General features: G+C 70.4%; 50 protein-coding genes and 1 pseudogene (2 of these 51 only partly in view). 32 read left to right on the top strand and 19 right to left on the bottom strand.

Annotation, left to right across the window (positions count from 1 at the left end; all coding sequences use genetic code 11):
* On the top strand, positions 1–940 hold the 3' portion of the coding sequence (locus N4G63_RS20675) for an alpha/beta fold hydrolase (protein WP_314600140.1). 29 nt of this gene lie to the left of the window's left edge; only the last 940 of its 969 coding nucleotides appear in the window; its start codon lies off the left edge, out of view; it ends in the stop codon at positions 938–940.
* 57 nt (positions 941–997) lie between these two features.
* Here the strand turns inward: N4G63_RS20675 and gspE are convergent, their stop codons facing one another.
* The 10 genes from gspE to gspG all read right to left on the bottom strand — a co-directional run bounded on the left by gspE (position 998) and on the right by gspG (position 10,846).
* A complete protein-coding gene (gene gspE / locus N4G63_RS20670; RefSeq protein WP_260787003.1) occupies positions 998–2,419 on the bottom strand; it encodes a type II secretion system ATPase GspE in 1,422 nt (473 codons plus the stop codon).
* Between the two features lie 23 nt (positions 2,420–2,442).
* A complete protein-coding gene (gspD, locus tag N4G63_RS20665) occupies positions 2,443–4,677 on the bottom strand; it encodes a type II secretion system secretin GspD (protein WP_260787004.1) in 2,235 nt (744 codons plus the stop codon).
* Positions 4,678–4,679: 2 nt separating this feature from the next.
* On the bottom strand, positions 4,680–5,630 hold the full coding sequence (gene gspN, locus N4G63_RS20660; RefSeq protein ID WP_260787005.1) for a type II secretion system protein N: 951 nt from the start codon (positions 5,628–5,630) through the stop codon (positions 4,680–4,682).
* On the bottom strand, positions 5,627–6,187 hold the full coding sequence (gspM, locus tag N4G63_RS20655) for a type II secretion system protein GspM (RefSeq protein WP_314600139.1): 561 nt from the start codon (positions 6,185–6,187) through the stop codon (positions 5,627–5,629). Before gspM ends, gspN begins: the two co-directional genes overlap by 4 nt.
* 8 nt (positions 6,188–6,195) lie before the next feature.
* Positions 6,196–7,641 (bottom strand): type II secretion system protein GspL, encoded by a 1,446-nt coding sequence (gene gspL / locus N4G63_RS20650; protein WP_314600138.1) that lies wholly within the window; start codon positions 7,639–7,641, stop codon positions 6,196–6,198.
* Positions 7,642–7,758: 117 nt separating this feature from the next.
* Positions 7,759–8,817: a type II secretion system minor pseudopilin GspK gene (gspK, locus tag N4G63_RS20645; protein WP_260787006.1), complete on the bottom strand. Its 1,059-nt coding sequence runs from the start codon at positions 8,815–8,817 to the stop codon at positions 7,759–7,761.
* Positions 8,814–9,521: a type II secretion system protein GspJ gene (locus N4G63_RS20640; RefSeq protein WP_260787644.1), complete on the bottom strand. Its 708-nt coding sequence runs from the start codon at positions 9,519–9,521 to the stop codon at positions 8,814–8,816. The genes gspK and N4G63_RS20640 overlap by 4 nt, the downstream gene beginning before the upstream one ends.
* Positions 9,521–9,883, bottom strand: a complete 363-nt coding sequence (gene gspI, locus N4G63_RS20635; protein WP_260787645.1) for a type II secretion system minor pseudopilin GspI — start codon at positions 9,881–9,883, stop codon at positions 9,521–9,523. The genes N4G63_RS20640 and gspI overlap by 1 nt, the downstream gene beginning before the upstream one ends.
* Positions 9,880–10,383 carry a prepilin-type N-terminal cleavage/methylation domain-containing protein gene (locus tag N4G63_RS20630; RefSeq protein ID WP_314600137.1) on the bottom strand — a complete coding sequence of 168 codons (504 nt, stop codon included), beginning with the start codon at positions 10,381–10,383 and terminating at the stop codon, positions 9,880–9,882. The genes gspI and N4G63_RS20630 overlap by 4 nt, the downstream gene beginning before the upstream one ends.
* 19 nt (positions 10,384–10,402) lie before the next feature.
* Complete coding sequence (gspG, locus tag N4G63_RS20625) at positions 10,403–10,846, bottom strand: type II secretion system major pseudopilin GspG (RefSeq protein WP_260787007.1); 444 nt, start codon at positions 10,844–10,846, stop codon at positions 10,403–10,405.
* 109 nt (positions 10,847–10,955) lie between these two features.
* Between gspG and N4G63_RS20620 the strand changes: the two genes are divergently transcribed.
* Entirely contained in the window at positions 10,956–11,660 is a 705-nt protein-coding gene (locus N4G63_RS20620; protein WP_314600136.1) for a hypothetical protein, read from the top strand.
* 72 nt (positions 11,661–11,732) lie between these two features.
* On the opposite strand, the gene N4G63_RS20615 is transcribed toward N4G63_RS20620, so the two are convergent.
* Positions 11,733–12,827, bottom strand: a complete 1,095-nt coding sequence (locus N4G63_RS20615) for a nicotinate-nucleotide--dimethylbenzimidazole phosphoribosyltransferase (protein ID WP_260787010.1) — start codon at positions 12,825–12,827, stop codon at positions 11,733–11,735.
* 128 nt (positions 12,828–12,955) lie between these two features.
* Positions 12,956–14,542 carry a threonine ammonia-lyase, biosynthetic gene (gene ilvA, locus N4G63_RS20610; protein ID WP_260787011.1) on the bottom strand — a complete coding sequence of 529 codons (1,587 nt, stop codon included), beginning with the start codon at positions 14,540–14,542 and terminating at the stop codon, positions 12,956–12,958.
* Between the two features lie 348 nt (positions 14,543–14,890).
* Between ilvA and N4G63_RS20605 the strand changes: the two genes are divergently transcribed.
* Complete coding sequence (locus tag N4G63_RS20605) at positions 14,891–15,313, top strand: OsmC family protein (RefSeq protein ID WP_260787012.1); 423 nt, start codon at positions 14,891–14,893, stop codon at positions 15,311–15,313.
* A 102-nt stretch (positions 15,314–15,415) separates the two neighbouring features.
* Here the strand turns inward: N4G63_RS20605 and coq7 are convergent, their stop codons facing one another.
* Entirely contained in the window at positions 15,416–16,057 is a 642-nt protein-coding gene (coq7, locus tag N4G63_RS20600; protein ID WP_260787013.1) for a 2-polyprenyl-3-methyl-6-methoxy-1,4-benzoquinone monooxygenase, read from the bottom strand.
* A gap of 241 nt (positions 16,058–16,298) precedes the next feature.
* Here coq7 and N4G63_RS20595 point away from each other — a divergent pair, with 241 nt between their 5' ends.
* The 5 genes from N4G63_RS20595 to N4G63_RS20575 all read left to right on the top strand — a co-directional run bounded on the left by N4G63_RS20595 (position 16,299) and on the right by N4G63_RS20575 (position 21,473).
* Positions 16,299–17,315, top strand: a complete 1,017-nt coding sequence (locus N4G63_RS20595) for a porin (RefSeq protein WP_260787014.1) — start codon at positions 16,299–16,301, stop codon at positions 17,313–17,315.
* Positions 17,316–17,437: 122 nt separating this feature from the next.
* Positions 17,438–18,424: an ABC transporter permease gene (locus tag N4G63_RS20590; protein WP_260787015.1), complete on the top strand. Its 987-nt coding sequence runs from the start codon at positions 17,438–17,440 to the stop codon at positions 18,422–18,424.
* A gap of 51 nt (positions 18,425–18,475) precedes the next feature.
* Positions 18,476–19,423 (top strand): ABC transporter permease, encoded by a 948-nt coding sequence (locus N4G63_RS20585; protein ID WP_443112076.1) that lies wholly within the window; start codon positions 18,476–18,478, stop codon positions 19,421–19,423.
* Between the two features lie 20 nt (positions 19,424–19,443).
* Positions 19,444–20,484, top strand: coding sequence for an ABC transporter ATP-binding protein (locus N4G63_RS20580; RefSeq protein WP_314600135.1), 1,041 nt, complete (start codon positions 19,444–19,446; stop codon positions 20,482–20,484).
* On the top strand, positions 20,481–21,473 hold the full coding sequence (locus tag N4G63_RS20575) for an ABC transporter ATP-binding protein (RefSeq protein ID WP_260787018.1): 993 nt from the start codon (positions 20,481–20,483) through the stop codon (positions 21,471–21,473). Before N4G63_RS20580 ends, N4G63_RS20575 begins: the two co-directional genes overlap by 4 nt.
* A gap of 111 nt (positions 21,474–21,584) precedes the next feature.
* Here N4G63_RS20575 and lysA read toward each other — a convergent pair whose 3' ends face one another.
* Positions 21,585–22,865, bottom strand: a complete 1,281-nt coding sequence (lysA, locus tag N4G63_RS20570; RefSeq protein WP_260787019.1) for a diaminopimelate decarboxylase — start codon at positions 22,863–22,865, stop codon at positions 21,585–21,587.
* Positions 22,862–23,014, bottom strand: coding sequence for an LPS translocon maturation chaperone LptM (gene lptM / locus N4G63_RS20565; protein WP_260787020.1), 153 nt, complete (start codon positions 23,012–23,014; stop codon positions 22,862–22,864). The genes lysA and lptM overlap by 4 nt, the downstream gene beginning before the upstream one ends.
* A 94-nt stretch (positions 23,015–23,108) precedes the next feature.
* Between lptM and cyaY the strand changes: the two genes are divergently transcribed.
* On the top strand, positions 23,109–23,477 hold the full coding sequence (gene cyaY, locus N4G63_RS20560; RefSeq protein ID WP_260787021.1) for an iron donor protein CyaY: 369 nt from the start codon (positions 23,109–23,111) through the stop codon (positions 23,475–23,477).
* Positions 23,478–23,513: 36 nt separating this feature from the next.
* Here the strand turns inward: cyaY and N4G63_RS20555 are convergent, their stop codons facing one another.
* A complete protein-coding gene (locus tag N4G63_RS20555) occupies positions 23,514–25,871 on the bottom strand; it encodes a penicillin-binding protein 1A (RefSeq protein ID WP_260787022.1) in 2,358 nt (785 codons plus the stop codon).
* A 252-nt stretch (positions 25,872–26,123) separates the two neighbouring features.
* On the opposite strand from N4G63_RS20555, the gene N4G63_RS20550 reads away from it, so the two are divergent.
* The 20 genes and pseudogenes from N4G63_RS20550 to N4G63_RS20455 all read left to right on the top strand — a co-directional run bounded on the left by N4G63_RS20550 (position 26,124) and on the right by N4G63_RS20455 (position 49,382).
* The gene (locus N4G63_RS20550) at positions 26,124–27,203 is read left to right on the top strand and encodes a pilus assembly protein PilM (RefSeq protein WP_443112075.1); all 1,080 of its coding nucleotides are present in this window, start codon (positions 26,124–26,126) and stop codon (positions 27,201–27,203) included.
* On the top strand, positions 27,200–27,823 hold the full coding sequence (locus N4G63_RS20545; RefSeq protein ID WP_260787023.1) for a PilN domain-containing protein: 624 nt from the start codon (positions 27,200–27,202) through the stop codon (positions 27,821–27,823). Before N4G63_RS20550 ends, N4G63_RS20545 begins: the two co-directional genes overlap by 4 nt.
* 11 nt (positions 27,824–27,834) lie before the next feature.
* Entirely contained in the window at positions 27,835–28,542 is a 708-nt protein-coding gene (locus tag N4G63_RS20540) for a type IV pilus inner membrane component PilO (RefSeq protein ID WP_260787024.1), read from the top strand.
* A gap of 74 nt (positions 28,543–28,616) precedes the next feature.
* The gene (locus N4G63_RS20535; RefSeq protein ID WP_260787025.1) at positions 28,617–29,150 is read left to right on the top strand and encodes a pilus assembly protein PilP; all 534 of its coding nucleotides are present in this window, start codon (positions 28,617–28,619) and stop codon (positions 29,148–29,150) included.
* The gene (locus N4G63_RS20530; RefSeq protein WP_314600134.1) at positions 29,147–31,342 is read left to right on the top strand and encodes a type IV pilus secretin PilQ; all 2,196 of its coding nucleotides are present in this window, start codon (positions 29,147–29,149) and stop codon (positions 31,340–31,342) included. The genes N4G63_RS20535 and N4G63_RS20530 overlap by 4 nt, the downstream gene beginning before the upstream one ends.
* A gap of 41 nt (positions 31,343–31,383) precedes the next feature.
* Positions 31,384–31,713, top strand: a pseudogene (locus N4G63_RS28360) (Ig-like domain-containing protein); the annotation flags it as partial.
* Positions 31,714–31,860: 147 nt separating this feature from the next.
* Complete coding sequence (locus N4G63_RS20520) at positions 31,861–33,828, top strand: beta strand repeat-containing protein (RefSeq protein ID WP_260787028.1); 1,968 nt, start codon at positions 31,861–31,863, stop codon at positions 33,826–33,828.
* The gene (locus tag N4G63_RS20515) at positions 33,825–34,388 is read left to right on the top strand and encodes a shikimate kinase (protein ID WP_260787647.1); all 564 of its coding nucleotides are present in this window, start codon (positions 33,825–33,827) and stop codon (positions 34,386–34,388) included. The genes N4G63_RS20520 and N4G63_RS20515 overlap by 4 nt, the downstream gene beginning before the upstream one ends.
* 192 nt (positions 34,389–34,580) lie before the next feature.
* Positions 34,581–35,681, top strand: coding sequence for a 3-dehydroquinate synthase (aroB, locus tag N4G63_RS20510; RefSeq protein ID WP_260787029.1), 1,101 nt, complete (start codon positions 34,581–34,583; stop codon positions 35,679–35,681).
* A gap of 60 nt (positions 35,682–35,741) precedes the next feature.
* Entirely contained in the window at positions 35,742–36,941 is a 1,200-nt protein-coding gene (locus tag N4G63_RS20505) for a deoxyguanosinetriphosphate triphosphohydrolase (RefSeq protein WP_443112074.1), read from the top strand.
* A 41-nt stretch (positions 36,942–36,982) separates the two neighbouring features.
* Positions 36,983–37,696: a transposase gene (locus N4G63_RS20500; protein ID WP_260787030.1), complete on the top strand. Its 714-nt coding sequence runs from the start codon at positions 36,983–36,985 to the stop codon at positions 37,694–37,696.
* 291 nt (positions 37,697–37,987) lie between these two features.
* The gene (locus N4G63_RS20495) at positions 37,988–42,730 is read left to right on the top strand and encodes a glutamate synthase-related protein (protein ID WP_260787649.1); all 4,743 of its coding nucleotides are present in this window, start codon (positions 37,988–37,990) and stop codon (positions 42,728–42,730) included.
* Positions 42,731–42,843: 113 nt separating this feature from the next.
* Positions 42,844–44,319, top strand: a complete 1,476-nt coding sequence (locus N4G63_RS20490; RefSeq protein WP_314600133.1) for a glutamate synthase subunit beta — start codon at positions 42,844–42,846, stop codon at positions 44,317–44,319.
* A 328-nt stretch (positions 44,320–44,647) separates the two neighbouring features.
* Entirely contained in the window at positions 44,648–45,223 is a 576-nt protein-coding gene (locus N4G63_RS20485) for an outer membrane beta-barrel protein (protein ID WP_260787031.1), read from the top strand.
* Between the two features lie 219 nt (positions 45,224–45,442).
* Positions 45,443–46,276, top strand: coding sequence for an ABC transporter ATP-binding protein (locus tag N4G63_RS20480; protein ID WP_260787032.1), 834 nt, complete (start codon positions 45,443–45,445; stop codon positions 46,274–46,276).
* Positions 46,273–47,058, top strand: coding sequence for a lipid asymmetry maintenance ABC transporter permease subunit MlaE (gene mlaE, locus N4G63_RS20475; RefSeq protein ID WP_260787033.1), 786 nt, complete (start codon positions 46,273–46,275; stop codon positions 47,056–47,058). The genes N4G63_RS20480 and mlaE overlap by 4 nt, the downstream gene beginning before the upstream one ends.
* Positions 47,059–47,092: 34 nt before the next feature.
* Positions 47,093–47,581 carry an outer membrane lipid asymmetry maintenance protein MlaD gene (gene mlaD, locus N4G63_RS20470; protein WP_260787034.1) on the top strand — a complete coding sequence of 163 codons (489 nt, stop codon included), beginning with the start codon at positions 47,093–47,095 and terminating at the stop codon, positions 47,579–47,581.
* Positions 47,578–48,324 carry an MlaA family lipoprotein gene (locus N4G63_RS20465; protein ID WP_260787035.1) on the top strand — a complete coding sequence of 249 codons (747 nt, stop codon included), beginning with the start codon at positions 47,578–47,580 and terminating at the stop codon, positions 48,322–48,324. The genes mlaD and N4G63_RS20465 overlap by 4 nt, the downstream gene beginning before the upstream one ends.
* Positions 48,325–48,462: 138 nt before the next feature.
* Complete coding sequence (locus N4G63_RS20460; protein WP_314600132.1) at positions 48,463–49,098, top strand: MlaC/ttg2D family ABC transporter substrate-binding protein; 636 nt, start codon at positions 48,463–48,465, stop codon at positions 49,096–49,098.
* A gap of 8 nt (positions 49,099–49,106) precedes the next feature.
* Positions 49,107–49,382, top strand: coding sequence for an STAS domain-containing protein (locus N4G63_RS20455; protein WP_260787037.1), 276 nt, complete (start codon positions 49,107–49,109; stop codon positions 49,380–49,382).
* Positions 49,383–49,442: 60 nt separating this feature from the next.
* Here N4G63_RS20455 and N4G63_RS20450 read toward each other — a convergent pair whose 3' ends face one another.
* The 3 genes from N4G63_RS20450 to N4G63_RS20440 form a co-directional block, all read right to left on the bottom strand.
* The gene (locus N4G63_RS20450) at positions 49,443–50,330 is read right to left on the bottom strand and encodes a MurR/RpiR family transcriptional regulator (protein WP_260787038.1); all 888 of its coding nucleotides are present in this window, start codon (positions 50,328–50,330) and stop codon (positions 49,443–49,445) included.
* A gap of 138 nt (positions 50,331–50,468) precedes the next feature.
* Entirely contained in the window at positions 50,469–51,923 is a 1,455-nt protein-coding gene (gene zwf / locus N4G63_RS20445) for a glucose-6-phosphate dehydrogenase (protein WP_260787039.1), read from the bottom strand.
* A gap of 110 nt (positions 51,924–52,033) precedes the next feature.
* A complete protein-coding gene (locus N4G63_RS20440) occupies positions 52,034–53,146 on the bottom strand; it encodes a right-handed parallel beta-helix repeat-containing protein (RefSeq protein ID WP_314600131.1) in 1,113 nt (370 codons plus the stop codon).
* A gap of 105 nt (positions 53,147–53,251) precedes the next feature.
* Here N4G63_RS20440 and tal point away from each other — a divergent pair, with 105 nt between their 5' ends.
* The 3 genes from tal to N4G63_RS20425 all read left to right on the top strand — a co-directional run.
* A complete protein-coding gene (tal, locus tag N4G63_RS20435) occupies positions 53,252–54,202 on the top strand; it encodes a transaldolase (RefSeq protein WP_314600130.1) in 951 nt (316 codons plus the stop codon).
* A 138-nt stretch (positions 54,203–54,340) separates the two neighbouring features.
* Positions 54,341–55,939, top strand: coding sequence for a glucose-6-phosphate isomerase (gene pgi / locus N4G63_RS20430; RefSeq protein WP_314600129.1), 1,599 nt, complete (start codon positions 54,341–54,343; stop codon positions 55,937–55,939).
* 172 nt (positions 55,940–56,111) lie between these two features.
* A protein-coding gene (locus N4G63_RS20425) for an HAD family hydrolase (RefSeq protein ID WP_314600128.1) crosses the window boundary here: on the top strand, positions 56,112–56,721 show its 5' portion. The gene runs 11 nt beyond the window's last position; 610 of the gene's 621 nt are visible here — the first part of the coding sequence; its start codon is at positions 56,112–56,114; its stop codon lies beyond the right edge, outside the window.

The following is a 56,721-nucleotide window of genomic DNA, read 5'->3' as shown; positions in this document are numbered from 1 at the left end:
GTGGCTGACCCTGGCGGCCTGTGCCCACGCCGACGGTGTGCCGCGCACGACCGAGCACGATCCATCGCTGCCCGCCGTGACGCTGCGTGGCTACCGCTTCCATGCCGAGGCACATGGCGACCCGGCGCGGCCGGTGCTGATCGTGCTGCACGGCGGCCCCGGTGCCGACTACCGCTACCTGCAGGGCCTTGCGGAACTGGCCGACCAGTACCGCGTGGTGTTTTATGACCAGCGCGGCAGCGGCCTGTCGCCACGCGTGCCGGCCGAGGGCATCACGGTAGCGGCCTACCTGGCCGACCTGGACGCCTTTGTCGATCACTTCGGCCAGGGGCGCCGGGTGCACCTGCTTGGCCACTCCTGGGGCGCCATGCTGGCCTCGGCCTATGCCGGTGCGCACCCGGTCAAGGTGGGGCGTCTGGTGCTGGCCGAGCCGGGCTTTCTGGATGCCGACGCGCTGGCCGACTTCGGCGCCAGCGGCGGGGGTTGGCCGGGCTGGCGCGTGGTGTGGGGCTTTGCCCGTGCCTGGGTGGCCAAGTGGTTCGTGCGCAGCGACGGCGACGCCTGGGCGCGCGACGACTGGTTTTTGCAGCAGGCGCTGCTGCTGATGCAGGGCCCCGACGCGCTGTGCGACGGCCGACTGCCACCGCTGCAGGCCTGGCGTGGCGGTTCGCCGGCCTTCCAGGCCACGCTGGGCCGCATGCTGGACGATCCGGCCTGGGCCGCAAGCTTGGATTTCCGCCCGGGCGACCAGCCCTGGCCCGGCCCCACGCTGTTCGTCACCGGGGCCTGCAACCGGCTGCACGGCGCGGCCTATCAGCGGCGGCACCTGCGGCACTTCAGCCAGGTGCGGCTGGTGGAAATTGCGCAGGCCGGTCACTTCATGTTCAACGACCGGCCCGAGCGCAGCGTGGCGGTGGTGCGCGCCTTCCTGGCCGAGTGAGCGGCGCGCCGGGTGCGCAGGCCGCATGCGGGTGCCTGCCAGCAGCATCGGCAGCGCTCAGTCCCGCGTCACGCGGATCACCTCTTCGGCCGAGGTGATGCCCTCGGCCACCAGGCGCTCGCCGTCCTCGCGCATCGTGAGGTAGCCGTTGGCCCGCGCGGCGGCGGCCACCTCGGCATCCGAGGCGCGGTTGTGGATCAGCTCGCGCAGCGCATCGTCCACCACCATCAGCTCGTACACGCCGGTGCGGCCCTTGTAGCCGCTGTGGCCGCAGGCCGGGCAGCCCACCGGGTGCCAGCGGCCCTGCGCATCCTGGCGCTTGCAGGCGCCGCACAGCTTGCGCACCAGGCGCTGCGCCTGCGCGCCGAGCAGGCTGCTGGACAGCAGGTAGGGCTCCACGCCCATGTCGATCAGGCGCGTCACGGCGCTGGGCGCATCGTTGGTGTGCAGCGTGGCCAGCACCAGGTGGCCGGTGAGGCTGGCCTGGATGGCGATCTGCGCGGTCTCGAAGTCGCGGATCTCGCCGATCATGATCACGTCGGGGTCTTGCCGCAGGATGGCGCGCAGGGCCTTGGCGAAGGTCAGGTCGATCTTGGCGTTGACCTGGGTCTGGCCGATGTTGGGCAGCTCGTATTCGACCGGGTCTTCCACCGTCAGCACATTGGTGCTGGCGGTGTCGATGCGGCCCAGGCTGGCGTACAGCGTGGTGGTCTTGCCCGAGCCGGTGGGGCCGGTGACCAGCACGATGCCGTGCGGCTGGTGCACCAGGCGGTCGAACTCGCCCAGCACCTGGCCGCTCATGCCCAGGGCCTCGAGGGTGAATTTCGATTCGGTCTTGTCCAGCAGGCGCAGTACCGCCCGCTCACCGTGCGCGCTGGGCAGGGTGGACACGCGCACGTCGATGGCGCGGCCGCCAATGCGCAGCGAGATGCGGCCGTCCTGCGGCAGGCGCTTCTCGGCAATGTCGAGCTCGGCCATGATCTTCAGCCGGCTGATCAGCGCGGCGTGCAGCGCGCGGTTGAGCTGCACCACCTCGCGCAGCGTGCCGTCGACCCGAAAGCGCACCGAGCTGCTGCGCTCGTAGGCCTCGATGTGGATGTCGCTGGCGCCATCCTTCGCGGCCTGCGTCAGCAAGGCGTTGAGCATGCGGATGATGGGCGCGTCGTCGGCGGCCTCGAGCAGGTCTTCCACCGCCGGCAGGTCTTGCAGCAGGCGGCCCAGGTCGACCGCGCTCTCGACCTCGCCCACCACCGCGGCGGCGCTCGATTCGGCGCCGGCATAGGCCGCGGCAATGCGTTCGGCCAGGGCCGGCGTGGGCACGCGCTCGACGCGGTGCACGGTGTGCAGGCGCAGCACCTCGGCAATGGCCGCGCCTGGGCTGGACTCGGCCGACCACAGCACGCGCTCGGGGCCGCCGTCTTCCAGCAGCACGGTATTCGCCTTGGCAAAGGCGTAGGGCAGGGGGTGGCGGGTGGCCATCGGGGTGCGTCTCGGGTCGCCGCTCAGGGCGTGGTCGGGGCTGCCGGCCTGGCCGGGACCGACTTGGCGGGCAGCTCGGGCAGCACGCCGCCGTCTTCCACCGGCAGCATCGGGTTGGGCTTGGGCTGGGCCTCGAGCTGGCGGGCGCGGATGGCCTCGTAGCGGTCGATGCTGAGCGCCTGCGCGGTGGCCGCGTCGCGGATCACCACCGGGCGCAAGAACACCAGCAGCATGGTCTTCTTGCGTTCGCGGCTCTCGCTGCGGAACATCGCGCCCACGTAGGGCAGGTCACCCAGCAGCGGTACCTTGCTCTGGCTGCCGGTGTACTCCTCCTTCATCTGGCCGCCCAGCACCATGATGCTGCCGTCGTCGACCACCACGGTGGTCTCGAGCGCGTTCTTGTTGGTGGTGGGGCCGTTGGTGTTGGTGGTGGAGGTGCCCACCACGCTGGAGTTCTCCTGGTACACGTTCATGCGCACCACGCCGCCCTCGCCGATCTGCGGCTTGATCTTCAGCGTCAGGCCCACGTCCTTGCGCTCCACCGTGGTGAAGGGGCTCACGCTGGTGCTGCTGCTGCCGGTGTTGGTGAAGCTGCCGGTGACGAAGGGCACGTTCTGGCCGACGACGATCTTGGCCTCCTCGTTGTCCAGCGCCACCAGGTTGGGTGTGCTGAGGATGTTGGTGCCGTCCACGCCTTCCAGAAAGCGCGCCAGTGCGCCCAGCGTGTAGACGCCGTTCACCTTCTGCAACAGGCCCAGGTTGAGGCCGTTGACGGCGGCGGTGGCCGTCACCGAGCTGGCGCTGGCCAGGCCCGACAGGTTGATGATGTTGGTGGTGGTGCCGAAGTTGGTGCCGGCCACCAGGCCGTAGCGGTCGCCGTTGCTGCCCAGCAGGCCCTGCCACTGGAAGCCGAACTCGGCCGCCTTCTTGGCGTCCATCTCGACGATCATCGACTCCACGTACACCTGCGCGCGGCGGCCGTCGAGCTGGTCGATCACCGCACGGATCTGCTTGTACAGCGGCTCGGGCGCGGTGATCACCAGCGAGTTGGTGGCCGGGTCGGCCTGGATGAAGCCGCCGGTGGACGGCTGGGCCGAGGCCGACAGCGGCGTGGTGGCCACGGCGCTGCCGCTGCCCGACTGGCCGGCGGTGGCCAGGCTGCCGGCGCTGATGCCGCCGCTGGTGGCCGCGCCCAGGCCGCTGAGGCTGCTGCCCCCGCCGCTGCTGCTGCTGCCGCCGCCGCCCGAGCCGCCGCCGAAGGCCGCGCGCAGCACGGTGGCCAGCTTGGCGGCATCGGCGTTCTTCAGGTACACCACATGGATCAGGCCGGCCGGGCCGCCCACGCCGGGTGTGTCGAGCCGCTCGATCAGCGCGCGCAGCGCGGCCAGGCGCGCCGGGTTGGCAGCGCGCACGATCAGCGCATTGCTGCGCGAGTCGGCCGTCACCGACACCCCGCCGCCGGTGGCCGGTGCGCCCGGCACCGCGGCGGTGCCGGCATCGCCCAGCTTCTGCACCAGCGCGGCCAGGTCGGAGGCGATGGCGTGCTTGAGCGGCACCACCTCGATGTCGGTGGACGCCGGCTGGTCGAGCGCCGCGATGATCTTGCCCAGCCGGGTCAGGTTGTCGGCGTAGTCGGTGACCACCAGCGTGTTGTTGCCGGGGTTGGCGTTGATGGTGTTGTTCGGGCTGATCAGCGGCCGCAGCACGGCCACCAGGTTGTTCGGGTTCTCGTAGTTCAGCCGGAACACCTGGGTCATCACTTGGTCGCCGCGCGGGGTCACGGCGCCCACGCTCACGGTGCCGGTCTGCAGCTTGGCATCGGCCTCGGGCACCACCTTCAGCAGGCCGGCGCTGTCGACCACGGCAAAGCCCAGGCCGCGCAGCGCGGCCAGAAACTGCCGCCAGCCTTCGGCCACCGACACCGGCTGCTCGCTGTACACCGACACCACGCCCTTGACGCGCGGGTCGACCAGGATCTGGCGGTCGATCATCACCGCCATCGCGCGGCTCACGGCCTCGATGTCGGCATTGACGAAGTTCAGCGTCACCGGCGCGCTGCGGCCGCTGCGGCGGTTGGCGGCGCCGGTGGCGGGCGCGGCATCGCCGGCTTGCGGCAGGCCGGCGGGCTGGGCGGCGGCGGGCAAGGGCGGCAGCGCCGCGCAGGCCAGGGCCAGCAGCGTGGGCAGCAGCACGGCGCGCTGCGGCCGGGTGGGCTGCCGGGCTGCCGCGCCGGCCGTTCGGTGGGCTCGCGAGGTCATGGTCATCCGATCGAAATGACGGACAGCGCCCCCTGGCGCCGGCCGATGATGTTGAGCAGGTTGGCCAGCGGCCCGTCCTGGCCGGGCGCGGCCTCGGCCTGGCCGCGAAAACGCAGCCGCGCCCCGCTCCAGTGGCCGCTGCCGTTCAGGCGCAGGGCGCTGGGCTGGCGGCCGTCCAGGGTTTCCAGGCGCAGCAGGGCCTGCGGCGGCGTGGGCGGTGCCGGAGGCTGGCCGGGGGCGGCACCGGGCGGGGTGCCCGCCGATCCACCCTCGAGGCTCAGCCGGTAGCTGCCCAGCACCGGCAGCGGCGACAGGCGCGACTGCGTGTCGTGCAGCTCGAGCGCCAGCGTGCCGGCCACCTGCAGCCGGCCCTGGGCCGATTGCAGCGTGAGCCCGGCCGTGCTGAGCTGCAGCAGGCCGCCGAGCTGCAGCGTGTTCCAGGGCGTGCCCAGGCCGGCCAGCCAGGTGGCCGGCCAGCGGCCCAGCGGCTGGCCGTCGGCCCGGCCGTCCAGCGTGACGGTCCAGCCCGACCAGCCGGGTGCCAGCCGGGCCTGCAGCGTGCCGTTCAGGCAGCAGTCGTGGCGGGCGCTCAACTGCAGGCCGCGCCAGCCGGGCCGCAGCTGCCAGTGCAGGCGGCCGGGCAGGGCCGCGGCATCGCGGCTGCCGGGGCCGCCGGTGAGCACCGGCACCGCGCTGCCCTGCCACACGCTGCCCTCGGCCTGGGCCAGCAGCAGCCGGCCGGCGGTGGCTTGCTGCAGCGCCTCGGCCAGCCATTGCGCCGGGGCCTGCGTGGCCGCGCCCAGCACGGCGCCAAGCGCCAGGCCCCAGGCGGCCCAGCGCCGGCCGGCATGTTGCTGGCGGCGCCAGCGGCCGGCGTCGCGCAGCGCCAGCGTGCCGGCCAGCGGGGCCGGGTGCGGGCTGGCGGCGCGGCCCGTGCGGCCGGGCCAGATCACGGGGCGGCCCCCACGGCGAGGATCAGGTTGCCGTCGTAGCGGCCCGGGGCGCTCTGGCTGAGCGTGGCTTCGAGCACGCGGGCCCGCGCGCCGGCCCGGGCTTCACCCAGAAACGCCGCCAGCTGCGCGCCGTCGGCGCCCTGCAGCGTGAGCACCGAGCGCTGCGCGCCCTGGGCCACCAGGCGGGCCTGCGGGCCCAGGCGCTGGGCCGCGGCCTCGAGCGCCGCCTGGGCCTGCTCGGCGGGCACCGGGGCCACGGCGCGCAGGGCCTGGGCCTCGCGGGCCTGGGCCTGCATCTGCTGCAGCTGGGCTTCCAGGGCGGCGCGCTGCGGCGGCAGCTCGCGCAGCGTGCGCCAGGCCGGGGCGATGGCCACGAACCACAGCAGGGCCACCGCCACCAGCAGCGCGGCCACGCGCACCAGCTGGCGCTCGCGCGGCGCCAGGCGGGCCCACTGGGCCTGGGCGGCGGCGCGCGCCGGGGCCAGCGCGGCGCTGACCGCATGGCTGGCGGCGCCGGCACCGCCGGCCGCGTTGCGGGGCTGGCTCGGGGGGCTCATGGGCGGACTCATGGGCGGGCTCCAGGGGCGGCGGCCTCGGCGGCGGCGGCCTCGGTGGTGGCATCGGTGGTGGCGGGGGCCCCGACGCGGCCGCGTTGCACCACCAGCCGGCCTTCGAGCGGCTCGACCGTCCAGCCGGTGAGCTGCAGGCGCTGGCGCAGCTGGGCCAGCTGCGGCGGTGCCAGGCCGGGCGCGGCCAGGCTCAGCCGGCCGGGCTCGAAGCGCAGCTGGCTGGCCGGTGCTGCGCCGTCGGGCCAGGCGGCGGCGGTGGCGGCGAGCAGGGTTTCGAGGTCGCCGTCGCCGGCCACGCCGGCGCGCTCGCGCAGCAACTCGGTCTCGCGGCGCATCTGCACCGGGGCATCGAGGATGGCGCGCACCTGCGGATGGGCGCTGCGCAGCAGGCTGTCGGCACTGGCGCGTTGCTCGGCCAGCGCCTGGCGCTGCTGCCAGGCCCAGGCGTTGAGCCCCAGCAGCTGCACGCCCAGCAGCGCCGCCAGACCCAGGCGCGCCGGGCGCCAGGCCGGGCCGCGCCACAGCTGCCACAGCTCGCCGGCGGCGCGCAGGCCGCGGTGGCGCGGCGCCAGATCGAACTGCAGCAGCTGCCAGCCCGAGCGCAGCGCGGCCAGCGCCTGCTCGGCCTCGCTGAGCACCGCCACCGCCGGGGCGCCGCCGCCGCCGGCCTGGGCCAGCGCGTGCTCGGCCAGCGTGACGGCCGCCGGCGTGGCGCTGAGCTGCAGGCCGCGGGTGCGGGCCTGGGTCAGCCAGGCATTGGCCAGGCTGCCAGCCAGCGGCAGGCACAGCGGCGTGCCGGCCTCATGGCAGGCCAGCCAGGCCAGGGTCTCGGGGGTGGCCACGCCGGTGCCGGCCAGGGTGGCCGGGGCGGCATCGGCGGCCAGGCCATCGGCGGCATACGCCTGGGCTGCAAACACATGGGCGGCAAACACATGGGCCTGGGGCGGCGCGGTGTCGGTGCTGTCGGCGCCGTCGGTGGCCGCCTCGGCTTCGCGCGGCCAGTGCGCCGGCACGACCCGGCCCACCACCCGGCCGGCCGCCGCCAGCGTGGCCAGCTGGGCCTGCAGCCAGGGCTTGTTCAGTGCCGCCACCCAGGCCGGCGCACCGGCACTGGCGCCCGGCGCCACGGCCAGGTGCACGGTCTCGTCGTCTTCGAGCAGCTGGTCTTCGAGCAGGCCGCCAAGCGCCGCCCGCAGCCGGGCCGCGGGGGCCTTGGGCAGCTTGGGGTGATGCCAGGCGACATCGGGTGCCGCCAGCACCGCCACCACGCTGTCGGCCGCGGGCAGGTCGGCCGGCGCCGAGCGGCCGTGGCGGGTCAGGCTCAGGCCATCGGCGCTGAGCGCCCAGGCGTATTCGGCAGCGCCCGCGGGGCCGGCCACGGCGGCATCGGCCGGCGCGCCATCGCGCGGCCGCAGCGGCAGCAGGATCACGAGTTGCGGCATCTCAGCAGGGGCTCTTCGACATCGGGACAGCAGACCTTCCATGCGCGGCGCCCGGCACGGTGCCGGGCGTCCGGCCAGCCGGGTTGGCGCGGCATTGTGTCGCAGCACTGTTGCGCTTCATCGGCGGATATCCTCGGCGAAGCGGGCCTTGCGCTCGCGATGTACGGTCAGCACCTCCAGGCCGTTGCGCCGCACCAGCGAGACTTCTTCCAGCACGCGCTCGGCCAGGCGCATGCGGCCGGTCACCTCGAAGTACTGCGACTTGACCTCCACATCGCCCGCCGGCAGCGTGATCTGGCCGCCCAGTTGCTGCGCGGCCTCGGCCACATCGTGGAAGGCGCGGCGCTGGCGCGCCTGCACCAGGCGGTCGGCGCCGCCCAGGTCGAGGCCGGGAATCACGGCCGCCAGCACCTCGCGCGGCGCGGTGTTGAGGTTGACCGGCGTGACCTCGGGCAGCAGCGTGACCAGCGGTGCCAGTCGGCGCAGGCTTTCGGCGTCCACGCCCAGCCAGGCCAGGTCGGCCACGGTCTGCGGCGCCAGCGGGGCGCTGCTGCTGCTGCTGCTGCCGTCTGCACTGGCCGCGCCGCTGGCCCAGGCGGCCAGCAGGCCGCTGGACAGCAGCGTGGCCACGCTGGGCGACAGGCCGCCGTTCTGGCACAGGCGTTCCAGCACGGTTTTTTGCGCCGGCACGATCTTGCCCTCGGCAATCAGCTTGCGCAGGTTGTAGCGCGACTGGGCATCGACGATGCTGCCGGCCAGAAAGGCCTCCACATCGTTGTCGCCCGCCTGGCTGGGGTCGGCCGACAGAAAGCTCGACAGCCGCGCCTCGGCCAGCGGCGTGGCCCAGGGTTCGTTGAGGCTGGTGGGGCGGCCCGAACGGGCGTCCTCGCGCAGGATCAGGCGCGCCCAGTCGAGCGCGCCGTTCAAGATCCAGGCGCTTTGCGCGCGGCCGCGCTCTGCGCTTTCGACCTGCACCGCCTTCCACTGCAGCCACACCATGCCGCTGGCCAGCGTGGCCACCACGGTGAGCAGCAGCATCGCCACCAGCAGGGCGGCGCCCCGCACCCGCGGCGCGCGGGCGGCACGGGGCACGGGGGCGCAGGGCACACGGGCGCGGGGCCGCGGGGCGGCGGCAGCGGCGGCGGTGGGCCGGGCGGCGTTGCGGCGGCTGCTCATGGCTGTTGCGGCGCCAGCTGCACGTCGCGGGTCAACATGCCCTCGGGCAGCGTGAGCTGCATGCGCACGGCGCCGGGCAGGCGGGTGCGTGCGGTGGTGGCGGTGGCGCCGGATGCCCCGGTGGCCGGTGGCGTGACCACGCTCAGGTCGCCGGTGGACTGGGCATTGCTCCAGCCCTGGCCGCGCCAGAAGTACACCTGCCAGGCGCTCACGCCATCCAGCAGGCGCAGCTGGCCGGGCTCGGGGCCCTGCAGCTGGAAGCTGGCCATCCAGGCCTGCTGCAGGGCGTCGCTGCGCTGCACCACCGGGCCGGCCCAACGCCGCCAGACCTCGCTGCGCAGGGTCCAGGCCACCACCTGCACGCCGCCGGCGGCGCCCTGGCCATCAACCCGCCGCACCAGGCGCAGCGTGCCGCCGTCAAAGGCCAGGCCCGGCACCAGCGGGCTGTCGTAGACGGCCTGCAGGTCCTGCTCCCACTGGCCGACCAGCGCCGACAGGCGCAGCGTGCGCTGGGTGGCCTCGTCGGCCACCTCGCGCGAGCGCGCCATGGTGGCGATGCCCTGCCAGCCGATGCCGGCAATCACCGCCATGATGAACAGCGCCACCAGCACCTCCACCAGCGTGAAGCCGCGGCCGCGCGCCGCTGGCAGGCGGCGCGGCGGACGCAGGACAGGCGGCAGCGCCGCGGCGGGCCGGTGCGCCATCAGCTGCGGCCGAGCACGGTGGACAGGGTCACCAGCACCCGGCCGGCGTCGTCGAGCACCACCGCGTCGACGCGGCGGAAGTTGGGGTTGGGCGTGGCCTGGGTGCGCAGCCGGCCGCGGTAGTCGCGACCCAGCTGCTGGCACTGGAACTCGGCCTCGCCCACGCCCGGAAACTGCCGCGCCAGGCGCATCTCGGTGAGCGCGTTGTCGGCGCACCACTGGGCCGCGGTGACATCGGTCAGGCGCTGCGCGTTCTGGGTCACCGCGCCCGAGGCACGCAGCCCGGCACCCAGCGCAATGGCCACGATGGCCAGCGCCACCAGCACCTCCACCAGCGTGAAGCCGCGCGCGCTCGTGCTCATCGGGCGGGGGGCGCGGCGTTGTCGGCCGCCATCACCGCAAACGGCGCCAGGCCGTCGGTGACCAGCAGCACCTGCCGATCACCCAGCTGCAGCACGATGCGCTGCGCGCCGATCAGCGGCTCGGGGCCCAGCGCAATGGCGCGCTGGGCGGCGTTGTCGCCGGCGGCCTGCAGCAGGCCGGGGCGCTCGATGCGGGCCTGCACACCCTCGGTCTGCCAGCCCTCGGGCGGACGCAGCCGCTCGGGCAGGCCGGCAAAGCCGAAGCTGCCTTCGCGCAGCTCGAAGCGCACCGCCACGCCACTGGCCCGTGCCTCGGCGCGCGCCGCCTCCAGCAGCGCGGCCAGGCGCGCGGCCTCGCGGTCCAGCCGCACCGCCTCGCCATCGCGCAGCGCCAGCGTGGCGGTGCCGGCGGCAATGGCGATCAGCACCAGCACCACCAGCAGTTCGACCAGCGTGAACCCGCGCGCGCCCAGGGCGGGCCGGCCAGCGCTGCCGTGCACGGCCCCGCAGGGCCGCCGCTCACTGCCAGGAACCGATGTCGGCGTTTTTGCCATCACCGCCCGGCTGCGCGTCGGCACCGAGGCTGAAGACATCGATTTCGCCCTTCACGCCCGGGTTGACGTACTGGTAGGGCCGGCTCCAGGGATCGACCGGCAGCTTGTCGAGGTAGGCGCGCCAGTTGGGCGGCACCACACCGGCGCTGGGCTTGCGCACCAGCGCCTCCAGGCCCTGCTCGGCGCTGGGGAAGCGCTGGTTGTCGAGCTTGTACAGCTTGAGCGCCTGCATCAGGTTGTTGACGTCGGTGCGGGCAGCGGTGACCCGCGCGTCGTCGGCCCGGTCGAGCACATTGGGCACGATCAGCGCGGCCAGCACGCCCATGATCACCAGCACCACCAGCAGTTCGATCAGCGTGAAGCCGCGGCGGGCGGCTCGCAGGGGGCGGCGCAAGAAGGCGTGCGGCATGGGCGGCGGTGGGCGTGGGTGTCGCGTGGCATTGCGCAGCAATGGCCTCGCAGTTGAGGGGAATACGGAAACAGTCGCCGATCATAATCGGCGCATGGTTACGCGATTGTTGTCGCTCTTGGTCTGGGCTGCGGTGGGTGTCAGCGCCCTGGTCTGGGGCCTGAAGTTCTGGGGCCGTGGCACGCCCGTGCCGCCAGGCGCCAGCGTGGCCCAGCTGGCGCCGCCGGCCGGCATGGATTTGAGCCGCGTGCTCGGCACGCCGCCGCCCCAGCCGGTGGATGCGCCGGCACCGGTGGTGGCCGACAGCCGCTTCCGGCTGCTGGGCGTGGCCGCGCCGCGCGCCGGCCAGAGCGGTGGGCTGGCCCTGATCGCCGTGGACGGCAAGCCGCCGCGCACCTGGCTGGTGGGCCGCGAGGTCGAGCCGGGCCTGCGCCTGCTGGCGGTGAGCCACCGCCGCGCCGAACTGGGCGTGCCGGGCACACCACCGTCGGTGACGCTAGAGCTGCCGATGCTGGCCATGGCGCAGCGTGGCCGCCCCGGCGAGGTGCCAGGTGCCATGCCGGGTGCGATGCCGGGTGTCATGCCCCCCGGCGCGCTGCCTGGCCAGCCCGGCCAGATCGGGGCCATGCCCGGCGCGCCGATGGGCGCGATGCCGGCCGTGCAGGCGGTGCCACCCGGCTTGCCGGCCGTCAACGGCCTCTTGCGCGCCCCGGGTGCCGTGGCCTCGCCGGCGCAGCTGGCGGTGCCCGGTGCACCGGTGGTGGTGGGCGAGCCGGCCGCCAACGAGCACGACCACCCGACGCAGCAGCGCTGAGCGCCGACGCTGGCCGCGGCCGCGCCCAACGGGGCCAGCGGCCGCAGGCCGGTGGCCGGTGGCCGGTGGTGCTTAGCGCGGCCGCAGCCCCGGAATGCCGGTTTGCTGGGGGTCGTAGAGGCTGCGAGTCGATGGTGCCTCGATGCCGGCCGGGCGCGAGGGCAGGTCGTCGCCATCGAGCACATCCGACAGCAGCGCGGCGGCGCTGCGCACCAGCGGCCACGACAGGCAGGCGCCGGTGCCGTCCAGCGTGTCCAGGCCCAGCTCCAGCAGCGCGCTGGCCTGGAACAGCGACAGCGCCTTGTCCAGCCCCTGGTGGGTGCGGCTGCGGCAGAACACGCAGTAGTCGGTGACTGCCGGCGCGATGCGCGAGGCCACCAGCAGCGCCGCGCAGGCGGCCAGGCCGTCCACCATGATCAGGTGGCGCTTGCTGGCGGCCACCAGCATCACGCCCACCATCACCGCGGTTTCAAAACCACCGAAGGCCGCCAGCACCTCGACTGGATCGGTCACATCGCGGTGCCGGCCCTGTGCACCCTGCACGATGATCATCACCTGGGCCAGGGTCTCGGCCGACATCTGCGCACCGGCCGATACCAGGTCGCGCGTCGGCGTGTCGGTCAGGCGGGCCAGCACCAGCGCGGCGCTTTCATGCGAGCCCACGCCCAGGCCGGCGCAGGCCACCAGATTGCCGGCCAGCGTGTCGCCGATCTCCATGCCGGCGCGGATGGCGGCATGCGCCTGCTCCACCGTCATGGCCTGGCCGACACGGGTGTTGCGCGTGCCGTGGGCAATCTTGCGCTGCAGCAGGTGCTCATGGGCCGGCAGGCGGCTGGCCAGGCCGCAATCGACCACCGACAGCGCCAGCCCGACCTGGCGCGCAAAGGCCGCCACCGGTTGCTGGCCTTCGAGGATCTGCAGCGCCACCTCGCCGGTCTGCTTGCCCGCCGACGGGTGCAGGCCGTCGACGGCCAGGCCATGGTCGGCCGCAAAGATCACCAGCTGCGGCTCACGAAAACGCGGCTTCAGCGAATGCTGCAGCAGCCCCAGGCGCACGGCCACCGGCTCCAGCTCGCCCAGGCTGCCCGGCACTTCGCCGCGGCGCAGCAGCTTCTCGAGCAGGGCGCGCTCGAGCAGGGGGTTGGCGGTTTCGGCGATCAGCGACATGGCGCCGAGTGTAGGGGCCTCACTCGCGCCAGGCCGCCCCAGGCAGCCGAGCCCCCAAGGGCTGCGTAACGGCCGTTATCGAAGCCACCGGCGGCGGCAGCGCAGCGAGGTGGCGACGCGCGCGCGTTTCAGCGCAGGAACAATTGATACACCGGGTTGCCGGTTTCTTCGGTGCATGGATAGGCCAGCGTGTGCAGGAAGGCCTTGAAGGCCTTGCGGTCGGCGGCGGTGTCGGGCACCTGCAGGCCGACCAGGATGCGGCCGTGGTCGGCACCCTGGTTGCGGTAGTGGAACAGGCTGATGTTCCAGTCGGGCGCCATGCTCGAGAGAAACTTCATCAGCGCGCCGGGCCGCTCGGGGAAGATGAAGCGGAACAGGCGCTCATTGGCGGCCAGCGCCGAGCGGCCGCCCACCATGTGGCGCACATGCTCCTTGGCCAGCTCGTCATCGGTGAGATTGACCGTGGCGAAGCCCTGCTTGACGAAGCCGCGCGCGATCTTGTCGGCCTCGTCGCGCTTGTGGATCGCCAGGCCGACGAACACATGGGCCTGGTTCTCGTGCGAGATGCGGTAGTTGAACTCGGTGACCGCGCGCGGGCCGATCAGCTCGCAAAAGCGCTTGAACGAGCCGCGCTCCTCGGGGATCGTGACCGCGAACAGCGCTTCGCGCTGCTCGCCGAACTCGGCCCGCTCGGCCACGAAGCGCAGGCGGTCGAAGTTCATGTTGGCGCCGCAGGTCACCGCCACGAAGGTCTGGCCCTTGAGCTTGTGCCGCGCGACGTACTGCTTGACCGCGGCCACGCCCATCGCGCCCGAGGGCTCGAGGATGCTGCGCGTGTCTTGAAACACGTCCTTGATCGCGGCGCAGACCTCGTCGGTGTCGACCACCACGAAGTCGTCCACCAGCGCGCGCGTGATGCGGAAGGTTTCTTCGCCCACCAGCTTCACGGCCGTGCCGTCGGCAAACAGGCCCACGTCGGACAGGGTCACGCGCTTGCCGGCCTGCACCGAGCGCAGCATCGCGTCGGAATCGGTGGTCTGCACGCCGATGACCTTGATCTCCGGACGCACCGCCTTGATGTAGCTGGCCACGCCCGAGATCAGGCCGCCACCGCCAATGGCCACGAACACCGCATCGATCGGCCCCTGCTGGTGCTGGCGCAGGATCTCCATCGCGATCGTGCCCTGGCCGGCGATCACATCGGGGTCGTCGAAGGGGTGCACAAAGGTCAGGCCCTGGGCCTTCTGCAGCTCGACCGCGTGGCCGTAGGCATCGGAATAGCTGTCACCGAACAGCACCACCTCGCCACCCATCGCGGCCACGGCGTCGATCTTCAGGCGCGGTGTGGTCACCGGCATCACGATCACCGCGCGGCAGCCCATCTTCTTGGCGCTGAGCGCCACGCCCTGCGCGTGGTTGCCGGCGGAGGCGCAGATCACGCCCTTGGCCAGCGCCTCGGCGCTCAGGTGCGCCATCTTGTTGTACGCACCGCGCAGCTTGAAGCTGAACACCGGCTGCTGGTCTTCGCGCTTGAGCAGCACCTGGTTGCCCAGGCGGCGCGACAGCGTGCGCGCCAGGTCCAGCGGCGACTCGATGGCCACGTCGTAGACCCGCGCGGTGAGGATCTTCTGCAGGTAGTCGGGCGGGGTCGAAGCCGGGCGGGGCGTGGCACCGGGGGATCGGGCGCTCGTCTTGCCGGTCTGGGCGCGGGGCATGCGGTGGGGTCTCCTGCGGCGGGGCTCGTTGTGCAGCGCGGCATGATAGCCGCCACCCCTGGCCCGACCGGCACCCCGGGCAGCCACCAAGAAAAGCGGCCCAGGGTTTGCACCCTGGGCCGTAACCACCAATAGAGGAGGTGGAGGAGACAACTCGCGGGGTCTGGCGGCAACTGCAAGAAGCAACCCGGCATCGCCTGACCCGATGGGCACAGTCTAGCCGCTGGAATGTTGCGCCGCAATATCATCCGGCACAGGCGGTTAGAGCAATTGCTCGAATGTGCGGTGCACGCATGCACAGCCGAGGTGCGCCTTGCGCACGATGTCACACCACGAGGACGAGAGACGATGGACTGCACGATTCACTGGGTGCCCGCCAGCGGCATGGGTTTCATGGCCGAGACCGGCAGCGGCCATGTGCTGAACATGGACGGCGCGCCCGATGGCGGCGGCCGCAACCTGGCGCCCCGGCCGATGGAAACGCTGCTGGCCGGTGCCGGCGGCTGCACCGCCTACGACGTGGTGCTGATCCTCAAGCGCGGCCGCCATGCCGTGACGGGCTGCCAGGTGAAGATGAGTGCCGACCGGGCCGAGACCGATCCCAAGGTTTTCACCAAGATCCATCTGCACTTCACCGTGACCGGCAAGAACCTGCCCGAGCCGGCCGTGGCCCGCGCCATCGCGCTGTCGCACGAGAAGTACTGCTCGGCCACCATCATGCTGGCCAAGACCGCCGAGGTGACCACCAGCCACGAGCTGGTGGAAGGCTGAAGCGGCTGGCGGGTGCGCCACCCCTTGTCGGGTGTCGCGCCCGCAGCCAAAAGGGGCGGGTGGCCGGAGGGCGGCGGGCGGCGAAGCCGGGCCCCGGCCCGCTCAGACGCGGTGCGCGGTGGTGGTCATCAGCCGGGCGGCCGCGCGCATCAGCCAGCGCAGCGGGCTGGGCAGGGGCACCGCGCCGGATGACTCGGCCTCGTGCGCATGGCGTGCCTCGTCGTCGCGCATTTGCGCCACGATGGCCCGCGAGGCCGCGTCTTCGGCCGGCAGGCGCTCGAGGTGGCTCGCCAGGTGGGCCTCGACCTGACGCTCGGTTTCGGCCAGAAAACCCAGGCTCACCCGATCACCGGCCGCGCCGGCCACCAGGCCGATCGAGAACGCGCCGGCGTACCACAGCGGGTTGAGCAGGCTCGGGCGGTCGCCCAGCTCGGCCAGGCGCTGGGCGGTCCAGGCCAGGTGGTCGGTTTCTTCGCGGCCGGCGGCCACCATCTGGGCGCGCACGGCCGGGTCGCGCGCCACCAGGGCCTGCGCGGCGTACAAGGCCTGCGCGCACACCTCGCCGACATGGTTCACGCGCATCAGCGCGCCCGACTGGCGGCGCCATGCGCCGGCCAGCAGGGCGTGGTCGGCGCCATGGGTGGGGCTGGCCGGGCGTGGCAGCGGCCGTGCAGCGCGTGCGCCACCGGACAGGGTGCGAAGGGCGAGGTCGGCGCTGGCGACCAGGGCATCGGGCAGGGACATGACCCAGCGAGGATAGCGCAGCGCCCGCAGCCGCATCGGCGCCGGGGCGCCGCCTGGCCGCGTTGTTGACAGGCAACAGTCCCCGGCCTTTTTGGCGGCAAAGCTTTGCAAGCGTTGCGGGGGTCTGGTGCAATAAACGCAACTTCCGATGAGGAGGTTGGCCTGACCGGCCCCCACCGTTCCCGGTGAGCGGGTGCTCTACGGGATCGGGACCTCTTGTTCAACCTAGGAGATAGTCGCAATGAAAAAGTCTCTGCTGGCCCTGGCCGTCCTTGGCGCATTTGCCGGTGCCGCTTCCGCCCAATCCTCGCTGACCGTGTTCGGCATCGTTGACCTGAGCGTCAACAACGTCAAGAACGGCACCGTCTCCCAGAAGTTCATGGGCTCGAACCAGCTGAACAGCAACCGTCTGGGCTTCCGTGGCACGGAAGACCTGGGTGGCGGCATGAACGCCAGCTTCTGGATCGAAGGTGGCATGAGCAACGACGACGGCACCCCCGGTGGCCTGAACTTCCAGCGTCGTTCGACCGTCAGCCTGTCGGGCGGCTTCGGTGAAGTCCGTCTGGGTCGCGACTACGTCAACACCTTCTCGAACGTCGCCTCGTTCGACGCCTACGGCGCCAACGGCTTCGGCAACTTCTCGAACATCTACGCGACGGCGCCGGCTGGTATGGGCGCCGGTGCCACCACCGCGGTGCGTGCCAACAACATGGTCGGCTACTTCCTGCCGGGCAAGCTGGGCGGCCTGTACGGTTCGGTTCAGATGTCCGCTGGCGAGAACGTGGCTGGCAACAAGTACACTGGTTTCCGTCTCGGCTACGCTGCTGGCCCGGTGGATGTGGCCGCTGCCATGTCGCAGACTGACGTTGGTAACCCCAACAAGTACAAGGTGTTCAACGTCGGTGCCTCGTACAACATGGGCTTCGCCAAGATCCTGGCCCAGTACGACCAGCGCAAGTTTGGTGTTCTGAAGTACACCAGCTACCAGCTGAGCACCAACGTGCCGCTGGGCCAGGGCGAGTTCCGTGCTTCGTTCGCCAAGGGCAATGCTGAAGGCGGCCTCACCAAGAACAACGACGCCACGCTGCTGGGCCTCGAGTACATCTACAACCTGTCCAAGCGCACCGCCCTGTATACCCAGTACGGCCGCCTGAACAACAAGGGCACTTCGGCCATCTCGCTGGGTGGCTCGGTGACGGGCGCCGGTACCGGCTTCACCTCCACCGGCTACGGTGCTGGCGTTCGCCACATCTTCTGATCCAGGCCCTCGGGCTTGAATCATCGAGGCCGCCCTTCGGGGCGGCTTTTTCTTTGGGCAAACGCGGAGCGGGCATGGTGCTTGCGCGCGGCACAATCCGCGCCTTGTCTGTGAACTGCTGAATGCTCGCTTTCATCCTCCGCCGCCTGTTCCAGGCCTTGATCGTGATGTTCACGGTCGCGTTCATCGCCTTCACGCTGTTCCAGTTTGTCGGTGATCCGGTCACCAACCTGCTGGGGCAGGACGCCACCACCGAGCAGCGCGATCAGCTGCGCCGCGATCTCGGGCTCGACCAGCCCTTCGTCGTGCAGTTCGCGCGCTTTGTCGGCAATGCGGTGCAGGGCGAGTTCGGCATCAGCCTGCGCCAGGGCCGCAAGGTGTCGACGCTGATTGCCGAGCGCTTTCCGGCCACGCTGGAGCTGGCGGTGCTGGCCGCGCTGATCGGCCTGGCGATGGGCATTCCGGCCGGTGTGTATGCTGCGCTGCGCCGCGGCAAGGCCGGCGCGCAGCTGGTGATGACCGGCTCGCTGCTGGGCGTCTCGCTGCCCAATTTCTTGATCGGCATCCTGCTGATCCTGGTGTTCGCGGTGGTGCTGAACTGGCTGCCCAGCTTCGGCCGCGGCGAGGTGGTGGCCATCGGCCCGTTCACCACCGGTCTGTTGAGCGTGGATGGCATCAAGCACCTGCTGCTGCCGGCCTTCACGCTGAGCCTGTTTCCGATGGCCCTGGTGCTGCGCCTGGTGCGCTCGGAGATGCTGGAGGTGCTGCGCACCGACTACATCAAGTTCGCCCGCGCGCGCGGTCTGCCCGACCGGCTGGTCTACTTTCGCCATGCGCTGAAGAACACCCTGGTGCCGGTGATCACGGTGGCCGGCCTGCAGCTGGGCAACATCATCGCGTTCGCCATCGTCACCGAGACGGTGTTCCAGTGGCCGGGCATGGGCCTGCTGTTCATCCAGGCGGTGCAGTTCGCCGACATCCCGGTGATGGCGGCCTACCTGTGCCTGATCGCGCTGGTGTTCGTCAGCATCAACCTGGTGGTCGATCTGCTGTACGTGGCGGTGGACCCGCGCCTGCGCGTCGAGCGTTCCGCCGCCGGTGGCCACTGACCCCCTTTTCGCGGCCGCCTGCCGCGGCCGCTGAGCTTCACGATGCCTTCGATGCCCACTGCCCCTTCCGGCGCCGCGCCGCTCAAGCCGCCCGGCGCGCTGGCCCGCCTGCGCGACAGCGATGTCTGGTACGCCTTCTGCCGCTCGCCGGTGGCCATCGGCTCGACGCTGATCGCGCTGGCCTGCCTGGCCTGCGCGCTGTTCACGCCCTGGCTGGCGCCGCACAACCCGCAAGACCTGGCCTCGCTCGATCTGATGGATGCGCGCCTGCCGCCGGCCTGGATGCCTGAAGGCAAGGCCAGCTACTGGCTGGGCACCGATGACCAGGGCCGCGACATCGTCTCGTCGCTGATGTACGGCTTGCGCATCTCGCTGTTCGTGGGCCTGGCCTCGGTGGCGCTGTCGCTGGTGATCGGCGTGGGCCTGGGCCTGCTGGCCGGCTTTGTGGGCGGCCGGGTCGATGCCTTCATCATGCGCGTGTGCGACGTGATGCTGTCGTTTCCGGCCATCCTGGTGGCGCTGCTGATCGATGGCGTGGGCCGCGCGATGTTTCCCGATGCCCACGAGACCCTGGCCTTCTCGGTGCTGATCCTGGCGATCTCGCTGACCGGCTGGGTGCAGTACGCACGCACTGTGCGCGGCAGCACGATGGTCGAGCGGCAGAAGGAGTACGTGCAGGCGGCGCGCGTGATCGGCGTGTCGTCGCTGCGCATCATGCGCCGCCATGTGCTGCCCAATGTGCTGGGGCCGGTGTTCATCCTGGCCACCATCCAGGTGGCCTCGGCCATCATCACCGAGGCCACGCTGTCGTTTCTGGGGGTGGGCGTGCCGCCCACCTCGCCCTCGCTGGGCACGCTGATTCGCATCGGCCAGGACTTTTTGTTCTCGGGCGAGTGGTGGATCACCATCTTTCCCGGCCTGGTGCTGATCCTGGTGGCCCTGAGCGTGAACCTGCTCGGCGACTGGCTGCGCGATGCGCTGAACCCGCGCCTGCGCTGATGACCACCGCTTTCGATCCGATGTCTTCCCAAGCCCTGCTCGAAGTGCGCCACCTGCGGGTGGAGTTCCCCACCCGGCGCGGCACGCTGCGCGCACTCGACGACGTGTCGTTTGCCATCGCCCCCGGCGAGATCCTCGGCGTGGTGGGTGAATCCGGCGCCGGCAAGTCGCTCACCGGTGCGGCCATCATCGGCCTGCTCGAGCCGCCGGGCCGGGTGGCGGGCGGCGAGATCCACTTCGACGGCCAGCGCATCGACCACCTGGCACCCGAGGCCATGCGCCGCATTCGCGGCCGCCAGATCGGCGCCATCTTCCAGGATCCGCTGACCTCGCTGAACCCGCTGTTCACCGTGGGCCAGCAGATCGTCGAGACGGTGCAGGTGCACCTGGGCCTGGATGCCGCGGCGGCGCGCCAGCGCGCCATCCAGCTGCTGCGCGACACCGGCATCCCGGCGCCCGAGCAGCGGGTGGATCACTACCCGCACCAGTTCTCCGGCGGCATGCGCCAGCGCGTGGTGATCGCGCTGGCGCTGGCGGCCGAGCCGCGCCTGATCGTCGCCGACGAGCCGACCACCGCGCTCGATGTGTCGATCCAGGCCCAGATCATCGGCCTGCTGAAAAAGCTCACCAAGGGCGAGGCCGGCAACGCCGCCCCCGCGGCCGTGGCGCCGGCCAGCCTGGCACCACTGCCCCACGGTGCCGCCGTGATGCTGGTGACGCACGACATGGGCGTGATCGCCGAGGCCTGCGACCGCGTGGCGGTGATGTACGCCGGCCGCATTGTCGAGATCGGGCCGGTGGCCGATGTCATCCACCGCCCCGCGCACCCCTACACCATCGGCCTGATGGGATCGATTCCGTCCATGGACCACACGAGCGAGCGCCTCGCGCAGATCGACGGCGCCATGCCGAGGCTCAATGCCATCCCCACCGGCTGCGCCTTCAACCCGCGCTGTCCCCAGGCGTTCGAGCGCTGTCGCAGCGAGCGGCCCGATCTGATGGCGGCCGGGGCCACGCGGGCGGCATGCTGGCTGCATGCGCCCGGCGAGGGGCAGGCATGAGCGCGCTGGTGCAAGTCGACGGGCTGGCCAAGACCTTCGATGTCTCGGCGCCCTGGCTCAACCGCGTGGTCGAGCGCAAGCCGCGGCAGTTTGTGCATGCGGTCGACGGTGTCAGCTTCAGCATCGAGCGGGGCCAGACGCTGGCCCTGGTGGGTGAGTCGGGCTGCGGCAAGAGCACCGTGGCGCGCCTGCTGGTGGGCCTGTACCCGCCCAGCCGCGGCACGGTGCAGTTCGACGGCGCCGACACGCGCCACACGCTGGCCGGCAGCGGCGCGCGCGCGCTGCGCCGGCGCATGCAGATGATCTTTCAAGATCCGTATGCCAGCCTGAACCCGCGCTGGGCGGTGCGCGACATCGTTGGCGAGCCGCTGCGCGAGCATGGCCTGGTCACCGAGGATGCCGCGCTGGCCGATCGCGTGGCCGCGCTGCTGGCCCAGGTGGGCCTGTCGGCAGCCGACATGGCGAAGTTTCCGCACCAGTTCTCGGGCGGGCAGCGCCAGCGCATCTCGATCGCCCGCGCGCTGGCCACCGAGCCCGAGTTCCTGATCTGCGACGAGCCCACCTCGGCGCTGGATGTCTCGGTGCAGGCCCAGGTGCTGAACATCATGAAGGAGCTGCAGCGCCGCCGCGGCCTGACCTACCTGTTCATCTCGCACAACCTGGCCGTGGTGCACCATGTGGCCGACCGGGTGGGCGTGATGTACCTGGGCCGGCTGGTGGAGCTGGCCGAGCGCAGCACGCTGTTCAACACGCCGCGGCATCCGTACACGCGCATGCTGCTCGATGCCATTCCCGACATCGCGATGACCGGCCGCCAGCGCACGCCGGTGCAGGGCGAGGTGCCCAACCCGCTGAACCCGCCCAGCGGCTGCGCCTTCCACCCGCGCTGCCCGCATGCCAATGCGCGCTGCAGTGCCGAGCGGCCCGAGCTGACCGAGTTCAAGGGCATCCGCGTGGCCTGCCACGCCGTGACCGAAGGCCGGATTTAGAACCGCCCGTCAATGCGCGGCGCGGGTCGAGCGCCGGGCCGCTCCCAAGCCGGCCCGCGACCCGCCCGGCGGGTGGCGCCGCGTGCACGCGGCGCCGGGTGCCGTCAGTTCTCAGACCTCGTCGCGCAACAGGTCCTGCACCTGTTCGCGGCGGCGGATCAGCGTGATGCTGCCCTGGTCCAGCATCACCTCGGCCGCGCGCGGGCGGGTGTTGTAGTTGCTGGCCATGCTCATGCCATAGGCGCCGGCCGAGAGCACGGCCAGCACATCGCCTTCGCGCACGGCCAGCGTGCGGTCGCGGCCCAGCCAGTCGCCCGACTCGCACACCGGGCCCACCACGTCGCAGGCCTGTGCCGGCACATCGTGCCGCGCCTGGCAGGGCTCGATGGCCATCCAGGCCTCGTACATGGCCGGGCGCACCAGGTCGTTCATCGCCGCATCGACGATGCAGAAGTTCTTGCTGCCCTCGCTGCCGTCGCCAGGCTTGAGCACCAGCACCTCGGCCAGCAGCACACCGGCATTGCCCACCAGCGAGCGGCCGGGCTCGAACAGCACCTCGCGGTGGCCGTGGCCGCGGGCGTCGATGCGCGCCAGCAGCGCGCCCACCAGCACATCGGCGGCCGGCGGCTGCTCGTCGCTGTAGGTGATGCCCAGGCCGCCGCCCAGGTCGAGGTGGTGGATCTGCAGGCCGTCGGCCTCGATCTGCTCCACCAGGTCGAGCAGGCGGTCCAGCGCATCCAGGTAGGGGCTGGCATCGGTGATCTGCGAGCCGATGTGGCAGTCGATGCCCACCACGCGCAGCCCCGGCAGGCCGGCCGCCAGCCGGTAGACCGCGCGCGCGCGCTGGTGCGCCACGCCGAACTTGTTGCCCTTCAGCCCGGTGGAGATGTAGGGATGGGTGCCGGCATCGACGTCGGGGTTCACGCGCAGGCTCACCGCGGCGGTGCGACCCAGGCCGCTGGCCACCTGCGACAGCGTGTGCAGCTCCGACTCGCTCTCGACGTTGAAGCACTTGACGCCGGCTTCGAGCGCCACGCGCATCTCGGCGCGCGTCTTGCCGACGCCCGAGAACACCACCTTGGCCGGATCGCCACCGGCGGCCACCACGCGGGCCAGCTCGCCGGCCGACACGATGTCGAAGCCGCAGCCCAGCGCCGCGAAGGTGCGCAATACCGCCAGGCTGCTGTTGGCCTTCATCGCGTAGCACAGCAGGTGTGGCCGGCCGGCCAGCGCGCGCTGGTAGGCCGCCGCGGCGCTGAGCATCGCGTTGCGCGAATAGGCGTACAGCGGCGTGCCGTGGCTGCGGGCCAGGGCCTCGAGCGAGACACCGTCGAACCACAAGGCGCCGTCGGCGCGGCGTTCAAGAAAGGGGGCGCCGGGCAGGGCGGTCATCGGGAGGCTCCGGCAGCGGCAGGGGAGGTGTGGTTGGCGGCGGGCACCGAGGCGGCCGCCCCGGCGGCGGTGGCGCCGGGCAGGGCCAGCGGCCCCTTCTGGCCGCAGGCCGAGACCAGCAGCGCGGTGCCCAGCAGGGCGGCGCGCAACCCGATCCGCCCGGCGCGCTTGCCCGACGCACGGCATGGGGCACAGGCCCTCGCTACACTCGATCGCAATGTCATCCGCCGAATTTTACCGACCATGAGCACCGCCGCCCCTGCTGCCACGCCGCTGTCCGACGCCGAGTTCCGCCGCCTCACCGGCGACGTGCTGGCCGCCATCGAGGCCACGGTCGACCGCTGGCTGGAGGCCGATGTCATCGACATCGACGTGCACCGCACTGGCGGCCTGCTGGAGATGAGCTTTCCGGGCGGTAGCAAGATCGTGGTCAACACCCAGCCGCCGCTGCACGAGCTGTGGCTGGCCTCGCGCGCGGCGGGCCAGCACTTCAGGCATGTGGATGGGCGCTGGCTGGACACGCGCGAGGGCGGCGAGTTTTTTGCCGAGCTGTCGCGCCAGGCCAGCGCGCAGGGTGGCAAGGCGCTGAGCTTCGAGCCGCCGGCGGCCTGAGCGCGGCGCGGCCTCGGGCGCTTGCCGCCCGAAGCGTCAGCGGAAGAGATCCAGGATGCCCTTTTTCTCTTCTTCGCTGGCCGGCTTGGGCAGTTTGTCGTCGAGGCCGACGCTGCTGATGCCCTCGCCACCGCCGAACTCCTCGAACACCCAGTCACCGCCGCGCTGGACCAGGCCCTCGGGCACCGGCAGGGTCTGCTCGGGCAGTTTCTTCAGCGCATGCTGCATGAACTCGATCCACACCGGAAGCGCCAGGCCGCCACCGGTTTCGCGATCGCCCAGCTTGCGCGGCGCGTCGTAGCCGATCCACACCACCGCCACCAGGTTGGGCTGGAAGCCGGCGAACCAGGCGTCCATCGAGTCGTTGGTGGTGCCGGTCTTGCCGTAGAGATCCATGCGCCGGAAGCTCTGGTACACCTTGGCGGCGGTGCCGGAGCGGGTGACTTCGCCCATCAGCTGGGTCATCACGAAGGCGTTGCGGGCGTCGATGGCGCGGGCTGACTCATCGGCCGGGGCCATCGGGGCCTGCATCAGCACGCGGCCCTTGGCATCGGCAATGCGCGTGATCAGCGCCAGCGCACTGCGCAGGCCGCCGCTGGCAAACACGCCGTAGGCGCTGGCCATCTGCAGCGGCGTCACCGAGCCGGCGCCCAACGCCATGGTCAGGTAGGCCGGGTGCTTGTCGGCGTCAAAGCCGAAGCGCGTGGTCCAGTCTTGCGCAAACCGCACGCCGGTGGACTGCAGCACGCGGATCGAGACCATGTTCTTCGACTTGGCCAGCGCCGTCTTCAGCGCCATCGCGCCCTCGAACTTGCCGTCGTAGTTCTTGGGCTCCCACGGCTGGCTGCCGGTGGTGCCAGCGTCGAAAAACAGCGGGGCGTCGTTCACCACCGTCATCGGGGTGAAGCCCTTCTCGAGCGCCGCCGAGTAGATGAAGGGCTTGAAGCTCGACCCCGGCTGGCGCCAGGCCTGGGTGACATGGTTGAACTTGTTCTTGCCGAAGTCGAAGCCGCCCACCAGCGCGCGGATGGCGCCGTTGCGCGGGTCGAGCGCCACGAAGGCGCCTTCCACCTCGGGCAGCTGGGTCAGCGTCCAGTCGCCCTTGGCCCCGCGCACCGCGCGCACCACCGCGCCGCGGCGGATCTGCTTGTGGGCCTCGGCCTTGTCGGCCAGGCCCGAGGTCACCGGCTCCAGGCCCTTGCCGGACACGCTGATCTGCTCGCCGCTCTGCAGCACCGCCAGCACCTTGCGCGGCGATGCCTCCAGCACCACGGCGGCCTTGAGTTCGTCGTTGTCGGGATGCTCGGCCAGGGCCTCGGCCACGCGGGCATCCAGCGCTGCGGCGTCGGTCGGCAGCTCGACAAAGCCTTCGGGGCCGCGGTAGTGCTGGCGGCGCTCGTAGTCGAGCAGGCCGCGGCGCAAGGCCCGGTAGGCGGCGGCCTGGTCGCCCGAATCAATGGTGATCGTCACGTTCAGGCCGCGGGTGGTGGTGTCGGCGCCGTACTGGCTGGCCACCAGCTGGCGCACCGTCTCGGTCACGAACTCGGCATGCACCGCGTTGTCGGTGGGCGTGCGCAGCCGCGGTGTTTCAGCCCGTGCGCGCTCGGCCTGCTCTTCGGTGATGAAGCCGTTGGCCTCCATGCGGTCGATGATGTGCTGCTGGCGCCGCTTGGCCCGCTGCGGGTTGCTCACCGGGTTGTAGGCCGAGGGCGCCTGCGGCAGGCCGGCCAGCATCGCGGCCTCGGCCACGCTGAGGTCTTTGAGCGCCTTGCCGTAATAGATCTCGGCCGCCGCGGCAAAACCGTAGGCGCGCTGGCCCAGAAAGATCTGGTTCATGTACAGCTCGAGGATCTGGTCCTTGCCGAGCTGGCGCTCGATCTTCAGCGCCAGCAGGATCTCGTAGATCTTGCGCGTGAAGGTCTTTTCGGTGCTCAGGTAGAAGTTGCGCGCCACCTGCATGGTGATGGTGCTGGCACCCTGGCTCTTGGCCTTGTTGAACTGCGCCAGTCCGGCGCGCAGCACGCCGACATAGTCGACCCCGCCGTGGCGGTAGAAGCGCGCGTCCTCGATCGCGAGCACCGCGTCCTTCATTACCTTGGGGATCTGTGCGATCGGTGTGAAGGTGCGCCGCTCCTCGCCAAACTCGCCCAGCAGCACGCCGTCGGCCGAGAACACCCGCAGCGGCAGCTTGGGCCGGTAGTCGGCCAGGCCGTTGATCTCAGGCAGGTTGGGATAGGCCACCGCCAGCGCCACCGCCACCAGCATGGCCACGCACAGGCCGACGGCCAGCAGCGTGCCGCCGGCCCAGGCCAGGGCGCGCAGCCACCAGCGGCGCGCCGGCGCGCTGCGCACCGCAGAAGTGGGGGCCGCCGCGGGCCGCTCGGTCTGGCTCATGTGGGCGGCAAGTGTATAGAAAGCGCGCGTGTCAGCCCCCGCCTGCCGAGGGGCCGCTAACGAGGGGTGGACGAGGCCTTGCGCCTTGTTTCAAATGGCCTTCTTGGCGTGTGCGAAGCGCAACGGCGCAGAGGGTGCGAAACGGTAAATATCTTTGGGCTACAAAGGCTTTACTGCTAGCATTGAAGTAACTTCTTAAGTATTGCCACCCCTTTTGGCCAGGCCGTATATGGCTGCCGGGAGACGTCACCCTTGAGCTTTCTGGACCTGCTGCTGGGTCGCAAGCATCCGCCGATGATCGGGCTGGACATCAGCTCGTCCAGCGCCAAGCTGGTCGAGCTGGGCCAGACCGCGAGCGGCGAGTTCGTGCTGGAGCGGCTGGCCACCGAGCCTTTCGAGAAGGGCTGGATCACCGACGGGCAGATCGAGAAGTTCGACGAGGTGGTGGCTGCCGTGCGCAAGCTGCTCACCAAGAGCGACTCCAAGACCCGCCAGGTGGCCATGGCCATGCCGCAATCGGCGGTGATCACCAAGCGCATCATGCTGCCCGCCGGCCTGAGCGAAGACGAGCTCGAGCTGCAGGTCGAATCCGAGGCCAACCAGTACATCCCGTTCTCTCTGGACGAGGTGAGCCTCGACTTCTGCGTCATCGGCCCCAGCCAGACCTCCAGCGGCGACGTCGAGGTCTTGATCGCCGCGTCGCGCAAAGAGCGCGTGCAAGATCGCCAGGGCCTGGCCGAGGCCTCGGGCCTCAGGCCCATGGTGCTCGACATTGAAAGCCACGCCTCGCTGCTGGCCATGGGTCGCCTGGTGCAGTCGCTGCCGCAAGAAGGCCGTGACGCGCTGGTGGCGCTGTTCGAGATCGGGGCCGACACCACCAGCCTGAAGGTGCTGCGCGAGGGCGAAATGCTCTATGACCGCGACCAGGCCTTTGGTGGTTCGCAGCTCACCACGCTGATCTCGCGCCAGTACGGTTTCTCGTTCGAAGAGGCCGAGCAGAAGAAGCTGGCCGCCGATCTGCCCGAAGACTACGAGTCGGCCATCCTGGTGCCCTTTGTCGACAGCCTGTCGCAGGAAATCGGGCGCGCGCTGCAGTACTTCTTCACCAGCACGCCGCACCACAAGGTGCACTACGTGATGCTGGCCGGCGGCACGGCCGGGCTGCCGGGCCTGAAGGACCGGGTCACCGAACTGACCGGTTTTGCCTCGATGGTGGTGAACCCGTTCGAAGGCATGAAGATGGGCTCGGGCGTGCGTGAGGCCAAGGTGCGCAAGGACGCGCCCTCGTACCTCACCGCCTGTGGTCTGGCGATGCGCAGGTTTCTCGCATGATCCTCATCAACCTGCTGCCGCACCGCGAAGAGCGGCGTCGCCAGCGCAAGCGCAACTTCTTTGTCGGCCTGGGTCTGGCCGCGGTGGCCGGTGCCGTGGGTGCCGGGGTGTGGATGGTCGCGCTGCAGCAGCTCACGCAGCAGCAGGAGGCGCGCAACGACTTCCTGCGCGTCGAGATCCGCAAGCTCGAGGCGCAGATCAAGGACATCGCCACCCTTAAGAACGACATCGAGGGCCTGAAGGCGCGCCAGGCGGCGGTAGAAGACCTGCAGCTCAACCGCAACGTGCCGGTGCACCTGCTCGACGAGCTGGTCAAGCAGACGCCCGAAGGCGTGTACCTCACCGCCGTGCGCCAGACCGATTCGGTGGTGCAGGTCAGCGGTGTGGCGCAGACCAACGAGCGCGTGTCCGAGTTCCTGCGCAACACGCAGAACAACTCGCAATGGCTCAGCCGGGTGGAGCTGGTCGAGATCAAGGCCGTCACGCTGCCGCCGGCGGCCGGTGCGCGTGATCCGCGCCGCCTGTTCGAGTTTTCCATGCGCATGACGGTGAAGCTGCCGGGCGCGCCGGCGGCCGGCGCCTCGGCGCCGTCGGGTGCCGCGTCGGCCCGGGCCGCCTGAGAAAGTTCGAGATGGCCACTCGCAGTACCCGCCCCGCATCGCTGGATGTCTCCGCCCTGGCCAACAAGGCCAGCGCGCAGTTCCGCGGCCTGAACACCCGTGAGCCCGGCCAGTGGCCGCTGCTGCCCAAGTTTTGCGCCTGGCTGGGCGCGGCCGCGCTGGCCCTGGGGCTGGGCTGGGTGCTGGTGGTTTCCAGCGCCGCCGACAACCTCGAGGCCGCGCGCAATGTCGAGCCCGGCCTCAAGACCGACTACCGCGCCAAGCTGGGCCAGGCGGTCAACCTGTCCGAGCTGCGCAAGCAGAAGCAGCAGGTGCAGGAATACGTCACCCAGCTCGAGCGTCAGCTGCCCGGCAAGGCCGAGATGGACGCGCTGCTGTCCGACATCAACCAGGCCGGCATCGGCCGCGGCCTGCAGTTCGACCTGTTCCGCCCGGGGCAGAACGAGGTCAAGGATTACTACGCCGTGCTGCCGATCACTCTGCGCGTGACCGGTCGCTACCACGACATCGGGGCGTTCGCCGCCGATGTGTCCAACCTGTCGCGCATCGTCACCCTGCACAACCTGGCCATCACGCCGGTGGGCAAGGAGGCCGGCAGCAACCTGACGATGGACGCCGTGGCGCGCACCTACCGCTACCTGGATGTGGCCGAGCTGGCCGAAGTGCGCAAGGCCCGCGCCGCCGCCGAAGCCGCCAAGGCCAAGGGGGCGCGCAAGTGAGCCCGCAAGTGAGTCCGCATCTGAGCCTGCATCTGAGCCCACAGGCGAGCGCGCACGTCAGCCGGCGCCCCGTGATGCACCGCGGCCGCTGCGTTGCGCTGTTGCTGTCCGCCGCCGCCCTGCTGAGCGCCTGCGATGGCGAGCAGCAGGAGCTGCAGGCCTGGATGGACGAGCAGCGCCGCGTGGTCAAGCCCAGCGTCGAGCCACTGGCCGCGCCGAAGAAGTTCGACCCCGCGCCCTACGAGGCGGCGCAGGCGGTCGACCCCTTCAGCAACCAGAAGCTGGCGGTGGCGGTCAAACAGGAAGCGCGGCAACCCAACTCGGTGTTCGCGGCCGAGTTCAACCGCCGCAAGGAGCCGCTGGAGGCTTACCCGCTCGACGCGATGTCGATGGTGGGCAGCGTCACCAAGAGCGGTGTGCAGTTCGCGTTGCTCAAGGTCGACAACCTGCTCTACCAGGTCAAGCTGGGTGAGCACCTGGGGCAGAACTACGGACGCATCACGCGCATCACCGAAACCGAGGTGACGCTGCGCGAGATCGTGCAGGACGCCACCGGCGAGTGGACCGAACGTGCCGGCACGCTCCAGCTGCAGGAGAAGGCGCGATGAGATCAATGCAGGAGAACACCATGCGCAAGTGGCGCGCCAGGCTAGCCGCCCGGTTGTTGGCAAGCGGTCTGGCTTTGGCGGCGCCGCTGATGGCGATGGCCGAGAACAGCATCCGTTCGATCACCAGCACCCAGCAGGCCGGGACGGACGTGGTGCGCATCGAGCTGGCCGAGCCGCTCACGGCGGTGCCCAGCGGGTTTGCTGTGCAGGCGCCGCCTCGGGTGGCGCTCGATCTGCCGGCGGTGGCCAATGGCATGGGGCGCAACACGGTCGACATCAACCAGGGCAACCTGCGCTCGGTGGCCGTGGCCCAGACCGGTGAACGCACGCGCCTGGTGCTGAACCTGCGCCAGGCCGCCAGCTACCGCGCCGAACTGCAGGGCAAGGTGCTGGTGGTGGTGCTGGACGGCGGGGCTGCGCCGCAAGCCGTGGCCTCGACCGGCGAGGCCACGCACTTTGCCAAGGCCGAGAACACCGAGGCGCTGCCGCTGCGCGACATCGACTTCCGCCGCGGCGCCGATGGCGCCGGCCGCATCGTGGTGGCGCTGGCCAGCACGCAGGTGGGGGTCGACATCCGCCAGCAAGGCCAGAGCCTGGTGGTCGAGTTTCTGCGCTCCAGCCTGCCGGCCACGCTGCGCCGCCGCCTCGACGTCACCGACTTCGGCACGCCGGTGCAAAGCGTGTCGGCGTTCCAGAGCGGCGACCGGGTGCGCATGATGGTCGAGCCCAAGGGGGCCTGGGAGCACAGCGCCTACCAGAGCGACAACCAGTTCGTGCTCGAGGTGCGACCGGTCAAGACCGATCCGAACAAGCTCACGCAGGGTCCGGGCTTTGGTGGCCAGAAGCTGAGCCTGAACTTCCAGAACATCGAGATCCGCGCGCTGCTGCAGGTCATTGCCGACTTCACCGACTTCAACGTCGTCACCAGTGACACCGTCACCGGCAATGTCACGCTGCGCCTGAAGGACGTGCCCTGGGACCAGGCGCTCGACATCATCCTGCAGAGCAAGGGCCTGGGGGTGAAGAAGAGCGGCAATGTGCTGTGGATCGCGCCCAAGGACGAGCTCTCGGCCAAGGAGCAGCTCGACCTCGAGGCCAAGAAGAAGCTGGCCGATCTGGAGCCGCTGCGCACCCAGGCCTTCCAGCTGAACTACACCAAGGCCGAAGAGGTGGCCAAGGGCCTGTCCGGACAGAACACTTCGTCGGGTTCGTCGTCCAGCGGTGGCAGTTCGGCCGCGCAGACGCAGCGCATCCTGTCGCCGCGCGGCAGCGTGCTGTTCGAGACCCGCACCAACCAGCTCTTCGTCAGCGACATCCCGAGCAAGCTCGAGGAGATCATGCAGCTGATCGCCAAGATCGACATCCCGGTGCGCCAGGTGCTGATCGAGGCGCGCATCGTCGAGGCCGACGACAAGTTCGGCCGTGCGCTCGGTGTGAAGCTGGGTGCGGTGGATCTGCGCGGCCTGGCCGGTGGCGTGCCCGGCGCCAGCGTTGGTGGCGGCAACTACGTGCAAATCGGCAGCAACTACACCACCAACTACAAGCAGCTGGGCGTGATGGCCGACAACACCATCACCGATGTCGGCACGCAGATGGTGAGCCTGCCGGCCAATACCAGCGCGCTGGGCAGTGCCTCGGCGGCCACGCTGGCGCTGTCGCTGTTCAGCCCCTCGGCCAACCGCATCCTGAACCTCGAACTGTCGGCACTCGAGGCCGACGGCAAGGGCAAGATCGTGTCCAGCCCGCGGGTGATCACCGCCGACCAGGGCAAGGCCATCATTGAGCAGGGTGAAGAAATCCCCTACCAGGTGGCCAGCTCCAGTGGCGCCACCAGCATCCAGTTCAAGAAGGCCAGCCTGAAGCTGGAGGTCACGCCGCAGATCACCCCCGAGGGCAGCGTGATCATGGATCTGGATGTGGCCAAGGACAGCCGCGGCGCCAACACCACGGCCGGCCCGGCCATCAACACCAAGCACGCCAAGACGCAGGTGCTGGTGGAGAACGGCGGCACGGTGGTGATCGGCGGCATCTTCACGCAGGACGAACGCACCGACGTCAACAAGGTGCCCTTCCTGGGTGACGTGCCGGTGGTGGGCAACCTGTTCAAGAACACCACCAAGTACACCAACAAGACAGAACTGCTGATCTTCATCACGCCGAAGATCGTGACCGAACGCGCCCAGGTGCGCTGAGTTCGGGCAGATCAGCACAACGCCCGAGCGGGAGCGCTTCGATGAGTTTCGTGAAGTTCAAATCATGGCTGGCCACGCTGGTCACCGTGGCCCTGGTGGGCTGCGGTGGCGGCGGTGGCGATGCCGGTACGCCGTTCATCGGTGGTGGCGGCGGCTCGTCCTCGGCGGCCAAGGTGGATGTGAGCACCAGCAATGCAACGCTGGGCGATGGCAGCAGCACGGTCACCATCACCGCGGTGGTCAAGGACGCCAACAACGTGGCGCTGCCGTCAACGGCGATCACCTGGGCGGCCAGCGCGGGCTCGCTGACGGGTGCGGCCACCACCACGGACGCCACCGGTACCGCCATCGCCACCTTCTCGGCGGTGGATCGCAGTGCCGGCACGGCCACCATCTCGGCCACCTCGGGTTCAGCCAAGGGCAGCACCAGCGTCGCACTGCAAGGCACCCGCAGTGTCGTGGTCAGCTCGAATGCTGCCGCCGTTGGTACCGACGGCAGCTCACTGAGCATCACCGCCGTGGTCAAGGACGCCAACAACGTGGCCATCAGCGGCGCCACGGTGGCCTGGCAGACGTCGGCAGGCAGCCTGAGCGGACAAAGCTCGGTGACCAACGCGAGCGGCGTGGCCACGGCCACCTTCACGCCCACCGGTGTGAATCCGGCGACCACGCCTGTGGCCACCATCAGCGTTGCCTCGGGCAGCGGCACGGCGGCCCAGACCGGCTCGGTGCAGGTGGGTATCAGCCCCACCACGACGTCCATCGAAATCACGGCCGCGCAGGCCAGCATCGGCACTGGCGGGGAGCAAGTGCTGATCACGGCGTTCGTGAAGGACGGCAACAACCTGGCCAAGGTCGGCGCGCCGGTGAGTTGGAGCGTCGACAGAGGCCGTTTCAGCAGCGTGGTGTCAACCAGCAATGCCAATGGCGTGGCCACGGCGGCCCTGGATGCCGGCAGTGACAAGAGCAACCGCACGGCAGTGGTCACCGTGGTGTCGGGCGCTGCGCGCCAAACGCTGAACGTGCCGTTCGTCAACACCAAGCTCGCTGTCTCGGGTGCCACCACCCTGAACATCGGTACGACGATGCAGTTGACCTACACCGCCACCGACTCCAAGGGCGTGGTCATCCCCGGCGTCACCCTGGGCCTGAGCAGCACACTCGGCAATGGCTTGCCGGCGAGTGCAAGCACCGACGCTGCAGGGCAAGCGGTGGTGACCTACACGGCCACCAAGTCGGGTGCCGATTCAGTCACCGTGACTGGTGCTGGCGCATCGGTCACCACCGGCGTCACGGTCAGCGGCAGCGAAGAGGATCTCGCCTTCGTCAGCCCGGTTGCCAGCGCCAAGGTGGTGGTGGGCCAGGCCCAAAACCTCACCGTCCGCTACCGCAAGGCGGGCGCTGCGCAGTCTGGCGTTGCCATCAATCTGGCAGCCACGATCGGTGTGCTGGGTTCCAGCAGCGTGGTCACCGACGCGACCGGCCAGGCCACCGTGAGCATCGTCTCCGGCTTTGCCGGATCGTCCGTCGTCAGCGCCACGCTGGCTGGCAGCGCCGCAGTGCAGGGCACCTTGCCGCTGAGTTTCATCGCGACAACACCGGCTAGCCTGGTGCTGCAGGTCACCCCGACCGCGCTGGCGCCCAACACCGCCGGCAGCACGACCAACCAGGCCACTGTGCTGGCCAAGGTGACCGACGCCAGTGGCAACCCAGTGGCCGATGCGACGGTGAACTTCAGCCAGGTGTCCGATCCCAGTGGTGGGCGACTGCAGCAGGCCTCGGCCGTGACCGATCTGAACGGCGTGGCCACGGTGCAGTACGTGTCCGGCGCCGAGAGCACGGCCAGCGGCGCAGTGCAACTCAAGGGCACGGTTGCCAGCAGCACGTCGGTCACCGGCACGGCCTTGTTGACCGTTAACCAGAGCGCGCTGTTCATCGCGCTGGGCACGGGCAACACCATCTCGAACTTCGACAACCAGACCTACGAGAAGAACTGGACCGTCTACGTCACCGATGCCAACGGGGTGCGCGTGACCAACGTGCCGGTGACGATCAAGGTGATCCCCAACTACTACATCAAGGGCAATCTGGTGTGGAGCGAGACGGAGTCGTTCTGGGTTTACCAGACCGCCAGGAGTTGCCTGAACGAAGACCGCGCCAACCTCAACGGCCGCCTCGACGCGGGTGAAGACACCAACGGCGACGGCGTGCTGACGCCGGGCAACCTGGTGGCCTTGCTGGCCTCGACGGTGACAACCGATGCCAACGGCGTGGCCACGATCACCATGCGCTACGCAGAGAGCATCGCCTCCTGGATGGGCGTTCGCCTGACGGCCACGGCCATCGTGGCGGGCACCGAGTCGGTCACGTACAAGGACTTCCCGCTCGACAAGCTGTCGGGGGACTACAGCGTCAAGACGGTCTCGCCCGCCGGCGCCAACAGCCCGTTCGGCGTCGACACCAGCACGTGCTCCAACCCCAACTGAGCATTGCCCTGGTGGGCATGCCGGGTTCCGGCAAGTCCACCGTGGGCCGGCAGTTGGCGCGCCACCTGGATTGGCGCTTCTTCGACAGTGACCATGTGATCGAGCAGCAGATTGGCTGCCCGATCCGGCTGTTCTTCGAGCAGCAGGGCGAGGCGGCCTTTCGCGATGTCGAGCAGCGCGTGGTGGCCGACCTGGCGCGCGAGCGCGGCGTGGTGCTGGCCACCGGTGGCGGCACGGTGCTGCGCGAGGCCAATCGCCGCGCCCTGGCCGAGCACTGCGTGGTGGTGTACCTGCGCTCCTCGCCCGAGGAGCTGTTTCGCCGCCTGCGCCACGACACGCAGCGGCCGCTGCTGCAGGTGAATGATCCGCTCAAGCGCCTGCGTGACCTGTTTCGCGAGCGTGATCCGCTCTACCGCGATGCGGCGGGCTATGTCATCGAGACCGGCCGGCCGTCGGTGCCCACCCTGGTCAACATGATCCTGATGCAGCTCGAGCTGGTGGGGGTGCTCGATCCGGCGCGCCCGCCGCCTGAGTCGCTGCGCAACGCGACCGGGCACTGAGCGCCCGGGCGGGCCCGCTTCTGCCCGCCGCCGACCGGATGGCAGCCGACCCGGCCCGGTGCGCCGGGCGAGACCGGCTCACGCTCAGGCTCTAGCTAAGGCGCCGGCCCCGGCTCCGGCCCCGGCGCGCCGGCCAGGCCGCGGCTTCTGGCCCGGCGCCGAGCGCTGGCTGGCGCCGCATACACTGGCCGCATGAGCCTTGTTCCGACCTTGCGCGTGCCAATCGATCTGGGCGAGCGCAGCTACGACATCCTGATCGGTACCGGCCTGCTGGCCGACGATGCGGGCTGGGACGACCTGCCGCGCTCGGCCGATGCGCTGATCGTCAGCAACACCACCGTGGCGCCGCTGTATGCCGAGCGTCTGGCTGCGCGCCTGGCCACGCGCCATCGGCGGGTACTGCAGGTGGCGCTGCCCGACGGTGAGCAGCACAAGGACTGGCAGACGCTCAACCTGGTGTTCGATGCGCTGCTGGCCGCCGGCTGCGACCGCAAGACCGTGCTGTATGCGCTGGGCGGTGGCGTGGTGGGCGACATGTGCGGCTTTGCCGCCGCCTGCTACATGCGTGGCGTGCCCTTTGTGCAGGTGCCCACCACCTTGCTGGCGCAGGTGGATTCGTCGGTGGGCGGCAAGACGGCCGTGAACCACCCGCTGGGCAAGAACATGATCGGCGCGTTCTACCAGCCCTTGCGCGTGCTGTGCGATCTGGACGTGCTCGACACCCTGCCCGCGCGCGAGCTGTCGGCCGGCCTGGCCGAGGTCATCAAGTACGGCCCGATCGCCGACATGGCCTTCCTCGACTGGATCGAGGCCCAGCTGCCGGCGCTGCTGGCGCGCGACAAGGCCGCGCTGGCGCATGCCGTGCGGCGCAGCTGCGAGATCAAGGCCTGGGTGGTGGGCGAAGACGAGCGCGAGGGCGGCCTGCGCGCGATCCTCAACTTCGGCCACACCTTCGGCCATGCCATCGAGGCCGTCATGGGCTACGGCGCCTGGCTGCATGGCGAGGCGGTGGGCTGCGGCATGGTGCTGGCTGCCGCTCTGTCGCAGCGCCTGGGCCTGGTGGATGCCGCCTTCGTGGCCCGCGTGCAGCGCCTGGTGGCGGCGGCCGGGCTGCCGGTGCAGGCGCCGCCGATGCCGCTGGCGCGCTGGTTCGACCTGATGCGGGTGGACAAGAAGGCCGAAGGCGGCGAGATCCGTTTCGTCCTGATCGACGGTCCCGGCAAGGCCTGCATGCGCGCCGCGCCCGATGCCCTGGTGGCCGAGGTGATCAGCGCACACAGCGCGGCGGCCTGAGCGCCGTAACGGCATGCACACGCAGGCGAAGCTGGCGTAGGGCAGGGTGGGGCGCACAGCATGGTGAATCAACAGCCCGCGGCCCCCGATCTGGGCATCAACCCGCTCACCCGCTTGGCGCCCTGGGCCTGCGACGCCGCGGCCAGCCGCGGCCGCCAATACCCGGTGGCGCCCACGCGTGACCGCAACGACTTTCAGCGTGACCGCGACCGCATCGTGCACAGCACGGCGTTCCGGCGCCTGGTCTACAAGACCCAGGTGTTCCTGAACCACGAGGGCGACCTGTTCCGCACCCGGCTCACCCATTCGCTCGAGGTGGCGCAGCTGGGCCGCGCCATCGCCCGCACGCTGGGCCTCAACGAAGACCTGGTCGAGGCCATCGCGCTGGCGCACGACCTGGGCCACACGCCCTTCGGCCATGCCGGGCAGGACGCGCTGCATGCCTGCATGGCCGAGCACGGCGGTTTCGAGCACAACCTGCAGAGCCTTCGTGTGGTGGATGTGCTGGAGGCGCGCTACGCCGCCTTTGACGGCCTGAACCTCAGCTTCGAGACGCGCGAGGGCATCCTCAAGCACTGCAGCCGGCGCGATGCCCAGGCGCTGGAGGCGGCCGAGCCGCAGGGCGTGGCTCGGCGCTTTCTGGATGGCACGCAGCCCAGCCTGGAGGCCCAGCTCACCGATCTGGCCGATGCCATTGCCTACAACGCGCACGACATCGACGACGGCGTGCGCTCGGGTCTGATCACGCTGGACCAGGTGGCCGAGCTGCCGCTGGTGCGCCAGCACCGCGACGCCGCGCTGGCCGAGTTTCCGGCGCTGGCCCACGACCGCGGCCGCCGCCTGCTGTACGAGACCATCCGCCGCATGCTGTCGGCCCAGGTGCATGACGTGATCGACGCCTCGGCCGCGCGCCTGCGCCACGCGGCGCCAGCCAGTCCCGACGCGGTGCGCGCACTGCCGCGGCTGATCGGTTTCTCGGACGCCATGCGCGCGCAGGGCACGGCGCTCAAGCGCCTGCTGTTCCAGGCGCTGTACCGCCATCCGCAGGTCAACCGCAGCACCGAGGTGGCGCGCCGCGTGGTGCAGACCCTGTTTGCCGCCTATGTGGATGCGCCGCAGGAAATGGGCGCCGATTTCAGCGCCCGTGCCGATCGCCACCGCGCGGTGGCCGACTATGTGGCCGGCATGACCGACCGCTTTGCGCTGCGCGAACACCGCCGCCTGACCGGGCAGGACGCGTTCGCCGAGCTGGGGGTCTGAGCGCAATGAACTGCCGCGCGGCGGCCCGCCGGAGGCGCTGAATGGCCCGCCTGCCGCGCCTGGCCGTGGCCGGCCTGGTGCACCTGGTCACGCTGGCCGGGCACAACCACCAGCCGGTGTTTGCCGACGACGATGACCGGCGCCAGTTTCTGCTGGCGCTGCGCGAGGCGGTGGTGCCGCGGCGCGTGGCGGTGCTGGGCTGGGCCCTGGCGCTCGACCATGTGCACCTGCTGCTGCGGCCCGAGGCGGCGGCCGACCTGGCCAGCGCGATGCAGGCGCTGGGCCGGCGCTATGTGGCGGTGTTCAACCACCGCCACGCGCGCAGCGGCACGCTGTGGGCCGGCCGCTACCGTGCCGCGGTGCTGCAGCCCGGCGCCGCGCTGCTGGAGGCCATGCTGTTTGTCGACAGCCATGCGCTGCGTGCCGGCGTGGTGGCGGCGATCGAGGACGATTTGTGGAGCAGCGCGCGGCCGCACCTGGGGCTGACCCGCGATGCGCTGCTGACCGAGGGCCCCGACTGGTGGGCGCTGGGCAACACCCCTTTCGAGCGCGAGGCCCAGTGGCGCCAGCGCCTTGCCGAAGGCCTGCGTCTGCCGCGGGCCGCGGCGCTGGGTGCTGCCAGCCGCGGGGGCTGGGCGCTGGGCGACGCGGCGTTTCTGGCCGCGCTGGCGGCCGACACCGGCCGGCCGCTGCAGCCACGCAAGCGCGGCCGGCCGCCGCGCAGCGGCACGCCAGCGGCGAGTGGCGGCGGTTGAACCCTGATCGCGCAGCGCCGGTCCAGCCGACCGGTCCGCGCGGCCATCGGCCCAGGCCGGCCCGGTCGGCACCTGGGTGCGACTCTTGCTCCGATGTCGCGTCCAGCAGAGATCTCAACTCTGTCCCCATTTGTTTCGCACCATCAAAGTGCTGCCGTTTGAAATGACTCTGACCCCATTTATTAGCGGTTGAGCCACGTGCTGCACTGCAGTAAATTCCGCTTCCCCTGTTTTGCCAGCGAAGGAGTGCGCATGCCCGCGTCCACGCCCGCCACCCCCCTGTCCACCGTCATGACCAGCGCCGCCGAAATCGACGCGCTGGCCCAGGCCGGCCTGTACGACCCCGCCAACGAGAAAGACGCCTGTGGCGTCGGCTTCGTGGCCCACATCAAGGGTCAGCGCGCGCACCACATCGTGCAGCAGGGTCTGAAGATCCTCGAGAACCTCGACCACCGCGGCGCGGTGGGCGCCGACAAGCTGATGGGCGACGGCGCCGGCATCCTGATCCAGATCCCGGACGAGTTCTACCGCGCCGAGATGGCCGCCCAGGGCATCGTGCTGCCGCCCCCGGGCGAGTACGGCGTGGGCATGATCTTCCTGCCCAAGGAGCACGCCAGCCGCCTGGCCTGCGAGCAGGAGCTGGTGCGCGCGGTCAAGGCCGAGGGCCAGGTGCTGCTGGGCTGGCGCGACGTGCCCATCGACCTCGAGATGCCGATGTCGCCCATGGTGCGCGCCAAGGAGCCGGTGATCCGCCAGATCTTCATCGGCCGCGGCCCCGATGTGATCGTGCCCGATGCGCTGGAGCGCAAGCTCTACGTCATCCGCAAGACCGCCTCGGCCGCCATCCAGCGCCTGAAGCTGACGCACAGCCGCGAGTACTACGTGCCCAGCATGAGCTGCCGCACCATCATCTACAAGGGCCTGCTGCTGGCCGACCAGGTGGGCGTGTACTTCAAGGACCTGGCCGACGAGCGCGTGGTCTCGGCCCTGGCCCTGGTGCACCAGCGCTTTTCCACCAACACCTTCCCCGAGTGGCCGCTGGCCCACCCGTACCGCATGGTCGCGCACAACGGCGAGATCAACACGGTCAAGGGCAACTTCAACTGGATGCGCGCCCGTGAAGGCGTGATGAAGAGCCCGGTGCTGGGCGACGACCTGAGCAAGCTCTACCCGATCAGCTTCGAGGGCCAGAGCGACACCGCCACCTTCGACAACGCGCTCGAGCTGCTCACCATGAGCGGCTACCCGCTGGCCCACGCGGCCATGATGATGATCCCCGAGGCCTGGGAGAACCACGAGCTGATGGACACCCGTCGCCGTGCGTTCTACGAGTACCACGCCGCGATGATCGAGCCCTGGGACGGCCCGGCCGCGATGGTCTTCACCGACGGCAAGCAGATCGGCGCCACGCTCGACCGCAACGGCCTGCGCCCGGCCCGCTACATCGTCACCAACGACGACCTGGTGGTGATGGCCTCCGAGAGCGGCGTGCTGCCCATCCCCGAAAACCGCATCGTCAAGAAGTGGCGCCTGCAGCCCGGCAAGATGTTCCTGATCGACCTGGAGCAGGGCCGCATCATCGACGACGAGGAGCTCAAGGCCCAGTACGCCAGCGCGCGCCCCTACCGCCAGTGGATCGAGCAGGTGCGCGTGCGCCTCGACTCGCTGGAGGTCACCGCCGGCCCGGCGGCTGATTTCGCCGAGCCGCTGCTCGACCGCCAGCAGGCCTTCGGCTACACCCAGGAAGACATCAAGTTCCTGCTGGCCCCGATGGCCGCGGCCGGCGAGGAAGCCATCGGCTCGATGGGCAACGACAGCCCGCTGGCCGTGCTGAGCGACAAGAACAAGCCGCTCTACAACTACTTCAAGCAGCTGTTCGCCCAGGTCACGAACCCGCCGATCGACCCGATCCGCGAGGCCATCGTGATGAGCCTGAACAGCTTCATCGGCCCGCGCCCCAACCTGCTGGACATCAATGCGGTGAACCCGCCGATGCGCCTGGAGGTGGCCCAGCCCATCCTCGACTTCGACGACATGGCGCGCCTGCGCGCCATCGCCGAGCGCACCGGCGGCAAGTTCAAGAGCTACGAGCTCGACATCACCTACCCGCTGGCCTGGGGCCACGAAGGCGTCGAGGCCAAGCTGGCCAGCCTGTGTGCCGAGGCGGTGGACGCGCTCGGCTCGGGCCACAACATCATCATCATCACCGACCGCCGCATGGGCCGCGAGCAGGTGGCCATTCCGGCCCTGCTGGCGCTCAGCGCGGTGCACCACCATCTGGTGCGTGCCGGCCTGCGCACCACCGTGGGCCTGGTGGTCGAAACCGGTTCGGCGCGCGAGGTGCATCACTTCGCGGTGCTGGCCGGCTACGGCGCCGAGGCCGTGCACCCCTACTTGGCGATGGAAACCCTGGCGGCCATGCATGCCGAGCTGCCGGGCCAGCTGTCGGCCGAGAAGGCGATCTACAACTACGTCAAGGCCATCGGCAAGGGCCTGTCGAAGATCATGTCCAAGATGGGCGTGTCGACCTACATGTCGTACTGCGGCGCCCAGCTGTTCGAGGCCATCGGCCTGCAGAAGGACTTCGTGCAGAAGTTCTTCCGCGGCACCTCCACCCAGGTGGGCGGCATCGGCGTGTTCGAGGTGGCCGAGGAGGCGCTGCGCACCCACCGCGCCGCCTTCAGCAGCGACCCGGTGCTGGCCACCATGCTCGAGGCCGGCGGCGAGTACGCCTGGCGCTCGCGCGGCGAAGAGCACATGTGGACGCCCGACGCCATTGCCAAGCTGCAGCACAGCACGCGCGCCGGCAAGTTCGAGACCTACAAGGAATACGCCCAGATCATCAACGACCAGAGCAAGCGCCACCTGACGCTGCGCGGTCTGTTCGAGTTCAAGGTCGATCCCAGCAAGGCCATCCCGGTGGAAGAGGTCGAGTCGGCGGCCGACATCGTCAAGCGCTTCGCCACTGGCGCGATGAGCCTGGGCTCGATCTCGACCGAGGCGCACAGCACGCTGGCCCTGGCCATGAACCGCATCGGCGGCAAGAGCAACACCGGCGAAGGTGGCGAAGACCCGGCGCGCTACCGCAACGAGCTCAAGGGCATCAAGATCACGCAGGGCACCAAGGTGTCCGACGTGATCGGCAGCAAGGTCATCGAGTCCGACTACGAGATGCGCGACGGCGACAGCCTGCGCTCCAAGATCAAGCAGGTGGCCTCGGGCCGCTTCGGTGTGACCACCGAGTACCTGGTCTCGGCCGACCAGATCCAGATCAAGATGGCCCAAGGCGCCAAGCCCGGCGAGGGCGGCCAGCTGCCCGGCGGCAAGGTCAGCGAGTACATCGGCTTCCTGCGCTACAGCGTGCCCGGCGTGGGCCTGATCTCGCCGCCGCCGCACCACGACATCTACTCGATCGAGGATCTGGCCCAGCTGATCCACGACCTGAAGAACGTCAACCCCAAGGCCGACATCAGCGTCAAGCTGGTGTCCGAGGTGGGCGTGGGCACCATCGCCGCCGGCGTCACCAAGTGCAAGGCCGACCACATCGTGATCGCCGGCCACGACGGCGGCACCGGTGCCTCGCCCTGGAGCTCGATCAAGCACGCCGGCTCGCCCTGGGAGCTGGGCCTGGCCGAGACCCAGCAGACCCTGGTGCTCAACCGCCTGCGCGGCCGCGTGCGGGTGCAGGCCGACGGCCAGATGAAGACCGGCCGCGACGTGGTCATCGGCGCGCTGCTGGGCGCCGATGAGTTCGGCTTCGCCACCGCGCCGCTGGTGGTCGAGGGCTGCATCATGATGCGCAAATGCCACCTCAACACCTGCCCGGTGGGTGTGGCCACGCAAGACCCGGTGCTGCGCGCCAAGTTCTCGGGCAAGCCCGAGCACGTGGTGAACTTCTTCTTCTTCATCGCCGAAGAAGCGCGCCAGATCATGGCCCAGCTGGGCATCCGCCGCTTCGACGACCTGATCGGCCGTGCCGACCTGCTCGACACGCGCAAGGCCATCAGCCACTGGAAGGCCCGCGGTCTCGACTTCTCCAAGGTCTTCCACATGCCGGCCGTGCCGGCCGAGGTGCCGCGCTTCCACGTCGATGCGCAAGACCACGGCCTGGGCCGGGCGCTCGACCAGCAGCTGATCGAGAAGTGCCAGCCCGCCATCCTGCGTGGCGAGAAGGTGCAGTTCATGCAGGACACGCGCAACGTCAACCGCTCGGTGGGCGCCATGCTGTCGGGCGAGCTGATCCGCCATCGCCCCGAAGGCCTGCCCGACCACACCATCTTCATGCAGATGGAGGGCACCGGCGGCCAGAGCTTCGGCGCCTTCCTGGCCCCGGGCATCACGCAGTACCTGATCGGTGACGCGAACGACTACACCGGCAAGGGCCTCAGCGGCGGCCGCGTGGTGGTGCGCCCGAGCATCGACTTCCGCGGCGACGCCAGCAAGAACATCATCATCGGCAACACCGCGCTGTTTGGTGCCACCAGCGGCGAGGCCTTCTTCCGCGGCGTGGCCGGCGAGCGCTTCGCGGTGCGCCTGTCGGGCGCCACCACGGTGGTCGAGGGCACGGGCGACCACGGCTGCGAGTACATGACCGGCGGCACCGCCGTGGTGCTGGGCAAGACCGGCCGCAACTTTGCCGCCGGCATGAGCGGCGGCATCGCCTACGTCTATGACGAAGACGGCCAGTTCGCCAAGCGCTGCAACACCGCCCAGGTGGCCCTCGAGAAGGTGCTGCCCAAGCTCGAGCAGGAGACCGCCGTGCCGCGCCCCGTGTGGCACCGCGACCAGGCCGACGAGGACCTGCTGAAGTCGCTGATCGAGCAGCACCACAGCTGGACCGGATCGCTGCGCGCCCGCGACATCCTCGACGACTGGGAGAACAGCCGCGCCCGCTTCGTCAAGGTGTTCCCCACCGAGTACAAGCGCGCGCTGGGCGAGATCCACGCCGCCAAGGCCAAGGACGAGACCATCGCCAAGGCCAGGGACAAGGGCGAACCCAAGTCCAAGGCCGCCAAGGCACCGGCCGGCAAGTAAGGCCCGCCCCGGCCACCCCGGCGGGTGGCCACCCCGCGGGGGGCGTTCAGGCCCGGCGTCGAGCGCTGCCTGCCGCCCCCCGACACGGTCGCAACCGAGACAGAGAGACCATCATGGGAAAAGTCACCGGCTTCCTGGAATACGAACGCATCGAAGAGGGCTACGAGCCCGTGGCCGCGCGGCTCAAGGGCTACAAGGAATTCGTCATTGCGCTGAGCCCCGAGCAGGCCAAGCTGCAGGGCGCGCGCTGCATGGATTGCGGCACGCCCTTCTGCAACAGCGGCTGCCCGATCAACAACATCATCCCGGACTTCAACGACCTGGTGTACCGCGGTGACTGGGCCGAGGCCATCACCACGCTGCACAGCACCAACAACTTCCCCGAGTTCACCGGCCGCATCTGCCCCGCGCCGTGCGAGGCGGCCTGCGTGGCCAACATCAATGGCGACGCCATCGGCATCAAGTCGATCGAGCACGCCATCATCGACCGCGCCTGGTCCGAGGGCTGGGTCAAGCCGCAACCCGCCGCGCGCAAGACCGGCAAGAAGGTGGCCGTGGTCGGCTCGGGCCCGGCCGGCCTGGCGGCGGCGCAGCAGCTGGCGCGTGCCGGCCACGACGTGACGGTGTTCGAGAAGAACAGCCGCATCGGTGGCCTGCTGCGCTACGGCATCCCCGACTTCAAGCTCGACAAGGGCCACATCGACCGCCGCGTGGCGCAGATGGAAGCCGAGGGTGTGGTCTTCAAGACCGGTGTGCTGGTGGGCGCGATGCCCGCCGATGGCGCCGGGGCCAAGGTCACCAACGATGCCAAGACCACGGTCAGCGCCGCCGAGCTGAAGGCCCAGTTCGACGCCGTGCTGCTGGCCGGCGGCTCGGAGCAGAGCCGCGACCTGCCGGTGCCTGGCCGCGACCTGGACGGCGTGCACTTCGCCATGGAGTTCCTGCCGCAGCAAAACAAGGTGGTGGCCGGCGACAAGCTCAAGGCCCAGCTGCGCGCCGAGGGCAAGCACGTGATCGTGATCGGCGGTGGCGACACCGGCAGCGATTGCGTGGGCACCAGCAACCGCCATGGCGCCGCCAGCGTCACCCAGTTCGAGGTGATGCCCATGCCGCCCGAGCAGGAGAACAAGCCGATGGTCTGGCCCTACTGGCCGATCAAGCTGCGCACCAGCTCCAGCCACGACGAAGGCTGCCAGCGCGAGTTCGCGATCTCCACCAAGGAGTTCGTCGGCAGCAAGGGCCGCATCACCGGCCTGAAGACCGCCGAGGTGCGCTTCGAGGGCGGCAAGCTGGTCGAGGTGCCGGGCACCGAGAAGGAATGGAAGGCCGATCTGGTGCTGCTGGCGATGGGCTTCACCAACCCGCTGGCCAGCGTGCTCCAGGCCTTCGGTGTCGACAAGGACGGCCGCGGCAACGCCAAGGCCGGCACCGACGACCTGGGTGGCTACCAGACCAGCGCCGAGCAGGTGTTCGTGGCCGGCGACATGCGCCGCGGCCAGAGCCTGGTGGTGTGGGCCATCCGCGAAGGCCGCCAGGCTGCGCGCGAGGTCGACCGCTTCCTGATGGGCGAGACCACGCTGCCGCGCTGACCGCCGCCGCGCCCGTGCTGCCCCGACAAGGCCCGCCACCGTGCGGGCCTTTTTCATGGCGCGGCAGGGGTCGGGCCGTGGGTGTGGCGGTGGGTGTGGCGATGGTTGGGGCCGTGGTGCCGACGCCCGCCGCGGCCGTTGCATCTGGATGCGCCCGATGCAAACGCACACCAAGGAGCGTGTGCTAACTCCGTAGAAGGATGGACGCCACCCGCCGATCCGTTGCGTTGCAGCAATTGGGGGGGTGCGGCGCAGGCGGGCTTTTCTAGCATCCGCCGCGCGGTCGAGGCAGGCTCGGCCGACGCGCAACTTCCTGGAGCCAGACACCATGCACATTCAACGAATCATCGCCGCGGCCACGCTGGGCCTGGCCGCCATGGCCGGCGCACAGGCCGCCGATCTGTATGCCTTCGGCTCGGTCGGCATCTCGGACTGGAAGATCGACGAGACCCCCGGCCTCAACCTCGACCGCAAGGGCACCGGCTTCAAGCTCGGCGTCGGCAGCCTGCTGATGCCCAACCTGGCGGTGGAAGGCGGCTACGTCAACCTGGGCAAGGCCAAGCTCAGCGGCGACGGTGGCCGCGGCAGCGTCAAGGGCGGTGGCGTGTTCGTCGACGCCGTCGGCGTGCTGCCCTTGTCCAGCGACTTCTCGGCCTTTGCCAAGCTGGGCATCTTCCATGGCAAGGCCAAGGGCGAGGCCGAGTCCTACCCCAGCGGCGAGTCGGACGGCGTGCGGGTCAGCGAGCGCGACAGCGGCACCGACATCAAGTTCGGCTTTGGCGTGGGCTGGTCGCTCAGCAAGTCGGTGCAGCTGCGCGCCGAGTGGGAGCGCTTCCGCTTCAAGCTGAGCGGCGACCAGGGCGACGTCGACCTGCTGTCGCTGGGCGTCAGCTACTCTTTCTGACGCCTTGCCGCGGCGCGCCATGGCGCGCACGCAACGCCTGGCCCGCGTTTGGCGGGCCAGGCCTCGCTTGACCGGCACGAAACAAGGCTTTGCCACCCGTTATTGGTGCAATCCCGAAGGTTTTTCGGGCTGCGTGCGAGAATTTGTGCATTCCCATCCCGGACGCACCGGCGCGGGTGCCGGCGCTGGGCCGGCCCCTGTGCCGATCCACGCAGCCCTTTGAGCGCCTCCGACACCCTGATCGAGATCGACCACGTCACGTTCGGCTACGACAGCAGTCGCACCATCCTGAACGACGTGAGCCTGCGTTTCCAACGCGGCAAGGTCACGGCTGTGCTGGGCAACTCGGGCTGCGGCAAGACCACGCTGCTGCGCCTGATCGGCGGCGTGCATGGCGCCACGGCAGGCCGGGTGGTGTTCGACGGCGAAGTGGTCGACGTGCACAACCGCCCGCAGCTCTACCGCCTGCGCCGGCGCCTGGGCATGCTGTTCCAGTTCGGGGCGCTGTTCACCGATCTGACGGTGTACGAGAACGTCGCCTTCCCGCTGCGCGAGATGACCGACCTGCCCGAGCCGCTGATCCACGACATCGTGCTGATGAAGCTCAATGCCGTGGGCCTGCGCGGTGCCGCAGGGCTGAAGATCAGCGAGGTGTCGGGCGGCATGGCGCGGCGCGTGGCGCTGGCGCGCGCCATCGCGCTGGACCCCGAGCTGATCATGTACGACGAGCCCTTTGCCGGGCTCGACCTGATCAGCATGGGCGTGGCCGCCAAGCTGATCCGCACGCTCAACGATGTCACCGGCGCCACCTCCATCGTCATCTCGCACGACGTGCCCGAATGCATGGCCATCAGTGACTGGGTGGTGCTGATGGCCGGCGGAGGCCGCATCGTGGCCCAGGGCACGCCGGCCGAGCTGATGGGCTCCAGCGACCCCGAGGTGCGCCAGTTCGTGCGTGGCGAGCCCGACGGTCCGGTGAAATTCCATTACCCCGCACCGCCCCTGGCCGACGACTTCGGTCTGGGCGCCACAGCCGCCGGAGGCCGGGCATGAGCAACTTGCTGGCCGCACTCGGCGCCCGGGTGCTCAACATGCTGCGCGGCTGGGGCCGGGCCGCGATCTTTTTCGTCGACCTGCTGGCTGCGCTGCTGCCGGCGCTGCGGCGGCCGGGCCTGATCGTCGAGCAGATCCATGCCATCGGCAACCGCTCGCTGCTGATCATCCTGGCCTCGGGCATGGCGGTGGGCTTCGTGCTCGCGCTGCAGCTCTACAACACGCTGATCACCTTTGGCGCGGCCGAGTCGCTGGGCCTGGTGGTCAACCTGAGCCTGGTGCGCGAGCTGGGCCCGGTGGTCACGGCCCTGCTGTTTGCCGGCCGCGCCGGCACCTCGCTGACGGCCGAGATCGGACTGATGAAGGCCGGCGAGCAGATCGCCGCGCTGGAGTTGATGGCGCTCGATCCGCGCCAGCGCGTCCTCGCGCCGCGCTTCCTGGCCGGCGTGGTGGCCATGCCGCTGCTGGCCATCCTGTTCTCGGCCATCGGCATTGCCGGGGCCTGGCTGGTGGCCGTGGGCCTGATCGGCATCGACGCCGGCAACTTCTGGTCGATCCAGCAAAACGGCGTGGACGTGTGGCGCGATGTGGGCAACGGCGTGGTCAAGAGCTTCGTCTTCGGCATCATCTGCACCGCCGTGGCGCTGTACCAGGGTTACGAAACCGAGGCCACGCCCGAAGGTGTGGCCTACGCCACCACCCGCACCGTGGTGGTGGCCTCGCTGGGCGTGCTGAGCATGGACTTCCTGCTCACCGCGCTGATGTTCTCGGCCCCGCGCTGAGCCCTCCTGACGGCACCGACAACAAGACACAAGCATGGCAAAACGCAATCTCGAAATCCTGGTCGGCCTGTTCGTGGTGCTCGGTCTGGGCGCCCTGGTGTTCGTGGCCCTGAAGGCCGCCAACCTGGCCAGCTTCTCCAGCGGCGACACCTACACGCTGCAGGCCCGCTTCGACAACATCGGCGGCCTCAAGGCCCGTGCGCCAGTGCGTTCGGCCGGTGTGGTGGTGGGCCGCGTGCTGTCGATCACCCTCGATGCCAAGACCTACCAGGGCGTGGTCACGCTGGCGGTCAACCGCGGCGTCGAGTTTCCGAAGGACAGCTCGGCCAAGATCCTCACCGCCGGCCTGCTGGGCGACCAGTACATCGGCCTGGAGGCCGGTGGCGACACCGCCAACCTGGTGCAGGGCGACCTCATCAAGCAGACCCAGTCGGCGGTGGTGCTCGAGAACCTGATCGGCCAGTTCCTGTTCAGCAAGGCGGCCGATGCCGGCTCGGGCGCCGATGCGGGGGCCAAGAAATGAGGCATGACACGCCGCTGCGCCGCTGGCTCGGCGCCCTGCTGCTGCTGGCCAGCCTGGCGCTGGGTGGCTGCGCCACGCTGCCCTCGCCGTCCGACGGCCCCGGCCGGCTGACCCAGAAAGACCCGTTCGAGCGCTTCAATCGCCATGTCTTCGCGTTCAACGAGGGCCTGGACGAGGTGGCGATCAAGCCGGCCGCGCTGCTCTACCAAAGCCTGGTGCCGCAGCCGCTGCGCACCGGGGTCGACAACTTCCTGGGCAACCTGGGCGATGCCTGGACCACGGTGAACCTGTTCCTGCAGGCCAAGCCGGTGCAGGGCCTGAACATGGGCCTGCGCAGCGCGGTGAACACCGTGTTCGGCTTCGGTGGCGTGCTCGACATCGCCGAGGAGGCCGGGCTCGAACGCACCAGCGTCGAGGATCTTGGCCAGACCCTGGGCCGCTGGGGCGTCAAGAGCGGCCCCTACCTGGTGCTGCCCTTCCTGGGCCCGTCGACGCTGCGCGACGGCTCGGCCCTGCTGCTCGACATCCGCGACTCCGGCCCGGCGCTGGTGTTCCAGGAGCCGCGCGATCGCTATGGCGCCAGCTTCGTGCAGCTGCTCAACACGCGGGTCAAGCTGCTCAACGCCGGGCGCGTGCTCGACGACATCGCGCTCGACAAGTACGTGTTGATGCGCGACGCCTACCTGGCGCGCCGCCGCAGCCTGATCTACGACGGCGAGCCGCCCGAAGACGACGCGCCCTGAGCCCCTGACGGCACGCCGGCGCACCCGCGCACCGGTACAAGCGCACGCCGCGCGCCGCGCCTGTGAACCGATGGACGGGCTGGCGCGTTGAAGCACCTGGCGCCCTGCGGGCGCCCGACACGAAAGGACCTGAACACCATGTTGCGACGTCGCTGGATTTCCGCTGCCGGCCTGGCCCTGGCGGCCGCCACCTGGGCCGCCGCCCCGGCACTGCATGCCGAGCCACTGGGCGCCGAGGCCTTCGTCAAGCAGCTGTCGGCCGAGGTCATGGACACGGCCAAGACCGACAAGTCGATCCAGAACGGCGACATCGGCAAGATCCGCTCGCTGGTCGACAGCAAGGTCATGCCGCACGTGAACTTCGAGCGCATGACGGCCATGTCGGTGGGCCCGCAGTGGCGCAGCGCCACGCCCGAGCAGAAGAAGCGCATGCTCGAAGAGTTCAAGACCCTGATGATCAACACCTACTCGGGTGCGCTCACGCAGGTGAAGGACCAGGCGGTGGTGGTCAAGCCGCTGCGCGCCGCGGCCGATGCCACCGAACTGGTGGTGCGCAGCGAGGTGCGTGGCAAGGGCGATCCGATCCAGCTCGACTACCGCCTCGAGAAGGCCGGCGAGGGCTGGAAGATCTATGACGTCAACGTCGGCGGCTTCTGGCTGGTGGAGGCCTACAAGGGCCAGTTCGCCAAGGACCTGTCGGCCGGCGGCCTCGATGCGCTGATCAAGCGCCTGGGCGACAAGAACAAGTCGCTGGCCTCGGCGCCCAAGAGCTGAGCCCCGGCATGGCCGACACCGCCCTGATCTCGCTGCCGGCCACGCTGACCCTGGCCGATGCGCGCGCCACGCTGCAGCGCCTGGCGCCGCAGCTGGCCGCGGCCGACGCACCGGTGCTCGACGCCTCGGCGCTGCAGGTGCTGGATTCGGCCGCGGTGGCCCTGCTGCTGGAGTGCCGCCGCCAGGCCGCGGCGCGTGGCCGCACGCTGCGCGTCACCGGCGCGCCGCCCAAGCTGGCCCAGCTGGCGCAGCTGTACGGCGTGGCCGAGCTGCTGGCGCTGTAAGGCACCGCGGCAGCCGCAGCCGCCACGGCGGCCAGAGCCGGACGGGCCGGGCTGGGCCGGCTACTGCGGATCGCGCCGCGTGGGTTCGGGCAGCGCATAGCGCCGCGCCCGCAGGTTGCGCTTGATCTCCTGCAGGTGGGCGCGCGGCGCCGGGCCCAGGCGCAGCGCCACGCCGGTGGTGAGCACGTCCACGATCAGCAGGTGCAGCAGGCGCGAGACCATCGGGCTGTAGCGGTCGGCGTCTTCCGGGTGGTCGGCGGCAATCAGGATCTGGTTGTGGCTCAGCGTCCACTGCGACAGCACCGAGCCGCTGGCGGTGATCACGATCACCTGCGCGCCCTTGCGGCGGGCGATGTCGGCGGCGTCGATCAGGTCGCGGCTGCGGCCCGAGTTGCTGAACACCACGGCGCAGTCGCCCGGGCCCAGCATGGTGGCGCTCATCACCTGCACATGGCCGTCGCTGCTGGCGATGGTGTGCACGCCCAGGCGAAAGAACTTGTGCTGGGCGTCCTGCGCCACGATGCCCGAGTTGCCCACGCCATAGAACTCGATGCGCTTGCCCGCCTGGCCGGCCGCGGTGAGCGCGCCGATGGCCTGATCGAAGGCATGGCCCACCGCGTCGTTGCGGAACTTGAGCATCGCCGCCACGGCGTTGTCGATGACCTTGACGATCAGGTCGCCGGGCTTGTCGTCTTCGTCGACCGCCCGGTGCACGAAGGGCACGCCCTCGTTGACCGTGCCCGCCAGCTTGAGCTTGAAGTCGGCCAGGCCGTCGTAGCCGATGCTGCGGCAAAAGCGCACCACCGTGGGCTTGCTGACATGCGAGCGCTCGGCCAGCTCGCTGACCGGCAGCGTGGCAAAGCTGCGCGGGTCGGCCAGCAGCAGCTTGGCGACGCGCTGCTCGGCCGGCGGCAAAGCCGGAATGCACGCCTTGATCCGATCAAGCATCGTCCGCCCCCGTCTGCATGGGCGAGAGGCGCGATGTGGGGGCAAGGTGCCACCCAGCGGCCGCCGTGGCACCGGCTCTGCCGGGCCACTGGCGGCGCCCCCCTGGGGGGGAGGCGCCGCAGGCGCATCGGGGGGGGGTCATTGTTCTTCGTCCCAGGTGCAGCCGTCGCGGGCGACCATCGCGCTGGCCGCGGGCGGGCCCCAGCTGCCGGCGGCATAGGTGCGCGGGCCGTTGGCGTCGTGGGCCCAGGCGTCCAGGATGGGCATCACCCAGCGCCAGGCCTGCTCCTGCTCGTCGCTGCGCACGAACAGGTTCAGGCGGCCGGCAATGGCGTCGAGCAGCAGGCGCTCGTAGGCGCCCACGCGCTCGTGCGCGAAGGCCTTGTCGAAGTCGAGGTCCAGGCTCACCGGCGCCAGCTGCTCGCCCTGGGCGCCGCCCACCGAGCCCTTGGCGGCCAGCAGGTGCAGCTCCAGGCCGTCCTCGGGCTGCAGCTTGATCACCAGCTTGTTGGCGCGCGCCGAGCCGGCAAAGATCGGGTGCGGCACCTCGCGGAAATTGACCACGATCTGCGCATGCCGCCCGGCCATGCGCTTGCCGGTGCGCAGGTAGAAGGGCACGCCGGCCCAGCGCCAGTTCTGCACCTCGGTGCGCAGCGCGACAAAGGTTTCGCAGTGGCTGCCGGCCGGCACCTTGACCTCGTCGAGGTAGCCCTTGACCGCCTGGCCCGCCACGCCGCCGGCCTTGTACTGGCCACGCACCACGTCGCGCGCCACGCTCTCGGCGGTGAAGGGCTTCAGGCTCTTGAGCACCTTGAGCTTCTCGTCGCGGATGGCATCGGCGTCGTTGGTCGACGGCGGCTCCATCGCGATCATGGTCAGCAGCTGCAGCGCATGGTTCTGGATCATGTCGCGCAAGGCGCCGGTGGTGTCGTAGTAGTCGCCGCGCGTGCCCACGCCCAGGCTCTCGGCCAGCGTGATCTGGATGTTGGCGATGCTCTCGCGGCGCCACAGCGGCTCGAACAGCGCATTGCCGAAGCGCAGTGCCATCAGGTTCTGCACCGCCGGCTTGCCGAGGTAGTGGTCGATGCGGAAGGCCTGGCTTTCGTGGAACACCGCGCGCACCACGCGGTTGATCTGCTGCGCGCTGGCCAGGTCGTGGCCCAGCGGTTTTTCAAGCACCACGCGCACCTTGGGGCCGTTCAGGCCGGCGGCGCCCAGCTGCTCGCAGATCACCGGAAACAGGTAGGGGCTGGTGGCCAGGTAGAGCACCGCGGTGTCGGCGCCGCGCTCGTCCAGCCACTGCTTCAGGCCGGCGTAATGCTCGGGCTTGGACAGGTCCATGCGCCGGTAGTGCAGCAGCTCGGCGAAGCGCGCGAACTCCTCGTCGCTGGGGCGCTTGGCGCTGTCGACCTCGACAAAGCGCTCCTTGATGAAGGCGCGGTACTCGTCGTCGCTGCGCTCGTCGCGCGCCACGGCCAGAATGCGCCCCCCCGGCGGCAGCTTGCCGTGGCGAAAGGCCTGGAACAGCGCCGGCATCAGCTTGCGCCAGGTGAGGTCGCCGGTGCCGCCGAAAAACACGAGGTCGAAAGACATGGAAGAGCTCGCTGAGGCTGGGTGTTGCGTGCCGAGTTTGTAACTCAGTTACATGACGGATGATGCGGCAGTTTCTTCGGTCCGTCAATCGGTGCGCGGGCCGGTGCGGCCTACTCGGCCGGCAGCGGCCCCGCGTCGTCGCCCTGGCGGTCGGCCTGCGGGCCCAGCACCGGCGTGCCACCGCCCAGCCAGCGGTTGTGGCGGCTGAGCACCGGCGTGCCGGGCGGCAGGCGGTCGGCCCACACCCGCACCGGCACGCCGCGCGCCGCGCCGGCGCGGTTGACGAACTGGTTGTCCAGCAGCTGCAGGCCGCTGCGCGGCCAGGCCTGGCCCTCGGCGCCGAAAGACAGCATCACCGGGTTGCGCGTGCCTGCGGCCTGGCCGATGCGGTTGTGGGCCACCCGCGCCAGGCCGCCATTGGGCAGGTCGATCTCGTACGAGGCCTGGCCGGTGGGGCCGTCGTCGATGTGGTTGTGCTCGATCACCGTCTCGGCCGCGCGGCTCTTGATCAGGTGGCCTTCAAAGCCGCGGCTGAAGCGGCTGCCGCGCACCGTGAGCCGCGCAATGCGGCCGGCGTACAGCAGGTGCGGCAGGCTGGCGCCGGGGGGCGGCGCGTCGCGGAACTCGCAGTCCTCGACCAGCAGCTCGGCGCGCCCGTCGTTGCCGGTCAGCAGGCCCATCTGGTGGTCGGCCAGCAGGCAGCCCCGCAGCGCGAGGCGGCCGCGCTCGAAGCGGATGGCGGCGCCGTTGCCATCGGGCACGCGTGCGCCCTGGAAGGCGATGTTCTCGATGCGCAGATCACCGTCGCGCACGACCCAGATCGCCTTGCCCTCGGCATGCCGCCCATCGGCCAGCATGAGCGGGCGTTGGCCCAGGCCGCGGATGGTCAGCCGGCGCTGGTGGATCACCGCCACATCGCCGCGGTAGGTGCCCGGCGCCACGGTGATGGTGTCGCCGTCGCGCGCCCGGCGCAGGGCCTCGGCCACGCTGCGCAGCGGCAGGCCGGGGCCTACGGCCCAGAGCGTGGCGCCCGTGGCGGTTTCGGCCCGGGCCGGCCGCGCGGCCGCCCACAGGCCGGCGCCGCTCAAGCCGGCACCGCCCACGCCAGCCCCCCCTAAGCCGGCACCGCGCAGGCCGCGGGCCAGCGCCGCGGCCATGCTGCCGGCCAGCAGGCGGCAGGCACGGCGGCGCCCGCTGTGCTCAAGGTTTGCCGGTGTGCCCATGGCCCGCATTTTGCGGGCCGTAACCCAGCCGGAACCCGCCGTCACGCCAAGCGGTTCTAATTCGCTCTGGTCCGCTCCGGCCCCAATGCCGCAACCCGCACGCCCATGAACCAGCTCGATCAGCTCAAGCAATACACCACCGTGGTGGCCGACACCGGCAACTTCAAGCAACTGGCCCAGTTCGCCCCGCGCGACGCCACCACCAACCCCAGCCTGATCCTCAAGGCCGTGCAGGCGGCCGACTACGCGCCGCTGCTGGCCGACACCGTGGCCGCCCACCGTGGCCAGCCGCTGGACGCCATCGTCGACCAGGTGCTGGTGCGCTTCGGCCTCGAGATCCTGAAGGTGGTGCCCGGTCGCGTGAGCACCGAGGTGGATGCGCGCCTGAGCTTCGACACCGCCGCCACGCTGGCCCGCGCACGCCGCCTGATGGCGCTGTACGAGGCGGCCGGCATCGGCCGCGAGCGCGTATTGATCAAGATTGCCGCCACCTGGGAAGGCATCCAGGCGGCCAAGGTGCTCGAGGCCGAAGGCATCCGCTGCAACCTCACGCTGCTGTTCGCGTTCTGCCAGGCGGTGGCCTGCGGCGATGCCGGCGTGCGCCTGATCAGCCCCTTTGTGGGCCGCATCTACGACTGGTACAAGAAGAACGCCGGCGCCGCCTGGGACGAGGCCGCCATGGCCGGCCCCCAGGACCCCGGCGTGCGCTCGGTCGAGGCCATCTACCAGCACTTCAAGCGCCACGGCATCGCCACCGAGGTGATGGGGGCCAGCTTCCGCAACGTGGGCCAGATCACCGCGCTGGCCGGCTGCGACCTGCTGACCATCAGCCCCGATCTGCTCAGCGCCTTGCAGGCCAGCGAGGCCCCGCTCAACCGCCGCCTCGACGCCGCGGCCGCGCAGGCCATGGATCTGCCCGAGCTGCACTACGACGAAAAGGCCTTCCGCTGGGCGCTCAACGAGGACGCCATGGCCACCGAGAAGCTGGCCGAGGGCATCCGCGCCTTCGCGGTGGATGCCGGCAAGCTCGACAAGATGATCCAGGAGCTGAACTGACCCACCCCCGAAGCGGCTGCGCCGCCTCCCCCTCAAGGGGGCGCCGCCGACGGCCCGGCAGAGCCGGTTCCGTGGCGGCCGCTGGGTTGCGTCGGTGTGGTGCTCGCGGGTAGACGATGGCTGGAATGGAGAGCTGACATGGATTTCAAGCGGTGCAATCAGACCGTCGCATGGACGGGACTTCAGGGGCACTACCAGGCCCACGGCCGCGGCCTCGACTTGCGCGAGGCCTTCGCGCGCGACCCGCAGCGCTTTGAAGCCTTTGCGCTGGCCGCGCCCGAGGTGTTCGCCGATCTCAGCAAGAACCGCTGGGATCTGGTGACCCGCAAGCTGCTCACCGAGCTGGCGCGCGAGGTGGGCCTGGAGGCGCGGCGCGACGCCATGCTGGCCGGCGAGCCGATCAACACCACCGAGGGCCGCGCCGTGCTGCACACCGCGCTGCGCGCGCCGCGCGGCGAGGGCCTGTTCAGCGCCGAGGTGCACGAGGTGCTGGACCGCATGCTGGCCTATGCCGAGAGCGTGCGCGACACCGCCGGCAGCGGCATCCGCCATGTGGTGAACATCGGCATCGGCGGCTCCGACCTGGGGCCGGCCATGGCCGCGCGTGCGCTGCAGCCCTTTGCCCACCCGGGCATCACGATGCACTTCGTCAGCAATGTGGATGGCCACGACATCACGCCGGTGCTGCAGCCGCTGAAACCGGCCGAGACGCTGTTCATCATCGCCAGCAAGACCTTCACCACCCAGGAGACCATGGCCAACGCGCAGGTGGCGCGGCAGTGGTTCCTGGCCCACGGCGGCAGCGAAGGCGACATCGCCCGGCACTTCGTCGGCACCACCACCAACCTGCAGGCGGCGGCGGCCTTCGGCATCCACACCACCTTCGGTTTCTGGGACTGGGTGGGCGGGCGCTACTCGCTGTGGAGCGCCATCGGCCTGCCGCTGGCCATTGCCATCGGTGCCGAGCACTTTCGCGCGCTGCTGGCCGGTGCGCATGCCATGGACCGCCACTTCGCCAGCGCGCCGCTCGAGACCAACCTGCCGGTGCAGCTTGGCCTGCTGGACGTGTGGTACCGCAACTTCCATGGTTACGCCAGCCGCTCGGTGGCGCCTTACCACCAGGGCCTGGCTCGCCTGCCGGCCTACCTGCAGCAGCTCGAGATGGAGAGCAACGGCAAGAGCGTCGACCTCGACGGCCAGCCGCTGCCCTATGCCACCAGCCCGGTGGTGTGGGGCGAGCCCGGCACCAACGGCCAGCATGCCTACTTCCAGATGCTGCACCAGGGCACCGAAGCGGTGCCGGTGGAGTTCATCCTGGTCAAGACGCCCACCCACGGCCATGCCGATCTGCACACCAAGCTGCTGGCCAACGGCCTGGCGCAAAGCGCCGCGCTGATGCTGGGCAAGACCACCGAGGCCGCGCTGGGCGAGAAGGCGCCCACCGCCTCGGCCACGCTGGGCAAGCTGACCGTGGCCCGCCACCGCAGCTTTGCCGGCAACCGGCCCAGCACCACGCTGCTGCTCGATCAGCTGACGCCGCGCACGCTGGGCGCGCTGGTGGCGCTGTACGAGCACCGCGTGTTCTGCAGCGGCGCCGTCTGGGGCATCAACCCGTTCGACCAATGGGGCGTGGAGCTGGGCAAGGCCTTGTGCAACGACCTGCTGCCGCGCCTGGCCTCGGGCGATGCCAGCGGCCTGGACGGCTCCACCGCCGGGCTGCTGGCGCGGCTGAGGTGATGGCACGAGCGGTGCGCGGGCCGAGCGCCGGGCCGGCCACTGGCCAGAAGCCAGGGGCCTTCAGCAGGCACAAACCGTCCGCAGGGACTGTTTGTGTCCGGCTTCAGTCCGCAAGCCGGCCCGCGATCCCCTCGGGGGATTGGCCGACGCACCCGTCGGACGAGGGGCTGGCATGAACTTCGTCTTCGACTTCAGCCGCGTGCTGTTTCGCTGGCGGCCCGAGGTCCTGCTGCGCGAGGTGCTGCCCGGGCGCGCCGCGGACGAGGCCAGCGCCCGCCACTGGGTGGATCAGATCTTCCAGAGCTACGGCGGCGACTGGGCCGAGTTCGACCGCGGCACGGTCAGCCCGCAGGCGCTGGCGCAGCGCATCGCCACACGCACCGGCCTGCGGCTGGACGAGGCCCAGGCCGTGATCGAGGCCGTGCCCGGCGAGCTGCAGCCGCTGCCCGATTCGGTGGCCCTGCTGCAGCGGGTGCGTGCCGCCGGCCGCCGCACCTTCTACCTGTCCAACATGCCGGCGCCGTATGCCGATCAGCTGGAGGCGGCGCATGACTTCGTGCGTGGCTTCGACGCCGGCGTGTTCTCGGCGCGGGTGGGCTTCAACAAGCCCGAGCCCGAGATCTTTGCGCTGGCCGCCGCGCGCTTTGGCGTGCCGGCCGAGACCCTGCTGTTTCTTGACGACCACGCGCCCAACGTGCAGGCCGCCCGGCAGGCCGGCTGGCAGGCGCTGCTGTTCACCGATGCCGCGCAGGCCGAGCGCGACCTGCGCGCCGCCGGCTGGT

Origin of the sequence: Aquabacterium sp. OR-4, assembly GCF_025290835.2 — a bacterium.
Lineage (GTDB): Bacteria > Pseudomonadota > Gammaproteobacteria > Burkholderiales > Burkholderiaceae_C > Pseudaquabacterium.
This window is presented reverse-complemented; position numbering and strand designations above follow the sequence as displayed.

Coding starts and splice junctions, on each gene's coding strand:
- N4G63_RS20605 (WP_260787012.1), top strand. CDS start 14,891: ATGGACTGCACGATTCACTGGGTGCCCGCCAGCGGCATGGGTTTCATG.
- N4G63_RS20505 (WP_443112074.1), top strand. CDS start 35,742: ATGGTGAATCAACAGCCCGCGGCCCCCGATCTGGGCATCAACCCGCTC.
- N4G63_RS20590 (WP_260787015.1), top strand. CDS start 17,438: ATGCTCGCTTTCATCCTCCGCCGCCTGTTCCAGGCCTTGATCGTGATG.
- gspG (WP_260787007.1), bottom strand. CDS start 10,846: ATGCCGCACGCCTTCTTGCGCCGCCCCCTGCGAGCCGCCCGCCGCGGC.
- N4G63_RS20500 (WP_260787030.1), top strand. CDS start 36,983: ATGGCCCGCCTGCCGCGCCTGGCCGTGGCCGGCCTGGTGCACCTGGTC.
- gspD (WP_260787004.1), bottom strand. CDS start 4,677: ATGACCTCGCGAGCCCACCGAACGGCCGGCGCGGCAGCCCGGCAGCCC.
- zwf (WP_260787039.1), bottom strand. CDS start 51,923: ATGTCTTTCGACCTCGTGTTTTTCGGCGGCACCGGCGACCTCACCTGG.
- N4G63_RS20540 (WP_260787024.1), top strand. CDS start 27,835: ATGGCCACTCGCAGTACCCGCCCCGCATCGCTGGATGTCTCCGCCCTG.
- N4G63_RS20535 (WP_260787025.1), top strand. CDS start 28,617: ATGCACCGCGGCCGCTGCGTTGCGCTGTTGCTGTCCGCCGCCGCCCTG.
- lysA (WP_260787019.1), bottom strand. CDS start 22,865: ATGACCGCCCTGCCCGGCGCCCCCTTTCTTGAACGCCGCGCCGACGGC.
- N4G63_RS20585 (WP_443112076.1), top strand. CDS start 18,476: ATGCCCACTGCCCCTTCCGGCGCCGCGCCGCTCAAGCCGCCCGGCGCG.
- N4G63_RS20575 (WP_260787018.1), top strand. CDS start 20,481: ATGAGCGCGCTGGTGCAAGTCGACGGGCTGGCCAAGACCTTCGATGTC.
- gspE (WP_260787003.1), bottom strand. CDS start 2,419: ATGGCCACCCGCCACCCCCTGCCCTACGCCTTTGCCAAGGCGAATACC.
- N4G63_RS20555 (WP_260787022.1), bottom strand. CDS start 25,871: ATGAGCCAGACCGAGCGGCCCGCGGCGGCCCCCACTTCTGCGGTGCGC.
- N4G63_RS20495 (WP_260787649.1), top strand. CDS start 37,988: ATGACCAGCGCCGCCGAAATCGACGCGCTGGCCCAGGCCGGCCTGTAC.
- N4G63_RS20440 (WP_314600131.1), bottom strand. CDS start 53,146: ATGGGCACACCGGCAAACCTTGAGCACAGCGGGCGCCGCCGTGCCTGC.
- N4G63_RS20640 (WP_260787644.1), bottom strand. CDS start 9,521: ATGGCGCACCGGCCCGCCGCGGCGCTGCCGCCTGTCCTGCGTCCGCCG.
- N4G63_RS20545 (WP_260787023.1), top strand. CDS start 27,200: ATGATCCTCATCAACCTGCTGCCGCACCGCGAAGAGCGGCGTCGCCAG.
- cyaY (WP_260787021.1), top strand. CDS start 23,109: ATGAGCACCGCCGCCCCTGCTGCCACGCCGCTGTCCGACGCCGAGTTC.
- mlaD (WP_260787034.1), top strand. CDS start 47,093: ATGGCAAAACGCAATCTCGAAATCCTGGTCGGCCTGTTCGTGGTGCTC.
- N4G63_RS20465 (WP_260787035.1), top strand. CDS start 47,578: ATGAGGCATGACACGCCGCTGCGCCGCTGGCTCGGCGCCCTGCTGCTG.
- gspK (WP_260787006.1), bottom strand. CDS start 8,817: ATGAGCAGCCGCCGCAACGCCGCCCGGCCCACCGCCGCCGCTGCCGCC.
- N4G63_RS20450 (WP_260787038.1), bottom strand. CDS start 50,330: ATGCTTGATCGGATCAAGGCGTGCATTCCGGCTTTGCCGCCGGCCGAG.
- N4G63_RS20580 (WP_314600135.1), top strand. CDS start 19,444: ATGTCTTCCCAAGCCCTGCTCGAAGTGCGCCACCTGCGGGTGGAGTTC.
- N4G63_RS20490 (WP_314600133.1), top strand. CDS start 42,844: ATGGGAAAAGTCACCGGCTTCCTGGAATACGAACGCATCGAAGAGGGC.
- aroB (WP_260787029.1), top strand. CDS start 34,581: ATGAGCCTTGTTCCGACCTTGCGCGTGCCAATCGATCTGGGCGAGCGC.
- pgi (WP_314600129.1), top strand. CDS start 54,341: ATGGATTTCAAGCGGTGCAATCAGACCGTCGCATGGACGGGACTTCAG.
- N4G63_RS20615 (WP_260787010.1), bottom strand. CDS start 12,827: ATGTCGCTGATCGCCGAAACCGCCAACCCCCTGCTCGAGCGCGCCCTG.
- mlaE (WP_260787033.1), top strand. CDS start 46,273: ATGAGCAACTTGCTGGCCGCACTCGGCGCCCGGGTGCTCAACATGCTG.
- N4G63_RS20455 (WP_260787037.1), top strand. CDS start 49,107: ATGGCCGACACCGCCCTGATCTCGCTGCCGGCCACGCTGACCCTGGCC.
- ilvA (WP_260787011.1), bottom strand. CDS start 14,542: ATGCCCCGCGCCCAGACCGGCAAGACGAGCGCCCGATCCCCCGGTGCC.
- N4G63_RS20485 (WP_260787031.1), top strand. CDS start 44,648: ATGCACATTCAACGAATCATCGCCGCGGCCACGCTGGGCCTGGCCGCC.
- coq7 (WP_260787013.1), bottom strand. CDS start 16,057: ATGTCCCTGCCCGATGCCCTGGTCGCCAGCGCCGACCTCGCCCTTCGC.
- gspI (WP_260787645.1), bottom strand. CDS start 9,883: ATGAGCACGAGCGCGCGCGGCTTCACGCTGGTGGAGGTGCTGGTGGCG.
- N4G63_RS20595 (WP_260787014.1), top strand. CDS start 16,299: ATGAAAAAGTCTCTGCTGGCCCTGGCCGTCCTTGGCGCATTTGCCGGT.
- gspL (WP_314600138.1), bottom strand. CDS start 7,641: ATGCCGCAACTCGTGATCCTGCTGCCGCTGCGGCCGCGCGATGGCGCG.
- N4G63_RS20530 (WP_314600134.1), top strand. CDS start 29,147: ATGAGATCAATGCAGGAGAACACCATGCGCAAGTGGCGCGCCAGGCTA.
- gspM (WP_314600139.1), bottom strand. CDS start 6,187: ATGAGCCCCCCGAGCCAGCCCCGCAACGCGGCCGGCGGTGCCGGCGCC.
- N4G63_RS20460 (WP_314600132.1), top strand. CDS start 48,463: ATGTTGCGACGTCGCTGGATTTCCGCTGCCGGCCTGGCCCTGGCGGCC.
- tal (WP_314600130.1), top strand. CDS start 53,252: ATGAACCAGCTCGATCAGCTCAAGCAATACACCACCGTGGTGGCCGAC.